Below are 44,448 nucleotides of genomic sequence, written 5' to 3'. Positions count from 1 at the left end.
CTGTAGCTGACCGCGCCAATGACCTCGATTCGGCTACCGCGTGTTCGACAAACCCACGCCGATCGCAGATGCGAGAGTTCCCCAGCGCAGCCACGGGAATAGCGCACGGTTGTCCGTGGCCATGAGAAAGTCGCCACTGGTGGCCGGTCGTAGGTCGCCGTTGGCGGCCAGGTAGAAGTCCCCATTCCCTTGCTCGTCGTGTCATGCCCGGAGCTCGTGGCCTGGGCAGTGACGGTGATAGCGCCAACTGTCATCCGTCACTGCCCAGGGAGTTCCATTGAAGTCTGCGAGGGAGCGAATGGACATTATTTCCGCCTATCGAGAGGTCGGAACCTATCGTGGGGGCGCCGAGTTGTGCGGCACTACGCACAAGACCGTGAAACGGGTCGTCGAGCGTGTCCAGTCCGGCGGTCGGCCGCCGGAGCGGGTGCCGCGGCTGCGCAATTACGATTCGGTGCGCGAGCTGGTCGCTGAGCGGGTCACCAAGTCGAAGGGCCGGATCTCGGCTAAACGACTGCTCCCGGCGGCGCGGGCCGCCGGTTACGAGGGGTCGCCACGGAATTTCCGTCGGCTGGTTGCCGAGCAGAAAGTGTTGTGGCGCAAGGATAATCATCGGGGTCGTCGCCCGGCGGTGTGGTCGCCGGGTGAGTATCTGGTGATCGACTGGGCGCAGGTCGCGCCCGGGTTGCAGTTGTTCTGCGCGGTGCTGGCGTTCTCGCGGTGGCGGTTCACCGCGTTCGCCGCCGATCAAAAGCAGTCGACCACGCTGGCCTTGATCGCCGAAGCGTTCACCGCGATCCCCGTCATCAAGACCCTCGACAACTTCGACGTCGCCTCCTCGTCCATCGGCCAGGCCAGCTTCGACTACCTGTGAGCCTGGAATGGGTTCGCGCGCAGCACAATCTCGCGCTGATCGGGCCACCCGGAACAGGCAAAAGCCACACCCTGATCGGGCTCGGACACGCCGCCATCCACGCCGGACACAAAGTCCGCTACCTCACCGCAGCCGACCTGATCGACACCCTCTACCGCGGCCTCGCCGACAACACCGTCGGCAAAATCATCGACAACCTGCTACGCGCGGACCTGGTGATACTCGACGAAATCGGATTCGCACCCCTGGACGACACCGGAACACAACTGCTGTTCCGGCTGGTCGCAGCAGCCTACGAACGCCGCTCACTCGCCGTCGCGTCACATGGCCAGCACCATCTCGATACCAGCGACGTCGCGATCGAGATGCCGACCGGTGAAGGCAAGACCCTCGTGGCGCTGTTGATTGCCGACTACGCGCTGGACCAGGGTTTTGTCGGTGGCCTACTTGACGGGAACTCGTCACCTAGCGGAGCAGGTCCAGGAAGAGGCCGGCAAGCTTAACACTTCACCGGTGCGGAGTGTTGATCGGCCGTCCGGCATCGAGATCCGCCCCTATCATCCGCCGACCGCGCTTAATGCGGGCTACAGCCAAGCCAGACAACGGACCTATCTGTCGGCGACACTCGGGTCGATGGATGACCTGCAGCGCCGCGTCGGCGGTGGCAAAGTCACCCGGCTGGTGACCGAACAGCCCTTGCCGACCGGTTCGACCGGCGAGCGGATGTTCGTGCTCAACCCGAGCCAGAAAAAAGCCCTCGACCCGGCAGTGATCGCCTGGGCGGTTCGGCAGACCATCGCCGCCGGTGGGCGGGCAGCGTGGTTGTGCGCCAGCCACCCCGAAGCCGAGGACGTTCAGATGCTTCTTACTGGCTTCGGCCACGACGTCTACCGGCTCCGCGCGGGAGATGACTCCAGCGTGGATGCCTGGAGCCGCGCCCCATTGGGCCACCTGGTTACCGCTGGCCGCTACGACGGACTCGATCTCGCCGGCGATGTGTGCAAGCTGGTAGTCATTACAACAGTCCCGCAATCCAGTAGCGAGTTCGAGCGATTGGGTGTGAATCTTGTTGTGGTCACACCTGATAACGTGTTGACGTTGAACGAGGCGTTTGCGACGTAGCTGACGCCCAGGTAGAAATGTTGCTCACGTGCGCACTGGTGGTAATTTCCCGGCATCTCGACGACGCGGTGTTGTCGGTGGCTCGGGTCGAACGCGCCGCCCTGCAGCGCCTCATGTCGGAACTGCTCAGCGCACCTGCGGTGCAGGTTCTCGCGCTGCTGGGAATAGGCAACCACCATGATCATGTGGAGGTCGCCGTGGTGGCGATGCACGCGGTGATCGATCACGCGGCCGCCGACCGGATGGAGTTTCTACAAGGACTTCAACGCGTTGTCGGACCTGCGGCGTCGCCGGCAAAGCCCGGGACCAGGTGTGGGCGATGGCTCGCTCGGGCCGTCTCGGACATCGACTGCGAGTTGGCGAAAGATTCGGGCAATCACTCGGTACCGGACCCGGCTGCCGGTGCGGGCGGTACCGACCGGATCACTAAGATCATCCGGCGCTCGCATAGCCCTTGCGGCGGAGACATCCTGTGGTGGCTGGATCCGGCGCCCGAACCGCACCCCGCCGACACGGTCGGCCCCGGAGTGGGGGCACTCCGATGCGGGTGATGTTCGTAGCGACACCGCTGATCGGGCATCTGTTCCCGATGATGCCTCTTGCTTTGCATCTGCGTGCGGAGGGGCACCAGGTGCTGGTAGCAACCGGTGGCGATGCCGCGACGGCGGTTTCCTCCGATGTCCCGGTTGTCGACGTCGCACCGCGCATCGGACACATCCGTGCCGTCGCACAGGGATTGGGCTTGCACCCGGTCCTCGCACTGCGATCCGCGGCGGGAATGGCCGACGCTCGCGGCGGCGCCCACGTGTTCGCCGTCACCAACAAACCGATGATCGACAAGCTCATTCGAGTGGCGGCCCGGTTCGCGCCCGACATTGTGGTGCACGAACCCTTCGCGTCTGCCGCGGCCATCGCCGCGGCCCACCTCGGCGTCCCCACAGTGCTGCACAATATCGCGCTGGACGACGGCACCGTAATTCGACGGGAACTGTTGCGGCTGCTAGGCGGTGCCGACATTCCCGCGAGCACGGCCACCCTGTCGATCGCGCCGCCCAGCATCGTCTCTGTCCCGGGTTGGCCCCTGCGATACATCCCGTATTCGACACCGGGCGCATCCACGCCTCGATTCCTCCTCGACTCCCCCCGCCGACCGCGCATCGTCGTAACCCGAAGCACCATGCTCGGCGACGGCCCCGACGCGATGCTCCGATCGGTGCTACGGGCCGCGCCCGACGTCGACGCCGATATCGTTATCGTCCGCCCGAACCGAACAGTCATGCGCGCCACCAACCTTCCCGGCAACGTCCGAACAGTCGGGTGGATCGCGCTGCACGCCGTGCTCCCGACCTGCACCGCGATGGTCAACCACGGCGGCGCCGGCTCGGTGTATGCGGCTCTGCGCGCCGGAATCCCTCAGCTGGCGACCCCCGCCCCCGGCGACCGCAGGTGGAACGCGGTATCGGTGCATCGCCGCGGAGCGGGTATCGCGGTGCTGGGAAGAACGATCACTGCGGCGCACCTGCACACCTTGATCACCGACGCGCGCCTCGCCGACGCTGCCCGCGCTGTCGCGGCCGAGGTGGCCACCATGCCTGCCATCGACGAGGTCGCAGCCCAAGTCCTCGCATTGGGCAACAACCGGCCGCCCCTGCGACACTCCTGACCGACGACCGGGGGAACCCGGAGGCGATTCAGATCGACAACGACAAGACGAAGGCGCGGATCCGAGGATTGTCGCGGTGTCGCGTCAGATGGTCCAGCAGCTGCGGATCCCACCAGTCGATGGTGCCGCGGAAGCGATTGAGCAGGACCAGCGGGACACCACTTCGCGGACCGAGGCCTAAGATCGTCGCCCGGGAGTTCCATGCTCGCGTGACTGCGGCGCGCAGCGTCGGCGTGTCCAGGAACTTCATCGCCTTCTACTCTGGGGAAGCACTGGACGAGATGGGCAGCGATTCGATGCTGACGCCGATCTTCAAAGTTGCGCACACTGTTGATGTCGACCGCCCCGATCGCGCTGCCCTGGATCTGCTGCGGTTGATGCAGAAGTGAGAAATCACCCAACCTCCTACCTCCACAACACCTCACTCCGGCCGGAAGTCGATGTGATCGGCCCAGGTGTAGGCGAGGAACCGCAGCATCGGGTCGTCGAGTCGCCACGGCTGCGCATCAACGCGCTTGTGAGGATGTGCTGCTTTCCCAAAGTTTCTCGCACTTCCCTTGCGGTGTTGGTGTAGCTTCCGCTCGCCAGCGCGGCGGGTTTGTCCTCCCAGATCCTTGCCCGGTGAAGTCGTCGATAGCGCGCGGCCGAGAATCCATTTCCGCGGTGTGCCTACCGCCATCCGTTGGGTTCCATGCGCATAACCGGCTGGGCATCGAGCATTTGGCGCAGCGCAGCATCGAGGGGCCAAGGAAACAGCAGGTCGTGGCCGAGCCGATTGTCCACCGCAGACACCGCTCCCCGCAGCATTGACGTGGTACCGACCCGGTCGACGATCGATTCGAACAATGGGGGCGGCGTCGCCAGGTAATACAGTGGCCGCCGCATTGTCCCCGCCGCTACTCGGCGAGTGGCCCCTCGCCGCAACGGCGCGCTCAATCCGGCGGCATAGAGCAGACCGTCGGGTGTTATCAGCAAACGCTCCGAGGTAACAGTGACGTTGCCGGTGGATTCGCCGCTGCCCCATTCCATCGCCGCAAGTCGGCCGTGCATCACACGCCATCGGGCGTCGTCGGACAGCACCCTTTCGACGTCGTCTCGGCACAACCACGGATACGGCCCGGCGCCGGAATCGAAGCATTGCCGCAGAGCCTCGTCGATGAAATCGAACAGTCGCTGGTTCATCACATGCTCCTCGATCGCGCGACATCCGGACAAGCTGCGTGTCGTCCGGCATAACTTTGTACTAGAAGCATCGCCTCGGCGGAGCGGTCGAGATCCATCATCGCGGCCTCGATATCGAGACTGGCTGGTGGTCGAACGACGGTTCCGCCGCACTCCGGTCCACTGCACCGGGCTCGGGGCTCGGGCGCGATTCTTCCTTCTTCGGCCAGATCAGCGGGACCCACGTGGTACGTCCGGATAGCTTCGGCTTCTCCGTCGACGCTCGTCACTTCGAACGCGAAGATGGCAACGCGTTCTCCCTTGGCCGGACGCCCGAACGGCCAGGGATTGTCGTACTGTTCCCCCGACGGATTCCCGATCGTCTTCGCGATTATCGTTGTCGGCTCACCCATGATTCTCGTTCCTCACTTTCCGCGGCTTCCGAAGCGTGGGGCCCGTCGCGGATCGAAAACAGCTGGTCAGCTCGACCATGACCGCATAGTCCACCCTATCGCCGGGGCGCTGGGCCGGCCGCCCTTTCGGTCGAGATCTGTGCAATCCGCCAGTCCGAAGCGCGCAACGAGGTCACCGTTGTCGGCATCGAGGGTGATGGTGGCACCGTCGTCGATGTCGCCGGACAACAGCGCCCGCCCAATGCGTGTCTCGACTTCGTGAGAGATGAAGCGCCGCAACAGCCGCGCGTCGTACACCGGGTCGTATCCCTCCTTTTGGGAGTCCGCATCCCTCGCGCTTCGCGCCGGGATCGCAAATACCACCAGGCCAATCCAGGAGCCGTCTGTGGTTTGCCCCCACGCATAGACCAGGCCGGACACCACCTGTGCAGTCGAGTCCGGACGATTTGACGCGCATCGTCACCGCATCACGACGGAATGCGCCCTGCGGCGGGATCGCGATGCCCAAATTCACGTTCACCGTACCGGTGGCCGAACTCGTTGCGGCCGTTAGCGACTCGGGTGGTGGTGACTAGTGGCCCGATTCCGCCTGGAAGACCTCCCGATCCCCGGGCACGCCGTCCTGTCCAGCCAGCTGGGCTCGGAGGATCTGGACGAACTCATCGAAACCACGCGGCTGTGGGCGTTGCGGGCAACGTCGACTATCTCGCCGACGAATTCCAGCGCGCAGAGCACATCGACCTACGTGCCGATCCGCAAGCGCTGCAACGACTTTTCGAGGCGGCAGAGAAGGCCAAAGTCGAGCTGTCCTCGGTGACACAGACACAGGTGAATCTGCCCTTCGTCACCGCCGACGCGAACGGACACTGAACGGGAGCGGCCCGGCGCGTCGAGGAGACTCGACGCGCCGGGTGTCGCGTTCCAGTTCCAGGACTTGGAACAGCGAACCCCGCCCGCCGCCACGATAAAGCTCGAGCGTTGATAGCCGGAATGGCTAGCATGTTATGGGCGTAACGGCGCTGGCTCTGTCGCAACCGTAACTGCGGCTGCGGTTGTGTGGATCATGTCGAAGTTTCAGAAGAGGGGTGGCTCACGCCTCTGCGGGATGGCGAAACCCTAGTCCTCAACAGCAATTCAAAGTAGATGTCGACAACCGGCTTTCCAAGACGGACCGTCTGTCTTCCGCAACCATGCCTCCCGGTAGGCGTCCCGGTCAGCCTGGATCTGGCGGCGTGACTCGTCCGTCTCGAAGATCACGAGCGCGTACTTCATGAAGGGTTCTTCTCCTGAGTCAGGCGGTGATGCGGGCGAGTGCCCCGGTTTCGAGGGCTGTCCACATGGCACGGTCGGGGCCGAGGGTGATGCCGTGCGGCTCGGCGCCGGGGGTGGGCAGGTCGTGTGTTTCGATCACAGCGTCCGGCGTGACGGTGCCGACGCGGTTGCCGCCCCATTCGGTGAACCACAGGGTGTGGTCAAGGCCGGGGGTGATGGCGTGCGGTCGGCCGGAGCGGTCGGGTAGCGGGAACTCTGTGACGGTGCCGTCGGTGGTGATCCGGCCGATCTGCCCCGCGGCGATCTCCACGAACCACAGTGCACCGTCGGGTCCCGCGGTCATCCCGACCGGTGCGGCTGCCGCGGTCGGGAGCGGGTGCACGGTCACGGTGCCGTCCGTGCCGATGCGGCCGATGGCGTTGGCCTGGTTCATGGTGAACCACATTCCGCCGTCCGGGCCCAGGGTGATGGCGGACGGGAACGCCCCGGTGGCCGGAAGCGGGAACTCTGTGACCTCACCGTCGGTGGTGATCCGGCCTATTCGGTCAGCGGCGGTCTCGGTGAACCACAGCGCCCCGTCGGGACCGGCGGCGATGCCGAACGGCCCGCACTGCGCCGTCGGTAACGCGAACTCCCGGACCGCACCGTCGGTGGTGATCCGGCCGATCCGGTGTGCCTGGTACTCGGTGAACCAGAGCGCACCGTCCGGGCCGGGTGTGATGATCGTCGGCCCACAGCCTGGGTCGAGTTGATGGTTCTCCGGCTCGCCGCCCGGCGCCAGCCGACCGATATGTCCACTGTGAACCAGCGTGTACCAGAGCGCGTCGTCCGGCCCGGTGGTGATCGCGTACGGCCCGTCGCCGGTCACGCTGTACTCCTCGATCGATACCCGTGTCATACGGCCTTCTCCAGTCCGTGCTCGGCGGCTGTGCGGGCGATTTCGGCGGGGGTGCCGGCCATGATGCTGCGGGCGTGCTCGGTGACGAGTTCCACCGGCCAGTCCCACCAGGCCGCGCGGCGCAGCGCTTCGACGTCGGCGGCGTCGAAGCGCTGCCGGATCGGACGCGCCGGGTTGCCGCCGACGATCGTGTACGGCGGTACGTCCGCGGTGACGACCGCACCGGCCGCCACGATGGCGCCATCACCGATGGTCACGCCGGGCATGACGATGGCCTGATAGCCGAACCAGACGTCGTTGCCGACCACAGTGTCGCCACGACTGGGCATGCCGGTGACGAGGTCGAGGGTCTGCTCGGTCCATTCGCCGCCGAACATGGTGAATGGGAAGGTGGACACGCCCATCGTCGGGTGTTCGGCGCCGGCCATCAGGAACCGCGTCTCGGCGGCGATCGCGCAGTACTTGCCGATGACCAGCCGTTCCGGGCCGTAGGCGTAGAGCACGTTGCGGTGCTCGAACTCCGTCGCGCCGTCCGGGTCGTCGTAGTAGGTAAACTCCCCTACCGCGATCTTCGGCGAGCTGACCAGTGGTTTGAGGAACACCACCCGCTCATGGGCCGGTAGCGGGTGGCGGGTCATCGGATCAGGTGTCAAGGTTGAGCTCCTGGTGACGGGATGTGCGGGCACGGGATCTAGGAAGACGTAGACACGGCGCAAGCTTGCCTGCTCGGTGACCATGACGACCAGCCCGATGATCACGGGAGGGCCATCGGCCGGTGCTAGTTCCCAGGTGAGGCGTACCACATGGTGGTGGCTGTCGACGCTCCCGGCCATGCGGTACACCAGACCGCGGAACTGCCGCTGGGCGGTGGCCACCACGTCCTCGATGGCGTCGCGGCCCTCGGCGGCCACGATCGGGTCGATGTAGTCGGCGTCGTCGGTCGTTCCATCGCATCCGGGTCTCATGCCCCAAAGCGATGTCCTCGACATCGATGAGGATTTCGTCTTTGCGTTGTTTGTTCCACACCTGCCGCCCGGTGTAGCGGGGTTGGACAGGATCACCCGAATTGCGCCCTTGGACCACGCCCCCGTATGACCGCGAAATCTCGTCAGCGTCCATCCCGGTCGAGCACTGGCAACACCGGCACCTCGCCCTCGGTGGTGGTCCCGGCGACCCTGTGGGCCGCCGGAAGCGACCCGATCGATCTCGGCGACCGATGGCCGCAACCGATCGTGTCTCGCGCGGTGCGCGAGTTCACCGCCCCGGGTGGGCGGGTGCTGTTGCTCGGCTGGCCCGCCCCCACGACTCGTGGTGGCCTGCACGCGGTCGCGGCGGACACGGCGGCGGCGTGCGCCAGCGTCGAGGCCCTCGGCCGCACCGCCCACCACGAACCCCGCACCCCGACCGGCACGGATGAGGCGGTGGATCGGGTTCTGGACTGACCCCCGCGTAGCCCCGCCGAGAAGTGGTCACGATTTGCTTGCCGTTGACATCGTCCCCTTCGCAAAATCCTGAGCGGCGGCGCAGGGGAACCCGTACGCGAATGCCCGGACAGGTAGGGCTACGCGCACGGGTTGTGGCTGCTATCAGCTGGCAGGTCAGGCGGTGCATGGGCAGGGAGTACAGGGCTGCGGGGGCAAGATGGCTTGGTTCGTTCGGTTCTGTCGAGCTGTTGACGAGTGCTGAGACGCGGGCCACGCTGCTGCGTCTCGTGCGCGTCCCGTCTCGGTGGCGAGGCTTCGCGCGTGGAAGTAGGTGGCTTCCACGCGTTCGAGAACACGGCGGACGCGGGCGCGCTCGGCGCGGCGGGGATTGAGTGGATGCACCAGGGGACGGCAAGCCGTGCGGAAGGCCTCCAGCGCTTGATCAAGATCACGTGCATCGAGTGCGGGCTTCGGGACGCTGGCCTGCGGCGCGCAGCGCATGAGGTGGTCGAGAAGGAAAAGTAGCTCCCTCAGACGCATTTCGGCGACCGTGCGGACAGCCATGGGGACGACCAGCGCGGCTGCCAGAATCCCGCACCCGGCCCCCAGAACGGTCTCCTGGACGCGAAGTGCGAGCAGCTGCGGGGAGAGCGTATGCAGGACCGCGAGCACCATGCTGAGCGAGCCGGTGATGAAGAAGGTCACCGCCCAGTAGCTGCCGGAGGGGGTGTAGAACATCCCGAAGATGCAGGCGAGGAGAAAGGCCAGGGCCAAGGTGGTGTGCCTGTCGGCCAGGGCGGCGAGGCCGTATCCGAACGGCACCCCGGCGACGGTGCCGATCAGCCGTCGGCCGCTCTGCAGCAGGACGTCCCCGGTGTGCTCGGCATTGATGAAGACGACCCATGCCGTGGCCACGGCCCAGTACCACAGGTGCGGGGAGAGAAGATGTCCGCCGAGTACGGCGAGCGCGGCCGCGGCGGTCACCTGGAACGCCTGCCGCGTCGTATGCCGCCACGGGCCTGACGGCTGTGCTGCCCCTGGACGCAGCGCCACACGGTCGCGCTCTGTCCGGTCGGTCAAGTCCGCCGTCTCCGCCTCCCTCATCGTGCTGGCGGAGGTCCCGGTCGAATCCTCCGCTGCGCGGATCGCGAGTACGCCGAGGCGTTGTGCGGTCGCGTCCGCACGTGCCGTCCGCTCCAGCTCCGCCGCCGTGTCTCGGAGCAGCCCGACGGGAGCCTCGTACAGGAATTCCTGAAGCAGCAGCGCGGAGGTGTGCAGCCGGTCGAGACGTCGTTCGACTCTGCGGACGCCAGCTCCGCCGTCTGCGAGTAGATCTGACGTGGCCTGCTGTGCATCACGAAGCCGTCTGTTGAAAGCCGCCCTCAGGCGCCTCACGATTCCGTAGGACGTCGTGGGCACCAGACAGAAGCGAGTGACTGCGGCTGCCGCGAAGGCGACGGCCAACGCCCCAGTCAATTGCGGGAGTTGGTGGGGCTGAATCCCAGCGAACTGGGACAGGAAGTAGGCCATGAAGGCGAAGATCCCGAGGTCCAGGCCCCGTCGTCCGAAGCGGCGCGCATATACCGCGGTGAAGATCAGCAGTAGGAAGGCCAGGTGGGACGCGAAGGGGAAAGGCGCCAGCAGGCCCCCGGCCGTCAAGGCGGCTAGGGTCACGGGAGCCCCGGCGAGCAGAGTGAGGAACTGGTTGCGGGGGTGCAGGTCGCTGCTCGCCAACGAGGTGACCACCGCTGTGAAGCCGCCGGCCAGAAGTACGACCGAGGGCTGATCCCGTACCGTCAGCGCGGCCAGGGTGAGAGTGAGGCCGAGGACGGCACGCAGACCGGCGGTCAGACGCAGCAGGCCCGGGTCGGCTGCGGCAACCCGGTCCCGTAGCGACGCTGTTTTCGCAGCCACCGTGGATTTCCGTTCCTTCGTCGTGGTCGGCCGCTCCCGTCCGGCCCCGACGAGCGGGGCCGTGTGCAGCCCGGGATCACTGGCCTGGGGCCCGCGTTTTCGCACGGCCTTGGGGACAAGTGGGGGCCTCGGGGTACCAGGGCGAAGGGGTCGCCTGGCCGGTTACTGCTTCCTCGCTCGTGTGGCCAGTCTGGTCCGGCGGGATGGCGGGCGGTATGCGTCAGGTGACTGCTTCCACGGCCAGGGGTGCCCTTATTCCTGGTGGCCGGCCGTCGCGAGGGTGCCCTCGATGAGGTCGCGCAGCTGGGATCGGGCGGTGATGCCCAGCTTGGGAAAGCTGCGGTAGAGGTGCGAGCTGACCGTGCGCGGGGAGAGGAAGAGCTTTTCGCCGATCTCTCGGTTGGTCAGCCCGCGGGCGGCGAGCCGGATAATCTCCTGCTGTTGCGGGGAGAGTTCGGCGAGCGCGTCGGGGGCCGCATCTGTGACGTCGAGGCCGGCGGCGCGCGATTCGGCCCGGGCGCGCTCGATCCACGGGCGTGCGCCCAGGCGCCGGAAGGTCTCCAGGGCCTCGGTGAGCGGCCCACGCGCCTCTGCGATGCGCCGACGGCGCCGCAGCCACTCGGCGAGGTCGAGCAGGGTCTGTGCGCGTTCGAAGGGCCAGTACTCCAGTACCGGATCCGCCAGAGCCGCCCGGAAGTGCGGTTCGGCGTCGTCGGGGTCCGCCAGCAGGCCACGGGCTCGGCTGATCAGCGCACGCAGACGAGGTGAAGCGTTGTCCGCCAGCGCAGATGCCGAGCGCTCGACGATCGCGACAGCCTCCTCATGGCGGCCGCAGCGCACAGCGGCGGCGGCCAGATCCGCGAGGGCCGGGTAGGAGGCGTGGTAGTGCACGGGCGCGCCGTCTACCGTGAAGACCATGCGGAGTTGGCCGTACGCGGTCTCGTAGGCGCCTTCTGCGGCTGCCGCGGCACCGAGCGCACGACGGGCATAAACGGAGACCGAGCGGCTTTCCAGCGGATCGATCAGGACGAGCGCGTCCTCGGCCCGGGCACGGGCCGAGGACGCATCGCCCTGGAAGGCCAGCACGGTGGCATCCACGGTGGCCGCACAGGCCACGGCGTGGTCGAGGCCGGCCGCCCGGCCGACTGCGGTGGTGCGGGCGCAGGCCTCACGGGCCTGTTCCCACCTTCCTCGCTCCAGGTAGGCCCAGGCGACCGCGCCGCCCAGACCCTCGGGCAGCGCTCCCTGCAGCTCCCAGCGGTCGAAGGCCTCGTCGAAGGCGCGGACGGCCTGTGGGGTCTCGTCCAGGAGCCACGCCATGATCCCGACGGCGGTGAGCCGCTCCGGCCGGGCTTCCGCCTCGGCGGCCAACTGCGGGAGCAGGCAGACGAGTTGGGCCCGGTCGTCGAAGGGGTCCGACACAGCCCTCACCCAGGTGCGCAAACCTGCGTGTGAGGCGTCCTCGGGAAGGCGCCGCAGGACCTCCTGGATGCGGTGGCGCTGGGTGTCCTCTCCGGAGTAGAAGCGGACCACGGCGGCGCCGGCCACGAGGTCCAGCCCGGCGGCGGGCTGGGAGGCCGCCAACTGCTCGGCGTCGTCGGCCAGCCGGGAGAAGACCACGCTGTGGCGCACGGTCAGGACCGCCAGCCGTCCGGCCTGCACGGCGGCGGAGGCCAGCAGGGTTGCGTCATCCGTGCGCGCGCGTGCTGCGGCGACCAGTTCCTCGACCCAGGCGATGTCTCCGGTGAACACGGCCGCCGCGGCGGCTTCGACCAGCAGCCGGGCACTGTCCTCGCGTTGCGGTGCGAGTTCCGCGGCGCGCTGCAGGGCCTGGGCCGCCGCCGCATGGCCGCCGCGGCGGCGGGCCCGGCCGGCGGTCCGCTCCAGCTCCGCCGACGCGGCCGCGTCCGGGTGCGGGCAGGCGGCGGCAAGATGCCAGGCACGCCGGTCCGGTTCGTCCCGCAGCATCTCGGCGAGCGCAAGGTGAGCCTCGCGCTGGGCGCCCAAGGACGCGGCGTGATACACGGCGGACCGGACCAATGGGTGGCGGAACCGGACGTCCCGGCCGGTCCGCCGGACCAGCCCGGCCTGCCCGGCTGGCAGCCAGACCGCGTCCTCGGCGCGCGGCAGCCCCGCCGAGACGGCGATCGCGGAGTCGGCGCTATCCATGGCGGCCAGGAGCAGCAGAGCCCGCATGGTGGAGGCGGGGAGACTGTTCAGGCGAGCGGCGAAGATCCGCTCCAGGTGATCGGTGAGCGGAAGCGGACCTGCAGACGGCAGCCCCGCAGCCGTGTCCTGTGCTGAGGCTGTCCTCGTCAGTTCCAACAGTGCCAGCGGGTTGCCGCCTGCCTGGTCGAGGATCCGCGACCTGGTGTGCCCGGCGGGGCTCTTCGGCTGCAGGTCCAGCAGCTGATTGGCCGCAGCTTTGTCGAGCGATCCCAGGGTGAGCATCGGCACATGACGGTCGAATCCCGGAAGGTGATCGCCGCCACGGGCACCGATCAGCATGGTGACCGGTTCACCTTCCAACCGTCTGGCAACGAAGGACAGCGCATCCAGGGAAGCACGATCGAACCACTGCGCATCGTCCAGCACCACGAGCACGGGATGGTGGTCGCCCAGGCCTGACAACAGGCTCAGTACGGCGACCCCGACCAGCATGAGATCGGGTCCCGGCGTGGCCGACCCCTCGCCGAAGGCGTCCTGCAGCGCCGCGCGCTGCCTCCCTGGCAGTGCGTCCACCTCGGCCGGCACCGGCCGCAGCAACTGATGAAGTGCGGAGAACGCCAGGCTCGACTCCGACTCGCTCCCCTCGGCCCGCAGTACGCGAGCGCCGCCGGCTTCCGCCCGGTGCACCGCGTGCTCCAGCAGCGCGCTCTTCCCCGTGCCCATGTCACCGACCAGCATCAGCACCGGGTCGGCCGACACCGAGTCCACCGCACGAAAGAGGCGTGCCAATTCCGCGTCCCGGCCGACGATCAGCTCCCCCGGATCCGGCTCCGGTCCCATGACCGCACCGCGGTCGCCTGTGTGCTCGTCCACGGAAGTCTCCCGGAATTGCGGCTTTCGATCGGAGTCGCCTTGCCCTGGCCCGCCCAGGCTACAAGCGGCCGGGCCCAGTGCCCAGGCCATGCGCGCAGGTGCAGTCACGTTACGGATACCGCGCGCACCGAGACCGCTCGTACGGTTCCAGGAAAACCTCCACATTCCCAAGGACGCCCCATGGAACAAATCACGCTCGGCAACGTCACCATCACACGGATATGGGAGTATTTCGGTTCCGTCGAAATGACGCCTGACACCTTCTTCCCGGAAAGCTCGAAGGAAGTCTGGGAGACCGGTACCGACTGGCTAGCCCCGCATTTCCTGGATTCCGAGACCAACATCGTGAATTCGGCGATCCAGACTTGGCTGCTGCGCAGCGAGGGCAGGACGATCCTGGTCGACACCGGCGTGGGCAACCACAAGGAGCGTCCCTACGCCCCGGTCTGGAGCCACCTCGAAACGGACTTCCTGGCCAACCTCGCGCGGGCCGGTGTCCAGCCGGAGGACGTGGACATCGTGATCAACACGCATCTCCACATCGACCACGTCGGCTGGAACACCTACCTGGACGGGCGGCAGTGGGTGCCCACCTTCCCCAACGCCACCTACCTGATGCCGAAGGACGACTTCGACTTCTGGAACCCAGAGAACGGACACCAGCCGCTGCTCGGCCGCGGCAACCAGAACGTCTTCGAGGACAGCGTCGCCCCGGTGCACCAGGCCAGCCTGACGCAGCTGTGGGAGAACAGCCACCAGATCGACGCGAACCTGCGCCTGGACAGTGCTCCCGGGCACACCCCCGGTTCCTCCGTGCTGACTCTCACCTCCGGCACGGACCGTGCGGTGTTCGTCGGCGACATGCTGCACAGCCCGGTGCAGATACTGGAGCCGGACGCCAACAGCTGCTTCTGCGAGAACCCCGCCGAAGCCCGCGCCACCCGCCGCAAGGTGCTGGGCTGGGCGGCCGACAACAACGCGCTCGTGATCCCGGCGCACCTGGGCGGGCATGGCGCCACCGAAGTCGTACGCGAGGGAAGCACCTTCGCCGTCAAGGGCTGGGCGCCCTTCACCCCGTACACCGAGCAGGGCTGAACCCGCGGAAAGGCACCAGAGATGAACCACCACGCCGAACCCGTCGTGACCACCACGCAAGGAGCCGTCCGCGGTCTGCGCCAGGACGACGGCACCGCCGCCTTCCTGAACATCCCCTACGCCGCCCCGCCCCTGGGCGCCGGCCGCTTCGCGCCGCCCGAGCCGCACGAGCCGTGGGACGGCGTACGGGACGCCACCGTGCCCGGCCCCAACGCGCCGCAGTCCGAGCGCAAGCTCGGCAGCATCGACATGGCCCCCTACTTCGGCACCGGCTGGAGCCGGGGCGAGGACTACCTCACCGTCAACGTCTGGACGCCCGCCGTCGCGCAGAGCGACCTGCCGGTCATGGTGTTCGTGCACGGCGGCGGATTCGTCGCCGGTTCGACACGGTCCGCGATGTACGACGGGTCCGCCTTTGCCCGCGACGGCGTCGTCCTCGTCACCCTCAACTACCGGCTCGGCATCGCCGGGTTCCTCGATCTGCCCGGCGCGCCCGCCAACCGCGGCCTGCTCGACGTCGTCGCCGCGCTGCGCTGGGTGCGGGAAAACATCGCCGGCTTCGGCGGTGACCCGGACAACGTCACGCTCTTCGGCCAGTCTGCAGGGGCCACCGTCGTCGGCGGCGTCCTGGCCGCCCCACAGGCCGCGGGCCTGTTCCACAGGGCGATCGTGCAGAGTGGCAGCGGCCTGGGGGCGTTCAGCACCGAGCAGGCCGCCCGCGTCACCTCCGCGGCCGCCGACGTCCTGGGCGTCGAGCCACACGTGGACGCCTTCGCGGGGATCTCCGACGAGCGTCTGGTGGAGGCCGCTTCCAAGCTCGCGGGCATCGATCTGCAGACCGCCACCCACCATGACCCGCTGATCGGGCTCAGCCCCTTCAGCCTGGTCCTGGACACCCAGCCCGCCGAAGCCGTCGCCACCGGACACAGCTCCGACGTCGACCTGCTCGTCGGCACCAACACCGAAGAGGGAAACCTCTACCTGGTCCCGGTGGGCAAGTACGCCACCTCGACCGCCGCCGACGTCGACGAGGCAGCGGCCCGCTCGCACCCGAATCCGGTGCAGCTCGTCGAGACCTACCGCAAGTCCCGCCCCGAGGCGTCCTTCGCGGGGCTGCGCTCCGCCATCATGGCCGACGCGCTGTTCGGCGCGGGCAGCCGCGCTCTGGTCGGCGCCCATGCCGCCCACCCGAAGTCCGCCACCTACGCGTACGAGTTCGCCTGGCGCTCCCAGGCCCTGGACGGAGAGCTCGGCGCCACCCACGCCGTCGAGCTGCCCTTCGTCTTCGACCTCGCGGACCGGCCCGAGCTGAACGGCCCCACCGCCCTGCTCGGCCCCGACAAGCCCCCGGCGGATCTCGCGGCCCGCACGCACGAGACCTGGATCCGGTTCGCCACCACCGGCGACCCCGGCTGGGACCCCTACGACACCGAGCGCAGGGCCACGATGCACATCGACGTCGAGTGGACCCAGATCGACGACCCCCGCAGCCAGGAACGACAGGCCTGGAGCTGACGCCCGTACCGGTCTCGCCTGCTCATCCCCTCCAAGGACCACCATCGCTTCAAGGAACACCATGACCAGAACCGTCATCACTACAGACAACGCACCCTCTCTGCCCGCCCCGCTGTCCCAGGGCATCCGCAAGGGCCCCGTCCTGCAGGTCTCCGGACAGCTCCCCTTCGACCCGGACACCGGCGAGGTCGTCGGTACCACCGTCGCCGAGCAGACCGCACAGGTCCTGCGCAACGTGAACGCCGTACTCGAGGCGGGCGGGGCGGGTCTGGAGGACGTCGTCATGCTGCGGGTGTACCTCACCGACCCCGCCCACCTGGCCGAGATGAACGAGGCGTATGCGGCAGCCGTCGGCGAGCCGTTCCCCGCCCGTACCACCGTCTACATGCAGCTCCCGCCGGGACTGCTCGTGGAGATCGACGCCCTGGCAGTGCTGGGCGACTGATCAGGATGGCCGGTCGTCTGGCAGGAGCGTGCACCAGTCTGAGGGTTCCGCCGGCGTACCTGCTCGAGGCCCTGTGCGCACTGATCGGACGACCGGCACCTCCCCGCGGGCCTCATCCCGTACGCCGCATCCACGAGCAGGTCCTCCAGACAGTGGGGTCGGTGCCGCCGGGCGTGCTCGAGCCGGGCGACGTGTGCGCGGCCACGGACGTGCGCGCGGGCCTCTTGAACGCCGAGATCCCGGCCCCCTCGGACACGGCCGCCCTCTGCATCCGGCGCACGGTCGACGACCTGGGACCGGCCGACCTGTGGGAACTGGCACGCTTCTCGGCCGTGACCCGGGACGATCTCTCCTGGGGCGCTGCCGCGGTCCTGGCGGGAGGAGATCCCGGCGCCGGAGACCTGCTGGACGAACTCGCCGCGCACACCCTCGCGGAGGAGGTCGCCGAACGGTCTCCGTGCCAGTGGGGCCGAGACCACACCGAGGCGGTCCGCGCCGCGCTGTACCGGATTCTGGCCGACCTCGCCGACGCCCTCCTGGAAGTGTCGGAGTCGACCCCGACACCCCTGGACTGGACCGTTCACGACAACGGCGGGAGGTATGTCACCACCGCAGTGGGCGACGGGGTCATGTACGACGTGCTGGTCCAGACGGCGCAGAACGCTCCCCCGGCTGCGGCACTCGTCTGGGACCCCCCGTCACCGCCCGCCGCACGTGCCGTCTGGCAGTGGCAGATCACCAGCGGACCGGTCGACCGTGCCTCTCACAGCTGTGCGCCCTTGCCCTCCCCACTCGCGGCACGGCATGCCGCCGAGTGTGCAATCACCGCACTCACCGCCGGCAGATGCGGGCTGTGAGCCACCTCGGCCTGCGCCGGACCCATGCCGCACCGCAGACGTGCGTTCCAACGCGGTACATGGACGCTGCGGTGAAGCAGCTGCGCGCGGACGGCTTCGACGTCCGTGACGAGGACGTGGCCCGCCTCTCGCCGTTCGTCAGGCATCACATCAACCTGCTGGGCCGGTACTTCTTCCAGCTTCCCGACCTGCCAGGCGGCCTGCGTCCGCTGCGCGCCCCGGACGCCACCGACGAAGAATGACCGGGTCCTGGCCCGCACCGCCGGACGGGAGGACCCTGGAGGTACGTCCGGCGTCGTCCTGGTTGCAGAAGACCTCGCTCCGGTCATCGAGCCTCCGGCAAACCAACACCCTCGCCCTCCACCACGCGGCCGACCACCTGGCCCGCCGAACTCTGGCGCCCCGGATCGACAACAGCCAGGTGGATTCACATCACCTCCCGTAGGTCCACCGGTCCGAGTCGGCCGCGGCTGCCATGGAACTATTGGGCTTTCAACTGGTGGTTCGGGTGGTGTCTGATGTCTTGCCGTCGCCTGCGATGTCCAACCGGTGGTTGCTGCTGCGGTGGCGCACACCCTATGGTCGCGTTCGAGTTGGCTGATCGAGTGCGGGGCGGCTGGTTGTGTCGGTTGCGTGCTGCGGGTATCCGCGGGCGATCAGAGCTGCTCGGAGGTGCCAGATACCGGAGAGTTTGGTTGGGTCGAAGCCGGTGAGTTGGCCGATTCTCTTGAGTCGGTAGTCGACGGTGTTGGTGTGTACGTGCAGCGCCTGGGCAGTGCGTCGGCGGGTGAGGTTGTGGCTGAAGTGTCGTTGGAGTGTGTCGAGGAGTTCGGGGTGTTCGTCGAGTGGGGTCAAAATTGTGCGAAGCCATTCCAGACCAGGGCCCGGGCGGGTGAGCTGGTATTCCATCGCGAGTTGATCGAAGCGATATAGTCCGCGCGCATACTGCAGCCGCTGCACCATGTCGAGGAGTTCGTGTGCTTGATCGGTGGCGCCCGGAATACGGGAGGTCGGGGAAGTGACGACTGTGGCGGTGATGGGAACCTGTGCGGCGCGTGACAGTTCATCGATGAACGCGTCGAGGTCTTCGTTGGGCACCAGTGTCTCGGGTAGCAGGATCGTGCCGCCGTCGACGCTGAGTAGTGAAAGCGCATTGCCGGTGTACTTTTTGGCGAGCTCCGCTTGTATACGCCGAAGTTTGCGTCGTGCAACGACTTTGGCATCCAGGCGCGGGTTGTGTTCCTCCGGGTGTGCTGGGATGGCCACGGCGAGAATCCAATAGGATTCGGCGATCTCTATGCCGCACTCGCGCGCCATGGTAGAGGTGGAGTTGCCGCCGAGCAGAGCTGAGGTGAGCGTGTGCGCGGCGGTGTGGTGGTCGCTGACCACGGCCCGCAACTCCTTGACGTAGGCGTGGGAGACGGTGGCGGTGATTGTGTCGAGGATTTCGAGCAGTCGCCGGCTGGCCGACTTGATGCTGTCGAAGTCCGCGGCCGTCGCATCGGCGAGTACCAGGTCAAAGCCGAGCTTGAACCCTTCGTGTACCGCGTGGTGGATGGTGTCGATCGGGATGCCTTCGCGAGCCCAGCCTTCGGCGGCAGTCCGTAGTTTCTGGGTCCGCTCGGGGCCATCGGAGCCGTCGAGCATGCTCACGGCGAGCTCGAGGCAGGTCCGGGTGATCGTGGTGATGTCGCCATTGAGCGCCTCGCCGGGCAACGTCCGGCAGGGAACGATGTGCTCGACGAAGTGGCCGACCATTTTCCGCGATAGTGTCCGGACGTCTTTCAATGGCGATGTGACGGGCTGGCCCGAGACGATCAAGTCCCGACGGGCTGAACTGGCGATGGTCATTGTGACTCCCTTCCATCCCCGCGGCGTGGCGAAGCACATAACGGTAACGTGGCGATCGCCGGTATCGGTCCGGCTATCTGCGCTTCTGGGTTTTGGGGAATGGAGTTGATCACGCCGCTGTGATCAACCACAGATCTGAAGGCGCCGCCCCTGGATACGCGGTCGCTGGATTGGTCAAACGTCCGGTTGGCGTCGCGTATCGGCAATACGTTGGCCGAGATCGCCGAGCACGCCACCGGGCCGAGATCGTAGGGAAGGATCACAATCGAGACGGCGCTCGGTTCGTTCGATCACTGAAATGAGCCGGTCAGCGCGAAGCCACAGCGATCAGCCCGTACCGTCGATGTCTGAAGGGCGGCAGAGGGAGCGCCATGGCAGTGGACCCGCACGACGAACGTCGAACAGCAGGCGCAACATCCGCCCACAACGGACGCCCTCGACATACCGTCGCGGACCGAGTTCTCAAGGCCGGCATCGAACGTGCGCTCGTCGTATTCGACGCCGCCGAAGCCTCGGGTGCCCTCACATTCGATTGGTTCGAGCACGCCGCGACCCGCTGCGCACAGGACGGAATCCCGATCGAGACGGTCCACGCGGTGGTTACCGAAAGTGTGACAGCGGCGTTGGGTCGACTTGGTTCGGCCACCGGCGTCGTCGACGGCGGACGGGAAGTCGGGCTCGAACAAATCGCTCCCCCGAGTATCCTCGACCAGCTCATCGCCGTCGTCTCGCGCGCCTATGCCTGACCGTCGGTGGCATAGCCGGAGAGCTGGCGGGCACGGTTCCGGTGAGCAGCCGTTTGAGGATCCGCGATCGTGGTTCGCTCCGGCACCGGCGGGCGCCCGTCAGTGTTGTGGCGCGGAATATCGGAATGCAGGTACTGGACGAGTTTTCCAGGTCGCCGTCTACGAACAGTGCCGAGGAGCGGTGTCGCCGAACGATCTCCTCGATCTGCAGCCCGGAAAGACAACCCGCAGTCCTTGCGGCTGCATGGTCGACCTGTCCCTGCGGACATGTCACAGGTACCGGGTCGAGTGCGGTGCGATGATCCGATAGCCGGGATGCTGGGCGAACACCGCCGCTGTGGCATGGCTGCGAGAACGTCGAGGCCTGGCACGACTTCGATTGGCGTGCGGGTGAACTCGCATCCGATCGGTTAGACGGTGACCGGTGCGGCGGCGTCCTGGTCGGTGATCTGGCTGATGCCATCGGCGGTGACCTCCAGCACGCATGCAGTGGAGATATCGAAGAACAAGCCCGACACCGTCAGGCCGCGCTCCGCGACGGCCTCGCGCATAACTGGATGATGCTGCAGGGTCTCCAGCTGCACGGCGACGTTCACCATGCTCAGCTGAGCGGCCTCGTCGTAGCCCGCGGCCGCCGCAGCCAACCGCACCGGGTGCTCGGCCCGGTAGGCGTCCAGGCTGGGCCGGGCATGGGCGAGCCAGACGTCCAACCTCGGTCCGGCGGAGGTGCCGGCGAGCAGCGCCTTCATCGCACCGCACGAGGAGTGGCCGCACACCACCACGTTGCGCACCTTCAGGTTGTCCACCGCGAAGGACAGCGCCGCTTCCACCGAGGCGTCCGAACCGTCCGCGGGGTGCAGGTTGCCGACATTGCGGACGGTGAACAGGTCGCCGGGGCCGCTGTTGGTGATCACGTTCGGCACAATCCGCGAGTCGGTACAGGTGAGGAACAGCGAGTGCGGATCCTGCCGATCCCGCAGCTCGTCCAGGTGTGGACGCAGCACGTGCGCGTGGCTGCGGTGATAGGAGGCCACACCGGCCGCGACCGCGTTATCGCTGCGGTCGCGCCACGGGCCGAGCGCCTCGTCGAGCATGCCGCGCGCCCGTCCGCGCCGTGGCGGTCCGGTCATGGCGTGTTCCATGCGCGCAGTGCCGATCTCCACGAATTCCGCTTTGCCGCCGATGCTTTCGTGCTGGCGGGTCCAGTCGTGGATGGCCTCGTAGGCGGCGTGGTCGAGGAAGTCGACGGTCAGCTCGACCAGTACGTCGGTGCCGGTCGGGACCTTGGCTAGTTCCTTGGTCAGCTTCGGCAGCGCCAGGAAGGTGCACGTGCCGTCGATGGTGACGATCCAGCGGTCGGTGCCCGCCACCGGCGCGGCCTGTACCGACACCTTCACCACTCGCCACAACAGCATCGCGAACGCCAGCGCTAGGCCGATCAGCACGCCCTCGAGCAGGTTCAGTAACACCACACAGACCATGGTCACCGCGTATACCGCCAGGTCGCCGGTGCGATGGGCGAGCCGGATGTGGGCCAGCTTCACCAGCTGCATGCCCACCACGATCAGCAACCCGGCCAGTGCCGACTTCGGGACCTGCTGTACGACGCCCACCAGCGCGATGGAGAACACCAGGATCCACACGCCGTGCAGAATCGCCGAGGCCTGGGTGCGCGCTCCTGCGGCCACGTTGGTGGAGCTGCGCACGATCACCCCCGTGACCGGGAGGCCACCGAGCATGCCGGAGGTGATGTTGGCCGCGCCCTGGGCCACCAGCTCGCGGTCGAAGTTGGTGCGCTTGCCGGTGTGTAGTTTGTCCACCGCCACCGCCGACAGCAGGCTCTCCACGCTGGCGATCAGGGCGATGGTCAGCACCGCAAGCGCCACCGCACCCCAGTTGCCGCCGGGCAGGCCAGGCAGGCCGATAGCGTCGAACAGCGAACCATCGATCTTGATGCGCTCCGGATCGCCGGGCAGCACAAGCGAGAGCACCGTACCCACCAGCACCGCCACCAGCGGGCCCGGGATCAGCCGCACCCGCTCCGGCACCCAACGCCAGGCGACGATGATGCCGATGACGACCACGCCGACCAGGAAGTCGTCACCATGCAGGTTCAGCAGCTGACCGGGCAACTCGGTGATGTTCTCGAAAGCCGGGCCGCGCGACGAGCCGCCCAGCAGCACGTGCGCTTGCTGCAGGGCGATGGTGACACCGATACCGGCGAGCATCGCGTGCACGACTACCGGCGCGATCGCCAATGCGGCGCGCGCGATCCGGCTCAACCCGAACATGATCTGCAGTAGGCCGGCCGCGACGGTGATGAAACAGGTTGTCTTCCAGCCGAACTGGTGGATGGTCTCGGCGAGCACCACGGTCAGACCGGCGGCGGGCCCGCTGACCTGCAACGGGGAGCCACCCAGGAAGCCAACGACAATGCCGCCCACGGCGGCCGCGATCAGGCCGGCTGCGATGGGGGCGTCGGAGGCGATGGCAATGCCCAGCGACAACGGCAAGGCGACGAGGAACACCACGATCGAGGCGGGCAGATCATGGCGAGTGATCGACGAAAGCCGATCGGACCAGAACCTGCCCGGCACGGCATCCGATTCGGGCGTCGTATCGGTGTCGGTGGACATATTTCTCCTTCACCAGGCCGATGGGCCGACCCGAGTTTGTCGAACATGTTCTCCAAACATCGAAAGCAGCTGCCGGACAACGATGTCCGAGAACTCGATGTCCAGCAGCCTCTCAGGCGTGAGGAGTTTCCAAGATCAAAGTAATGGCAGCAGCACAGCGAAAAACGGGCTAGGCGAATGTTTGTGACCGACACTATTCCGAAAGGCAGTGTTTTCGGTGCCACCACAACGCGTCTCGGACAGAGTGACCGGGAATTCGACAGACTCGAGAGCCCCACAAAGCGCAAGCACAAGCATAGATGCCACGGAAGCTGACGTGGCGGCCATGCCCTCGTAGCCGACTCCAGGTACTCGACGGCTGCGACGAAAGACCACAATTGATCTTCAGAATTCTCGTGTGTATTCACAACGCAGTTGTTTTCGTGAATACCGCGGAATTATTGGGCATATCCACGAAAACTCCGCAAACACATAATCTGAGAACCCAAATTATTGCCGACGGCGGGCCGCGGTCCCGCGGGCCGTGATCTGATTGGGCCGCCTCGAGTTCGGGGCTTGTCACACAGCACAACTGAGGATGACTGTATGAATTCAAGAATTATCCGTCGACTCGCCGTATTCGCGTTCGCGCTGCCCGCAATCGCGTTGAGCAGCGGTACAGCCTCGGCAGCAGCCGCGACGGCCACTCCGGTCGGTGGCTCGGTGGAATTGTGTATTCCCATCCCCCTTGGCTCGGCGGAGAACACCTTCTGCCTGCCTATCGGCTAGTTCGAGTTGGGTGCGGCGGTGGCGAGACCGTTCATGGCGAGCAGGATTCTGTTTCCAGTTCGGAGTCGCCACCGTCGCGCGGCCTCGGTGGAGTTCACCGGGTGGCGGTGTCGGCTCGCGGACGCAGTAACGTCGGTTGCGGCCATACCGGGTAGTGCGCTACTGGTTGAAGCTGTTGTCACGCTGAATGTTCGACCTGACAGTGCCTGAACTGCGCCGGGCGCTGGTCGATCTCGCTTCTTTGGAAAAGGTTGTTGAGCCGACGGTTACGGGCTCCGATGGCTTGTGGGTCTCACTCACTTTTTCGCGCTTCTCGTGCCGCACTGTCCGGATTCATCGCTCTCCTAGCCTATTTGATCGGGTTGCCATTCGCGTCGTTCCTGACTCCCCTTCACCGCCGATGGGGTAGCCGGTCACGACTGAGCCGTCGGGAGCGACGATGACTTCGATTTGGACACCGTTGCGGGTGCCGTTGACCTTCCAGTTGCCATTGTCCTAGAGGACTGGCGGCTGGTCCGAGTCCCTGCAGCAGCACAGCCACCGCGCCTGGGTTGTCGAGGGAGACATGGACGGCGGGGTCACGGGCAGGCTGCATCCGGGCCTGATCGTCCGGTCCACGAATCAACCTGCACCGGCACCGGTCGCGAACGTCGACGACAAGATCGGCCACCTCGAGTCGACCCGCCAGGCACCGGTTCCGGCGGGTCAGAAGATCCCGGCGATGTACGGCGCGCCGCTGCGTGTCCAGCCGGTCAGCAGCCCCTGCAGTTTTTCCTCCGCATACGGGTGGCCGGCCGCGGCGGCGGCGCGAAAGAACTCCGCCGCCTCGTCTCGGTCCCGTACCTCGAGGACCACCGCCAAGTTGTACATGGAGGTGACATCGCCCGCCGCGGCCCCACGACGCCACCACTGTTCGTACTCCGCGACCCGCTCGCACCGGAAGTACAACGAGCCGAGGTTGGCCATCGCCGCACCGGAACCCGCGTCGACGGCCACCCGCAACCACCGCTCGGCCTCCTCGTCCCGTCCCAGCTCCGACAGCAGGTTGCCGAGGTTGCTCATCGCCTTCGTATGCCCCGCCTCGGCGGCCTGCGCATAGAATTCGACTGCCTCCTCTCTATCCCCTCGCTCGACCAGCTGCAACGCCAGATTGAATGCCGCGTCAGCATTCCCAGCTCCCGCTGCAGCCCGATACCAGCGTTCCGATTCAGCGAGCTGCCGCTGTTCGGATTTCAGAAACCCGAGGTTGTGCATCGCTTTCGCATCCCCGGCGGCGGCCGCCTGCACCCACCACGTCTCGGCAGTGGACTCATCGTCGCGTTCGATAGCCCGCAAGCCCAACGTCCGCATCGCACAGACATGCCCCGCCGACGCCGCCACCCTATATTCCGGCTCCGCCTCCGCCGCACGGTCCGCACGCGTCAACGCCTCAGCACGCTCGTACGCCGCCGCCCCACCATCACCATTCATACCGAACCTTCCCTGCGCTCACCCCCGACCGTATCGCGCTGCGCCAGTACGTATTCGCACCCCTGGCAAGCGCCGCCGCACGCGACTCGGGCGCTACCTGACGTACGGGCAGCACCCTACCCACCGGTAGTCACCGAACGCGGGCACCGAGAGGCCGCCGTCAGGCTCGGCTGCTCGACGGGGCGTGGCTCATCTCCGGCCCCTCGATCACGTTCGCGGCTGTCCAGCCGCCGTGCACCGCTGTCCGAGTGGACGATTGGGTGCGTCCTACCTTCGTGACGTGCCGTCGGTTGTCCGGAATGATCGGCAGGCCAGGTGGGATCGGTATAGCTTTCATCGCGCTGCTTCTCGATGGCTCAGGTGGCTCCCCCGCCGGTCCCACCACCTTGTTCCGACCGCTGATTAGGCGCTGCGGACCATCGCTGTGCAGGGCGTTGACGGCGGAACGGGGATGCCGCACGACACGATTGGATGAGGGATCGGAGGCATCACGGCTTTTGGTGGCGGGTATCGACATCGCCAAGGAATTCCATTGGGTGACAGTCGTTGTCACCGATACCGGCAGCGAGGTGATCTCGCGTCGGGTCGACAACGACCCCGACAGCACCAACAGGTTTCCTCGCAGAACTCGGCAGGCCGGAACCGAGCACGGGCCGGCCCCCTCGGTATCGACGTCATGGGTGGCATCGCCGGACTGGCCACCGCGATGCTGCTGGAAGCCGGTCACCAGCTGGTTCACGTGCCCGGCCCGACCGTGAACCGTGCGCGTCACGGCACGCGTGGCGGTGAGCACAAATCCGACCCCCGCGACACCCGGTCATCGCCGACCAGCTGCGGCTTCGGCAAGGCTTCCGGCCTGCGAGCACGATCGGCAACCGCCGCGACGAATGGATTACCGCGGGTGTGTTCGCGCGGCTGAAGACGATCGCGCTGGACACCTACGACCGCATCGTCGGGCTGGTCCTCGACGACATCGCTGTCGACGGCTGCATCACCAAAGCACCCGACGGTGGAGAAACATGCCGGACCGTCTCCGGTGGACCGCCACAAAAAGGGCATGAAACGGTCGCTGCTGGTCGACGGCTACGGCATCCCGCACAGGCAGGTCCTAGCCCGGCGCGAACCGCCCCGACTTTCCGCTGCTGGCCCTGACTCTCGATCGCGTCGACGACCTCGGGCCGTTGCCGGAGCAGATCACCGTGCACTTGGACTCCGGCTACAACTCGGGCAAGACCCGGGACCTGCTGGCCGGGCGCAGCCTGCAGGCCAGATCGCAACCAAGGGCGCGAAAGCGCCGATCCAGGCCAGCCAGCGCTGGCACGTGGAGCGAACGAATTCCTGGCACAACGCTTTCAACAGGCTGCAACGTTGCTATGAACGCCGCGAACGCGTCATCGACGCCTACTTCGACCTCGCCGACGCAAAGCACAAGCTGAGAGACTTCGAGTTATCCCCGACCCTGGGAGCCCTGCAGTATTGCCCCTTGCGCTCCGATCAAGATAGACACGATCCATGGAAACTAGTACGGCACATGTTCGGCTGAAACGTTCGCTGGCGGGCGTCGCCGCTGGTCTGGCTTTGGTTGCGACCATTGCTCCGACCGCGTCGGCCGCCTCCGATCTTTCTGCTGAAACCTCGACCACCGTAGCGGCTCCGATCGACTCGGGATCGTTCAGTGGCTCTGGATATCTGCTCAATGGTGTACTCAACCTCATTTGTGTACTCACTGGTTCACGGCCAACGTGCTGGGGCGACGTTCCCCAGTAAGTTCAGTTCGGTATAGCCCGAGCTTCTGCGGATCCGAGACAATAGATTGTCCTGCTATTGACTCAGCGATTTTCACCGGACCAGCACCGATAATCGGACGGGTCTGATGTGGCAGGTGCGGCACGACCGATTCGTGATGCCCGGTTCAGACCGGATGCAGGGCAACGCATTCCGTACAGCGTTCCCACAAGTCGGGGATCGGGTCCGACCAGGGGAATCGGTGAGGAAGGACCCGGACCTCGGTGCCCCATTCTGGTCGGCCAATTCCTGTGGCCACCGTGTGAGCGATCGGTTGCCCGTCACTGACGGCTTTTGATCGTTCGTGTGCGGATCTCGCTACGGGTGGAGCGTATGGCGTGGGATCCGGGGAGTGAGGCACAATGCGTCGGATGAGTGTTCAATATCCGGGTCCTCGAGCCCGCGGGGGTGGTCAGCATCCGCAATCTCGGCCGCAGGCGGATGTGCCCGAGGAAGCAGGTGAGAATCGCCTGGCCTTGGCGGCCGTGCTCGACGGCTTACTGGCCTTGACTGTCGGTCTGGGTGTTTCGGTACGGATTTTTCCTGATACCGACGGCGCTGTGGAATTCCTCGCGGGTTTCGTTCCCTGTGTCTTTGCGGTATCTTTCGTCAATCACGTGATCGGCACATTGTTGGTTCGTGGCAGCGTCGCCAAACTGCTGTTCGGAATGCGGGTGGTGCGGTGGAAGAATGGCCGGCGTCCGCGCTTCTGGCAGACGTTGTGGCGGTGGCTGTTCGGCTTTGTTCTGATCGCGCTGCAGTATGTCCTGGAGGGTGCGAGCGTGGGGCAGGCGTGTGGTCTGCGAACCGTGCGTCGCCGCGACGAAATGCGCCGTGCTTCTAGGGCGGTGAGTGGCCACTGACGGTGTCCACGTCTTCGGGAGAATCCTTCGCTAAACGTTCGAGCCCGCCGCACTCGACGAACTGTGCGCGGCCAGCCTGCGCCTGCTCGAGGTGCGCCGATGAACACACCGACCGCCAACGCGGAAACCGTCGCCGCGGCACGGCTGCTGCTCACCCAATTGGGTATCTCCCCCGCCGACCTCGTGACCGTCGGCACCACGGCACCGACATTCGGTGAAATCGATCCCCGCGTCCGCGAAACACTCGAGGCGGGCACCAAACGCACACCTATTCCTGTTCGGGCTGGCCAGCAGTGTGCACGGAGGCTGGCCCTTCCCGGCGAACTCCAACCCAGCCGCGAGGTCATACTCGACGACGACCTCACGGCGTTCAGCTGCGGGATCGACGTCAGCTCGATCTCATCCGGGTCTGAGAACCGGCCCTACTGGATTCCGATGAGGCGGAGCGCGAAAGCCGCGTATTCCGTGGCGATCTGCTCGGGTGTGACGGGGCCTGGAGTCGAAACCATTGCGGCAGTGCGGTGCACATGGTCGCGATTGCACGGCCGGCGACGCGGGCGTGGTCGGGGGGCAGGTTTCCTCGGCGATCGCGGCATCCATGTCGTCGTCGAGAAGATATTGAATCTCGTTGCGGGACGCGGTGATCCGGTCTCGGTTGGCCGGTGTCAGGCCGCGCATCTCGCTGGCTCCGATAATGTGTGGAATTCCAGGTCGAGCTCGGTGTCGCGGGCCGGGTCGGCTGCGTAGCGCAGGTTCTCCTCCTGTGCGGTCAGGATGGTCGCTAGCTTTACCGGATCGGATTCAGTGAGTGTGGTGGCGGCGGCCAGACCGTCCAGCACCGCGCGGACCGCGAGGACGTCGCGCACCTGCTCGTCGTCGATGCGGCGACCCGGGCGCCGGCATGCGGGACATTGACGGCCGCCCCCCTCATAGGTGAGCTGCTGGACGGCCTCGCGCACCGGGCTCCGGCTCACGCCGAGCCGGGCGGCCAGGGCTGGGCGGCGTGCCCGGCTCCAGCTCGCCGGACAGAACCAACTGCCTGACCTGCCGGTGCGCGGATGCGCCGAGCAGCGCGGAGGTGGTCGGTCATCGCAGTCGGTCCTAATCAGTGAGCAGGATGGGTTCTCGGCCGGACTCGTGTTCCTGCGGTTGGTCTTTCGTTTTCGGTGGTGAAGTTACCCTTGCGCCCGGTAGTTGGCCTGCACGCGCTGAGCGAGGAAGTCGGCGGCGGTCACCGGCGGGTACTTGTGGCGTGGCCCCTGGATGACTGCGTTGCGGTCGGCCTGGGCGAAGTAGGCGATGCTGTAGCGGTCGCCCTGGTACTCGCCCGCGCCTGGGCTGCGGACACGGTGGAAGTTCGATGGCAGTTCGTCATCGCTCCAGCGGGTGAGCATGTCACCGATATTGCAGGTGATCAGTGCGGACGACGGGGTTATCGACGTCCATTGCTGCTCCTGCATCTCCTTGCCGGGGCAGACCTGCAGGCCACCCTGCCCGTCCCGCTGGAAAAGCAGCGTCAGACAGTCGAAGTCGGTGTGCGCACCCGCACGCCAGCGACCCGGCACGCCCTGGAGTTCTGTCGGAACAGCGAAGTAGTGCAACAGCCGAAGCGTGCTCTGGTACTGCGGGGATTCCGGATCATGCGCCTTGGTGAAGTGATTGCGGTCCAGGCCGAGGCGATCGGCGAAGCAGGAGAGGACGCGCATCGCGACTGTCCACACCTGGTACTCGAAATCGAGCATGTCGGCGCGGAATTCGACCAACTCCGCTTCGCTCGGCCACAGCTCGGCCATATGCGGGCGGGTGATCTGGTAGGACTCCTTCTGATCGGGCACGCCGATGGACGGGCGTACCTGACTCAGGCTCTCCCACCCGGCGTTATTCGCCTTGACCAGTGGATATCGCGCCTTGGTCGACTCCGGGAGCGCGAAAAATGCTGCGGTGCGGGCGAATACAGTGTCGATCTGGTGCTGCGGGATGCCGTGCCCGCAGAGCTGGAAGAAGCCGATCTCGGTGGCCGCGGCCCATAGCTGGTCGGTGATCTCGGCGCGGCGGTCCGCGAAATCGGTCAGGTCGATGACGCGGATATCGCGGGCGTCGGTCTCCACGCCGAGGCCGCCCATCTGCTGCTCGCGGGATACCTCGGGCTGGTCGTAGCTTTCGGTCATTGTCAGTCCTTGTCTGCGTGGGGTTCTCAGCTGTCGACGTTGATCGTCGGGTCGAGGAATTCCTTGGTGACGACGTCTTGGCGCGCGGGTTGTTCGGTATATTCGCGCCGCCGAGGCGCAGGATCGGGTGTCGCGGCCTTGACAGATACGACACGAGAACGCACCCCGATTGCTATCGGCAGTGAGATTTGCGTTGCAGTGCTGAGTGTCGGACCGGCGGCAAATTCAATGACCCGGCACGGACTCGAATCCTGTTGCCAGAGTGCGGATATCCGCGTCGGACAGCGGCGTGGGCGTGCCGCGGTCGACGAGATCAGCGAATCCTGCGTCATCCGCCATCACGGTGATCGTGTACAGCCGTTCGGTGCCGGAGGTGTTCAGAATGCGGTGTTCGGATCCTGGTTGCAGGATCAGTACGTCGCCCGCGCCGAGGTCGACGGCGTGTGTGTCGCTGTGCGCGCGGGCGGTGCCGGCCAGCACGATGAAGATTTCGGCCGAATCCTCATGGGAGTTCAGTGGTTGCGCACCGCCCGGCTCCCAGATTTCGAGGAATACGCTTGCGCTGGAGCCGTGTTCGGGTCCAGCGAGTGTGCACAGCCGTACCGTGTCCGCGGGTGAGATGAGAGCTGCCGACAGGTCGGCGAGGTGTCGTACGACGGGAGGCGCCCCAGCCATATCGGATCCTTTCGGGTAGACGTCGTATCGCCGCGGAACGCGGTTCAGCCGACGGGTGGTGTGAGCAGGGTGACCGGGCCGCAGTCGTGGCGGGTTACCGGCTGGCCGAGCATGTCGCGGGCCGGCACGGCGATCGTTGTTCCCTCCAGCATCGCCGCCGCGGCATGGGCGACCTCGGTGGCCGCGCTGGCCGGTAGTTCGCAGATAAGGTTGTGGGCGGCCAGAATTCGGGTGATCGGGAGCTTCGACAGGCGGTGCGTCGATTCGGCGAACCGGACTGGGTCGGCTCCGGCGCCGTGCAGCCAGTGGGCGGCGGCGAGCACCGTGTCACCCGAGAGCAGTGTGCCGGTGGTGTGGTCGAACAGGCACAGGGTGTCCGGCGCATGGCCGGGCGTGTGCAGTACCTCGAACCGTCGGCCACCCAGGTCGATGATTTCGCCGTCGGCCAGCGCCCGGCTGATCGGGGTCGGTGGTATCGCCCACTGCGTCAGGTCCGGCAGCGGGCGTAACCGACCGACCCGCGCCAGGGTGAAGAAATACTGGGCATCCAGCAGGGCGAACCGGTCGTACTCCGCGACCACCCGTGACATGGCGGCGGCATACGTACGAAGGAACGCTGGATCGGCGGCGGTGTGCAGGCACCCGGAATTCGGGTCCGCAGCCGTGGGATGCGCGGCGAAGTCGATAACGTCGACCTGCGCGGCGAGGTCGGCATTGCCGCCGCGGTGATCGATGTGGTGATGCGATGACACCACCAACACCGGCAGCGCCGTCAACGCCTGCACCACTTGGGATATCGGAGCGATGCCGAGCCCGGAATCGAACAGCAGCGCGGTGTGTTCGCCGATGACGAGGTAGCTGGCGACATGCCCGGGTTCGTTGATCAGGTGGATGCCCTCCCCGATGTCTCGAACATGGAACCAGGATTCGGCTTCGGCACAGAAGGTGGGAGCTCGTGAGGCCACCGCAGCTCCTCAAATGTTGATGACAGTTACATTTGCCAATGTAGAGGCGCCGCGTTTCCGGGAAGTAAAGGTTGCGGACCGACCGTCGAACGGAGCGAAGGTCGCAGTCCATCAACCCGTCGCGGCAAAAAGGTTCACAACAGCTTTACGTGAACAATGTTCATCACATCAACATTCATGGCTACCGTCTGACCGGTGATCTCTCCCCTCGATGACCTCGACGCCGACCTACGTTCGGCATTCGCGCGGTATGAAAGGGCCTTGATGGCCAACGATCTCGCCGAACTGGACGCCGCATTCGCCGACGGTCCTCGGCCGATCCGCAGTGATCCGGCAACCGCGCTGGTCGGCCACGACGCGATCGCCGAGTTCCGGGCCGGGCGAGCCGGCGCACCGACCCGCTCCCTCGTGCGGGTATATGTGCGCAGACTCGGCTCCGATGCCTCGGCGATCGTCGCGGAGACCCGCCGAACGGACGGTTCACAGGGTGTCCAAACCCAAGTCTGGGAGCGCGACAGCGGCGGTCGATGGACCATCACCGTGGCGCATGTGTCCGGCGGTGCCGCGCCCACCGACGGCAGTACGGTCAGCCCCGACTCATCAATTTGGCGTGTCGCGCCGGACGAGGCGCCGCTCGTGCGCGGCGGCCGAGGACCGCTCCGCGATGCGCGGGTGGCCGTCAAAGATCTGTTCGCGGTGGCCGGGCACGCGATCGGAGCGGGGAACCCGACCTGGCTGGCGGGAGCGCCGGTGGAGTCTCGTCACGCCGCGGCGGTATCCGCATTGCTGGCGGCAGGGGCCGATATCACGGGGATCGCGACCACCGACGAGCTGGCATTCTCACTTGCGGGTGCCAATATTCACTACGGCGCGACACCGAATCCGGTTGCGGCGCATCGAGTCAGCGGCGGGTCGAGCAGCGGTCCGGCGGCCGCGGTCGCCGCCGGGTTCGCCGATATCGGCCTCGGCACCGACACCGCGGGCTCGATTCGCGTCCCGGCATCATATTGCGGGCTCTACGGGCTACGCACGACCCACGGGGTGGTCGCGCGGACGGGTCTGGTGGGTTTGGCACCGAGCTTCGATGCCGTGGGCCTGCTCACCCGCGATGCGACGTTGCTCGCCAGGGCGGGCGGGGCGCTGCTGCCGAATCAAGAAGTACATCCGGTCACCAGGGTGGTGGTGGCACCGGAACTGGTCGATCTGCTGGATCCTGCGGCACGCGAATCTTTTTGGGCTGCGGTGCAGGCACTGACGCTGCGCGATGCGGCCGCTGGAAACGTATTGCCACCGCCGGAGACGATCGCGCTCGACTACCCCGACGGCGCCGGGCTCGACACGGTTCTCATGGCATTCCGCACGGTTCAGGCCGCCGAGGCTTGGCGCTCGCACGGCACCTTCGTGTCCGCTCAGCCGACCGCGTTGGCGCCCGATGTCGCCGCTCGATTCCACGTCGGCCGCGAGATCGACGCCGCAACCGAGACCGAGGCACGCGGCCTGCTCGACGACATGAGCACCCGGCTGCGGCGGATACTTCCCCCCGGCGTCGTCCTCGCGCTGCCCGCCGCCTCGTCGGCGGCTCCACGCCGAGACGCTTCGTCGGCGGAGGTGGAAGCGGTGCGGCAGCAGACATTGCGATTGACCTGCCTCGCGTCGCTGGCAGGTCTGCCCGCGTTGTCGATGCCCCATCTCCGGGCGGGAAACCTGCCGGTCGGGTTGTGTCTGCTGGCCGGACCAGGACAGGACTCCACCCTGCTCACCTTCGCCATCCCACCTTTCGACCGACAGGACCACATCTGATGTCCCGAAACTCCTGGTCGCTGTCCGGCGACCATGCGGATCTGCGTCGCCCCATCCATCCGCCGCACTCGCTGGAGCTCGATGCTCTGCCGCAACGGGTGAGCATCGATCTTGCGCGCACCGCGTTGATCGTCATCGACCTGCAGAACGACTTCTGTCATGTCGACGGGTGGCTTGCGCGCATCGGAGTGGATGTCTCGCCCGCACGTGCGGCCGTCGATACTCTGCGGACGGCGCTGCCGGCCGTGCGCGGAGCCGACATCCCGGTCGTGTGGGTGAATTGGGGCAACCGGCCTGATCAGGCCAACCTGCCGCCCGGTGTGCTGCACGTCTACGATCCTGCCGGCACTGGCGTCGGAATCGGCAGTGCGGCAACCGCTTCGAGCACCGCGGTGCTCGAAGCGGGCAGTTGGGGCGCGGACGTAGTCGATGATCTCGAGATCGCGCCAGCAGACATTCGCGTCGACAAGTACCGGATGAGTGGATTCGTCGATACGGTTCTGGATTCCGTGCTCCGCAACCTGCGGGTCGACACCCTGCTGTTCGCTGGTGTGAACGCCGATCAATGCGTGTTGTCGACATTGATGGACGCCGCGAACATCGGCTACGACGTGGTGCTGCTCACCGATGCGGTGGCCACCACCTCGCCCGAATACTGTATGGAGGCAACGACGTACAACGTCCGACAGTGTTTCGGGTTCACCGCGACCGCCGCGGAACTCGTTCGTGGACTCGTCTGCGTCTAGTGCGTTGACGACGAACGTCCGCCGGATTGGGTGATACGCCGCCGGTTCCGGCAACGGGCCGGGAGTCCGTGACACTCTCGACGGCGGTAGTTGCTGTCGGGAGGGTGGGTTGGTCTGCGCCGGAACCAATTCGGGCCTGTCGGCTGAGCGACGCGGAAGGTCGACGGCCGTAGCCATCAGCATTCTTGACCTACGGGTCAATAACATTTAGAGTCATCGCATGGGCAGGCCACGGAACTTCGAAACCGATACCGTGGTCGAGCGCGCAATGGAAGAGTTCTGGACCCACGGGTACTCCGGCACTTCTCCCGCACAACTCGCCGAGGCCACCGGCGTCGGCAAGGGCAGCCTGTACCACACGTTCGGCAGCAAACGGCAACTGTTCGACCAGGCATTGGCCCGCTACGGACGGATGGGCGTGGAGCACGCCGAGGAGCTGCTGTTCCAACCGGGAAGCACCCGCGAACGCATCGGCGCGTACCTGCGTGAGACCGTGGATTCCGATGTCGCACAGCCGGTTCGGCGTGGCTGTATGGTCGTGAACACGGCCGCCGAGCTCGGTGGCCATGACGAGGAGATCACCCGGGCCCTGCGTGGGATCGAGGATGGCATCGTCGCCGTGCTGGCCGCCCGGATCGAACAGGGCCTACGCGACGGCGACATCGGCCCCGACGTGGATGCGCGGGCCACGGCCGAGTTCCTGTTCAACACGAGCGTCGGTCTGCGCATTATGGCCAAGACCCGCGACACCGAAGCGCTGTATCGCACCATCGACGTCGCCCTGACCGCCCTCTGACCGATCCGCCACATTGCGGTGGCTCTCGCATACCCCAATTTTTGACCTGCAGTTCAAGAAAGGAAGTCTCCATGGATCTCGAATTGACCGGCAAGACCGCCGTCGTCACCGGAGCCGGCCGCGGCATCGGCCTGGCCGTCGCCGAGACGTTGTCCGCCGCGGGCGCACGCGTGGTCGGCGCCGCCCGCACCATCACACCCGAACTCGAAAAGGCCACCGTGGCCACCGCTTCGGTGGATCTGAGCTCGCAAGACGGCGCCACTGCGCTCGTGGACACCGCGCTGAAAGAGCTCGGCGGCATCGACATCCTGATCAACAACGTTGGTGGCGGCGACCCCGACCAACTGACGCTGGGCGGATTCCTCGACAGTACCGACGATCAGTGGCGGCACCTCCTGGATGTCAACCTGTTCAGCGCCGTCTGGGCGACCCGTGCCGCCCTGCCCAGCCTGCTCGACCGTCGCGGCGCGATCGTGAACGTCTCCTCGATCAACGCACATCTCCCGTCCGCCGGGCCGGTCGGCTACAGCGAGGCCAAGGCCGCGCTCACCGCCTTCGGCAAGCGCCTGAGCGAAGAGTTCGGTCCGCAGGGAGTCCGCGTCAACACGGTCTCGCCCGGCGTGGTCGGCACCCGGATCTGGCGCGGTTCCGAATGGGTCGGCGCGAAGCTCGCCGCCGCACAGGGCGTCTCGCACGAACAGCTGCTGGCGGCGCTGCCGGACCAGTTCGGCATCGCCTCGCGCCGAATCTCCGAACCGGAAGAGGTCGCGGCCCTCGTGGCGTTCCTGGTCTCGGGCAAGGCTACCAACATCATCGGAGCCGACCTCGTCATCGACGGCGGGACCATCAAGACCAGCTGACCCCCTGCATCAGGACATCGCGCGGCCGGCGCGTTGACCGCCTTCGCCCCGGTGCGGCGAAGGCGGTCCCAGCGTCTGGATAAGGACAGCCCCAGCGGTCCGGTACCGCCGCTGCGTTCGTGCCGCCGAATTCGATGCCGGACAATCAGCGCTTCACAGTTCGAGCACCAATCGTGCTCCAGCGCAGCGTGATACGCAGATCATCATGGACTCGCCCTCGGCGCGCTCCTCCGGCGACAGCACAGAGTCGCGGTGGTCCACCTCCCCGCTCACCACGCCCGTCTCGCAGGTACCGCAGGTCCCTTCCCGGCATGACGAGAGTGCGACCACGCCGCGTTCCTCGGCCACCTCGAGTATTGATCGAGTCGACGGAACCGTGAGCGTCAGCCCCGACATCGCGAGGGACACCTCGAACGGGGCCGCGGCAGACTCCGCGATATCTCGCGCGACGAACCGCTCGGCGAACACATCGACCGCCTCGAGTCCCGCGCAAGCGTCCTCCGCGGCGGCGATCAACCCTGCTGGACCGCAGGCCAGTACCGCGGTTCCCGGCGTCGAATCGGCGAGGAGTGCCGCCACATCCAGGCGTCCCGCATGCGCCGAGTGATGCGGCAGCACCGCATCGCCGTAGTGTTCGCGCAGCTCACGCAGGTAAGCCATGGCCGACTCGTCGCGGCCGGTATATATCAGCCGCCACGGCCGCCCGCTGCGCTGCGCGGCGGCGGCGAGCGCGAGCATCGGCGTGATCCCGATACCTCCGGCGATCAGCACGTAGCCGAGCGCACGCACGAGCGGAAAGTGGTTGCGCGGCGGCCGGATCGAGGCCGTTGCGCCGATCGACAGGAGTTGGTGGGCCAGGACCGAACCACCGCGCCCATGCGCCTCGCGCAATACCGCGATCCGATAGAGAGTGGTGTCGTCGGGATCGGAAACCAGCGAGTACTGCCGGACGATCCCGTCGCCGAGCAGTAGGTCGATGTGTGCCCCCGCCTGCCACGGCGGTAGTCGGTCACCGTGCGGGTGGCCGAGGGTGAACTCGTCGATGTTCTCGGCCACTCGGCGGCGGTCGCGTACGACGACGGTGATGGAGTCGGAATCATTCATCAGGGCCTCCAGGAAATACGGGCCCCGCCTAGTTATTTGTCCCAGCCACGGGAATCCGCCTCGCGCCCAGCCGCTTTCACGACAATCAGCCTGGCATGCGGACCGTCCACCACACGCCACCGGTGTGGTGTGCCGCCAGTGTAGTAGAGGCTGTCACCGTCGGCGAGTCGCGCGTGGCCATGGTCACCGAGGTCGACCACGATCGCGCCCTCGACGACGTACACCCACTCGTCCTCGTCGTGCTGGAAGTAGGGGCCGAACTCGGCGTGCACGTCGACGAATTCTTGCGGGTAGAACGATGCGCGCCCATGCACCAGCAGCCGGGTCGAGCCCTCTTCCTGCCCCGATCTGGCGATACCCCGCGGCAACTGGACGCCCTCGTGGGATCGGATCACCTGCCCCTCGGCGGTCGCTTCGGCGTCCTTGCCGCCGCGGGTGTCCGCCGCCAGCATCAATTCGACCTGGGTGGTTCCCAGCGCTTCGGCGATGCGAGCCAGCGTCAGCATGCTCGGCCGTGCCAGGCCACGTTCGAGCTGACTGAGGAACGGGTGCGAGATCTGCGCCTGCTCGGCCAGTCGGACCAGGGTGAGTCCGCGATCACGCCTGCGGCGGCGGATCTCGGCCCCGAGCATGGTTTGCGCGTCGACGGGTGCCTTTTTGGTCACGTTCTCCACCTTCATATCCCACCACCGATCGTCGAAGTGCGTCACGGACGGGCACCCGCACGCTAGATCACCCGTTGCCGCGTCGGCGAATTAACAAGACCGTAGCTGGCTCGTTCATCTACCCGAAACAAGGCGGCTGAATAGTGCTAAATGTTGATCACATCAACATTAGCTCTGTCCTTAACGTCTCGCCGACCAGCCACGAGCGGGCCACCACGACCTGTTTCTCTCTCGAAGGACCTCCATGGATCATCCGCTACCGCAGCGTGTTTCGCGCCTGTGCGGGGCAACCTTGCCCGACGGCTCGGTGGTCGATCTCGACATCGGACGCGACGGCGGGCACTCGCTGGTGACCGCGGTTCGCCCGAGTGCACCGGGCCGGATCGACGAAACCTCCGACGCATCAATAGATCTGACCGGTTTCGTGCTGTTGACCGCACCCGCCGAGCCACACGCACACCTGGACAAGGCGCTGAGCTGGGATGCGCTCACGCCGACCTTCGGCAATCTCGGAGCGGCGATCGACACATGGCGCCAGGGCAGTGTCGAACTGACCGAGGAGTCTTTCCGCAGTCGGGCGACCGCGGCGGCATCGGCCCTGTTGCGCAACGGCACGACCGCCATTCGGTCGCACGTCGATATCCTCGGTGGCACGGACCCGTTGCGCGGTATCCGCGCGGTGCATAGCGTACGCAGGCGATTGTCCGGGCTCGTCGACATCGAGATCGTGGCGTTGACACCCCCGGCGGCCGATCCCGGACTGCTCCACGCGGCCCTGGACGCGGGCGCCGACTTGATCGGTGGCGCACCGCATATCGCGCCGGACCCGATCGCCGAACTCACCCGGCTACTCGACATTGCCGAGGCCCGCGGAGTCGGCGCCGACCTACACGTCGACGAGTTCTTGTGCGGCGACCACCACACACTCGCCCACTTCGCCGAGCGGGTCGCCGGGTGGCCCGCCGCCCGGACGCGCACCGCTGGGCACTGCTGCAGGCTCGGCACCATGGCCGCGGACGAACTGGGCGCGCTGCTGGCCACGGTGGCGCGCAGTGGCGTGGGGATCGTCAGCCTGCCCATCACCAATTTGTATCTGCAGGGCTGGGATGACCCGGTCGCTATGCCGCGCGGATTGACCGCACTTGCCGCGCTGCTCGATGCGGGCATCCCCGTCGCGGCCGGTGCCGACAATGTCCGCGATCCGTTCAACCCGATCGGCCGCAGTGACGCACTCGAAACGGCCGCACTGCTGATCACGGCCGGTCATCTGGCGCCGGAAGTGGCCGTGCACTTGGTTACCGACGGAGCGCGCGCGGTGCTCGGCTTGCCCGAGGCCGGCGCGAAACCCGGTGCCCGCGCGGAATTTCTCGCCGTACGCGGCAGCAGTCTGCTCGATGTTGTCGCGAACGCACCTGCCGACCGGATCGTCATTCGCGACGGCGCGATCGTATCCATCAGCCGAACCGACCATCGCACAGCCGATTTCGCAGTACTGGAGGTCTGATGTCCAGCATGCCAACCATGAGCGCCGCCCCGCCCCGCCCCGGCAGTCAGGTGCTCGGATTCGAATCGACCGAACTCACCTATCCCAACGGCACGGTCGCGCTCTCGGGCGTCGATCTGACAGTCCGGGCCGGTGAATTCGTCAGCGTCGTCGGGCCCTCTGGATGCGGGAAGTCGACGCTGCTTCGAATCGCCTCCGGCCTGGAGTCCGCGACCGGGGGTTACACCCAAGTCGGGGCGAATCGGATCGGCTATGTGTTCCAGGACGCCACCCTGCTGCCATGGCGCTCGGTGCGCGACAATGTTGCGCTACTGGCCGAACTCGATCACATGGCCAAGGCCGAACGCTATCGCCGTGCCGACGATGCCATCGAGTTGGTCGGTCTCGCTGGGTTCGCCGAACACCTGCCGCGCATGCTCTCCGGTGGTATGCGGATGCGGGTGTCGCTGGCTCGTTCGCTCACCGTTGATCCCGAGTTGTTCTTATTCGACGAACCTTTCGGCGCACTCGATGAGATCACGCGACAGCGGCTCGGCGACGAGATCACCGAACTGTTCGACGACCGCCGCTTCGCGGGCCTGTTCATCACGCATTCGGTGACCGAGGCCGTGTACCTCTCGACCCGCGTCGCGGTGATGTCGGGCAGGCCGGGCCGCATCGTCGAGGAGATCGACATTCCGTTCGACTTTCCGCGCCGACCGGATATCCGCTTCACCCCCGAGTTCACCGCACTCGCGAGCCGAGTCTCGCAGGCGCTGCGAGGAAGTCACACATGAGTGTCGAAACAGTCACTGCCGCAACGGTATCCGAGTCCGTTGTGACCACCGCCCCGGCGCGCACGTTCAAACTGCGTACGGTCTTTGCTCCGCTCGCGGTCCTGGCCATGGTGATCGGCGCCTGGTACCTCGTGACCTACACAGTGCTGGCACCGTCGCGCCGGTTTCTGATGCCGCCGCCACACGAAGTGGTGACCGAAGGCCTGCTCGGTCCGGGAGCGCCGGATATGTGGGAGGCGTTGCAGCGGACCGCGACCGTGGCGTGCACCGGTCTGGTGATCGCCGTGGTCCTCGGGATCGTCTGGGCGGTACTGATGGCGCAAGCTGGTTGGGCGGAGATTGCTCTGTTTCCATATGCGGTTGTGCTGCAGTGTATTCCGATCCTGGCATTGGTTCCGCTGATCGGCTTCTGGTTCGGTTTCGGATTCACCGCGCGGGTGTTCGTCTGCGTGCTGATCGCCCTGTTCCCGGTGGTGTCGAACACGCTGTTCGGGCTGAAATCGGTGGACAAGGGCCTGCGGGAACTGTTCGCGCTGCGCGCCACTGGCCGGATGACGGTGCTGCGCAAGCTCGAGTTCCCGGCCGCGATGCCCGCCATTTTCGCCGGTGTCCGGATCTCGGCCGGGCTCGCGGTGGTCGGCGCGATCGTCGGCGACTTCTTCTTCAAGCAGGGCGATCCCGGCATCGGCATCCTGATCGACAACTACCGATCCCGGCTGCAGTCACCCGAATTGTTCGCCTCGATCCTGCTGGCCTCCGGCCTCGGCGTCGTAGTTTTCGCGTTCTTCAGCTGGCTGTCTCGCCGGCTGGTCGGCGCTTGGTACGACTCCGCCCGCAACTGAAGTCCCACCCTGCCGCTGCGCCCCTTTGGGAGAAACATGAGAATACTTAGTCTGCCGCGTTCGGCCCGCGTGACCGTATCGGCGACCGTCATCGGCCTCGCCGTACTGACCGGCTGTGCCCAAACCGACAGCCCGACAGCAACTTCCGGTTACAGCGGCCCGATCGGCGCGATCGACTTGAAGCAGGTCTGCCCGACAAAAATCGTGGTGCAGAGCGATTGGAACCCGGAGGCCGAACACGGCGGCCTCTATCAACTACTCGGTCCGAACCCGGCGATCGACGCCGCGGGCAAGAAGGTCACCGGTCCGCTTTTCGCCCACGGTGAGTACACCGGGGTGGACCTGGAGATCCGCGCCGGTGGCCCCGCGATCGGATTCCAGACCGTGACATCGCAGATGTATCAGGACGACTCGATCATGCTCGGCTTCGTCGACACCGACCAGTCCATCCAGTCCGCGGCCACCAAACCGACCACCGGCGTCTTCGCACCGCTGGAGATCAACCCGCAGATGATCATGTGGGATCCGGCGACCTATCCGAATGTGCACTCCATCAGCGACCTGAAGGCCGCGAAGGCGACCGTGTTGTACTTCCAGGGCGCCGCCTACATGGACTATCTGACCGGTGCCGGCATTCTCGACAAGAGTCAAGTGGACGGCAGCTACGACGGCACACCGGCCAACTTCGTCGCTGCCGGCGGCGCCAAGGCGCAACAGGGGTTCATCAGCACCGAACCCTATCTCTACGAACAGAAGATCCCCCAATGGCACAAGCCGGTGGCCTACCAGTTGCTGCACGACACCGGATTCCCCGTCTACAAGTCCGCGCTCGCGGTCCGGTCCGAGAAGCTGGAGGCCGATTCGGCGTGCCTGCAACGCCTTGTTCCGGTGATGCAGCAAGCCCAGCTCGACTATTTCGCCGATCCGGCCACGGCCAACGATCTGATCGTGCATGCAGTCGACAAGTACGACACCGGCTGGGTATACGACACGGGCAACGCGGCCTTTGCGACGAAGCGGATGCGCGAGGCCGGTGTGGTCGGCAACGGCGGCAATGCCACGGTCGGTGATTTCGACACCGCACGAGTTCAGCGGGTCATCGACATCACCCGGCCGATCTACACCGAGCAGAAAGTCTCGGTCCCACAAGGACTGACGACCGAACAGATCGCGACAGACCGATTCATCGATCCCAAGATCGGATTCGCATCGTGACCGCCGCAATGATCGAGACCGGTGATCGTCCCGACTTCGGCCCCGAGCAACTCGACGGCCTGGTCGATGACCTGCTCGCGCTGCTCGGCCCGCGCGGCGTGAGCACCCTCGACCGCGCTCTGGACCGCGCCTCCCGTGACGGGTCGGGGATGAGCCCGATCCTCTCGGCCCAGCAACCCCTCGGGCGGCCGGACGCGGTGTGTTATCCGAAGACGGCCCAACAGGTTCCGGCGATTGTGCGGGCTGCGGTGCGTCGCGGCGTACCGATCACCGCGCGCGGCAAGGGCACCGGCAATTACGGCCAGGTGGTGCCGCGCTTCGGCGGCCTTGTCATGGACATGACCTCACTGGCCGTTATCCGGGACCTCACCGACACCACCATCACCGCGGAGGCGGGCGCCAGGATGATCAACCTGGAGCAGGCCGCGTGGGATGCCGGACGGCAGCTCTGGATGTACCCGTCGACCGCGCAATCCACCCTCGGCGGATTTCTGGCCGGTGGCTCCGCCGGCACGGGCACCATCGTGCACGGCCGCAACCACATGGGTTTCGTGGAATCCGTCGATGTCGTCTACGGCCACGAGGATGCCGAACTTCTCCACCTCGAAGGTGCTGCGGCACAGCCGATGGTGCATACCTACGGCGTGGCGGGGATCATCGTTTCGGCCACGGTCCGGTTGGAACCGCTGCAAGACTGGAGGTGCGTGTACGCCAGCTTCGGGTCCCATTACGAGGCCTTCCCGGCCGCCATGCGCGCCGCGTCGATCGAACCGAAACCGCGGCTGTTGTCCGCCGATGGTGCGACGATCGTCGACGCACTGCCGTCGGACCCCGCGTTGGTGCACGGCAGGGCCAGTGTCCGCGGCATCGTCGACGCCGCGGCGCTCGACGAGACGGTTGCGGTGCTGGAGGCCGGTGGCGGCCGGATCGAGGCGGTGCGCGAGGGGCTGGCGCAGACGATGCGGTTGAGCACCCTCTCTTACAACCACCCGACCTGGTGGCTGCAGAAGGCCGTGCCGGACACCTACTTTCACATGGAATGCCAAGGCGACGCGCTCGTCACCCGGCTGCGGGAGGTGGAGGACGTCTATGACGGCGGGATGCTGCACTTGGAAGTCGGGCATCAGACCATGTTCGGGATGATCAACGGCGTCTACCGCGATCCCGAACAGGTATTCGCGGGGGTGCCCGCGCTGGAGGCGCTCGGCGTCGCTGTGCATTCGCCGCACCAGTCCTATGTCGATCTCGACGCCGATCGGGTCCGGGCGCTGGCGCGCAGCACTGATCCGAACGGTCTGCTCAATCCAGGAAGGTGGCAGCGGTGACGACATCCACCCGGCACTTCGCCGATCTGACCACGGCCGAAGTCCCCGAGGCGCTGAGCCGCGACTCCGTGCTCGTGCTGCCCACCGGCGCGATCGAACCGCACGGCCCACATCTGCCGCTGCGCACCGATCTGGTGCTGGCCGAGGCCGTTTCCGGCGCCGCGGTCGATCGCGCCGCCGCCGAGGGCAGTGACGTATGGTTGCTGCCCGCATTGGGCTATACCAAGTCCGACGAGCATGCCAATCTGCCCGGCGCGATGTGGTTGCAGGCGGAGACGATGATGCGCGTCGTAGTCGATCTGGGGCGAAGCATCGCCGCGACGCCGGCGCGGCGGGTCTTGTTCGTCAATTGCCACGGCGGCAACTCGGCCCTGCTCGAGGTGGCGCTACGTGAATTGCGCCGCCGATTCGACCTGCAGACCTTCCTCTACGCATCGCCTGCCCGGCCGGGGCAGACCGAGGAGGGTTTCGGCATCCACGCCGGATGGGCCGAGACGTCGATGATGCTGCACGTGCGCCCCGATCTCGTCGATATGACCAAGGCGAAAGCCGCTGTACCGCACTCGATCGCGGGCCACAAGCACGTCGGATTCGGTAAACGGATCCGATTCGGTTGGCTCGCCGACGATTTCGCCGCGTCGGGCGTGATCGGCGATCCGACCGGTGCGGATGCCACCTTCGGCGCCGAACTATTCGAGAGCACAGTCGATTCCCTGGTGCAGGCCATCCCGGAGGTCAGCACCTTCGACCCCGGACGCGTCGGATGACCGTACTGACAATCAAGAATGCGACGCTGCTGCCCGTTGGGGGAGATCGCGAGTGGTTGCACGGCTGGATGACCGTCGATGCCGACGGCCGGATATCCGGTGTCGGAGAAGGAGATCCGCCTGCGGAGGGTGGTGAGGTCCGCGACGTGGCGGGCGCCATGGTCGGGCCCGGGTTCGTCTCCGCGCACAGCCATATCTTTACCGGAGGAATGCGGGGTGTCGCCGCCAACAGCACGCTTTACCCGTGGGTCACCCGCAACACCGAGATGCTGCTCGCCGCAGGCGCCGAGGACCTGTATTGGCTCACCCTGGCCGGGTCATTCGACTTTCTCGCCAACGGCATCACCTCGGCCTACAACTTCACCCAGAGCCGGGTGCTGGCGCTGTTCGACTACGCCTCATCGAGCATGAAAGCCGCCGCTGTTC

39 protein-coding genes and 4 pseudogenes (1 of these 43 only partly in view) are annotated in these 44,448 nt (G+C 66.5%); 28 read left to right on the top strand and 15 right to left on the bottom strand.

Translation table 11 applies throughout. The features are described 5' to 3' along the window. Positions 1 to 277 precede the first annotated feature (277 nt). The 6 genes and pseudogenes from AB0J47_RS29245 to AB0J47_RS29220 form a co-directional block, all read left to right on the top strand. Positions 278 to 787: pseudogene (locus AB0J47_RS29245) on the top strand (IS21 family transposase); the annotation flags it as partial. A 12-nt stretch (positions 788 to 799) separates the two neighbouring features. After that, positions 800 to 1,200: pseudogene (locus AB0J47_RS29240) on the top strand (ATP-binding protein); the annotation flags it as partial. 112 nt (positions 1,201 to 1,312) lie between these two features. After that, positions 1,313 to 1,996, top strand: a complete 684-nt coding sequence (locus AB0J47_RS29235) for a hypothetical protein (RefSeq protein WP_364352972.1) — start codon at positions 1,313 to 1,315, stop codon at positions 1,994 to 1,996. A 38-nt stretch (positions 1,997 to 2,034) separates the two neighbouring features. Then, positions 2,035 to 2,547, top strand: coding sequence for a hypothetical protein (locus AB0J47_RS29230; protein WP_364352969.1), 513 nt, complete (start codon positions 2,035 to 2,037; stop codon positions 2,545 to 2,547). Next, a complete protein-coding gene (locus tag AB0J47_RS29225) occupies positions 2,547 to 3,659 on the top strand; it encodes a glycosyltransferase (RefSeq protein WP_364352966.1) in 1,113 nt (370 codons plus the stop codon). Before AB0J47_RS29230 ends, AB0J47_RS29225 begins: the two co-directional genes overlap by 1 nt. 209 nt (positions 3,660 to 3,868) lie before the next feature. After that, a complete protein-coding gene (locus tag AB0J47_RS29220) occupies positions 3,869 to 4,048 on the top strand; it encodes a hypothetical protein (protein WP_364352963.1) in 180 nt (59 codons plus the stop codon). Positions 4,049 to 4,328: 280 nt separating this feature from the next. Here the strand turns inward: AB0J47_RS29220 and AB0J47_RS29215 are convergent, their stop codons facing one another. Continuing rightward, positions 4,329 to 4,841, bottom strand: coding sequence for a hypothetical protein (locus AB0J47_RS29215; protein WP_364352960.1), 513 nt, complete (start codon positions 4,839 to 4,841; stop codon positions 4,329 to 4,331). Between the two features lie 458 nt (positions 4,842 to 5,299). Continuing rightward, a complete protein-coding gene (locus AB0J47_RS29210; protein WP_364352957.1) occupies positions 5,300 to 5,656 on the bottom strand; it encodes a hypothetical protein in 357 nt (118 codons plus the stop codon). 273 nt (positions 5,657 to 5,929) lie between these two features. Here AB0J47_RS29210 and AB0J47_RS29205 point away from each other — a divergent pair. Then, a pseudogene (locus tag AB0J47_RS29205) lies at positions 5,930 to 6,097 on the top strand (Hsp70 family protein); the annotation flags it as partial. Between the two features lie 427 nt (positions 6,098 to 6,524). On the opposite strand, the gene AB0J47_RS29200 reads toward AB0J47_RS29205, so the two are convergent. Together AB0J47_RS29200 and AB0J47_RS29195 are read right to left on the bottom strand one after the other, a co-directional pair. After that, positions 6,525 to 7,403 (bottom strand): virginiamycin B lyase, encoded by an 879-nt coding sequence (locus tag AB0J47_RS29200; protein ID WP_364352954.1) that lies wholly within the window; start codon positions 7,401 to 7,403, stop codon positions 6,525 to 6,527. Then, positions 7,400 to 8,368, bottom strand: coding sequence for a CatB-related O-acetyltransferase (locus AB0J47_RS29195; RefSeq protein WP_364352951.1), 969 nt, complete (start codon positions 8,366 to 8,368; stop codon positions 7,400 to 7,402). The genes AB0J47_RS29200 and AB0J47_RS29195 overlap by 4 nt, the downstream gene beginning before the upstream one ends. 126 nt (positions 8,369 to 8,494) lie before the next feature. Here AB0J47_RS29195 and AB0J47_RS29190 point away from each other — a divergent pair, with 126 nt between their 5' ends. Further along, positions 8,495 to 8,845: a hypothetical protein gene (locus tag AB0J47_RS29190; RefSeq protein WP_364352948.1), complete on the top strand. Its 351-nt coding sequence runs from the start codon at positions 8,495 to 8,497 to the stop codon at positions 8,843 to 8,845. A 156-nt stretch (positions 8,846 to 9,001) separates the two neighbouring features. Here AB0J47_RS29190 and AB0J47_RS29185 read toward each other — a convergent pair whose 3' ends face one another. Beyond that, positions 9,002 to 10,741, bottom strand: coding sequence for an FUSC family protein (locus AB0J47_RS29185; RefSeq protein WP_364352945.1), 1,740 nt, complete (start codon positions 10,739 to 10,741; stop codon positions 9,002 to 9,004). Positions 10,742 to 10,993: 252 nt separating this feature from the next. Next, complete coding sequence (locus AB0J47_RS29180) at positions 10,994 to 13,783, bottom strand: AAA family ATPase (protein ID WP_364352942.1); 2,790 nt, start codon at positions 13,781 to 13,783, stop codon at positions 10,994 to 10,996. Positions 13,784 to 13,963: 180 nt separating this feature from the next. On the opposite strand from AB0J47_RS29180, the gene AB0J47_RS29175 reads away from it, so the two are divergent. The 5 genes from AB0J47_RS29175 to AB0J47_RS29155 all read left to right on the top strand — a co-directional run bounded on the left by AB0J47_RS29175 (position 13,964) and on the right by AB0J47_RS29155 (position 17,937). Then, on the top strand, positions 13,964 to 14,878 hold the full coding sequence (locus AB0J47_RS29175; protein ID WP_364352939.1) for an MBL fold metallo-hydrolase: 915 nt from the start codon (positions 13,964 to 13,966) through the stop codon (positions 14,876 to 14,878). Between the two features lie 21 nt (positions 14,879 to 14,899). Continuing rightward, positions 14,900 to 16,393 carry a carboxylesterase family protein gene (locus tag AB0J47_RS29170; RefSeq protein ID WP_364352936.1) on the top strand — a complete coding sequence of 498 codons (1,494 nt, stop codon included), beginning with the start codon at positions 14,900 to 14,902 and terminating at the stop codon, positions 16,391 to 16,393. Positions 16,394 to 16,454: 61 nt separating this feature from the next. Further along, entirely contained in the window at positions 16,455 to 16,838 is a 384-nt protein-coding gene (locus AB0J47_RS29165) for a Rid family detoxifying hydrolase (protein WP_364352933.1), read from the top strand. A gap of 161 nt (positions 16,839 to 16,999) precedes the next feature. Beyond that, positions 17,000 to 17,695, top strand: a complete 696-nt coding sequence (locus tag AB0J47_RS29160) for a hypothetical protein (RefSeq protein ID WP_364352930.1) — start codon at positions 17,000 to 17,002, stop codon at positions 17,693 to 17,695. Beyond that, positions 17,683 to 17,937 carry a Tn3 family transposase gene (locus tag AB0J47_RS29155; protein WP_364352927.1) on the top strand — a complete coding sequence of 85 codons (255 nt, stop codon included), beginning with the start codon at positions 17,683 to 17,685 and terminating at the stop codon, positions 17,935 to 17,937. The genes AB0J47_RS29160 and AB0J47_RS29155 overlap by 13 nt, the downstream gene beginning before the upstream one ends. Positions 17,938 to 18,271: 334 nt before the next feature. Here the strand turns inward: AB0J47_RS29155 and AB0J47_RS29150 are convergent, their stop codons facing one another. Then, the gene (locus AB0J47_RS29150; RefSeq protein WP_364352924.1) at positions 18,272 to 19,546 is read right to left on the bottom strand and encodes a helix-turn-helix domain-containing protein; all 1,275 of its coding nucleotides are present in this window, start codon (positions 19,544 to 19,546) and stop codon (positions 18,272 to 18,274) included. Between the two features lie 371 nt (positions 19,547 to 19,917). Between AB0J47_RS29150 and AB0J47_RS29145 the strand changes: the two genes are divergently transcribed. Then, the gene (locus tag AB0J47_RS29145; RefSeq protein WP_364352921.1) at positions 19,918 to 20,292 is read left to right on the top strand and encodes a hypothetical protein; all 375 of its coding nucleotides are present in this window, start codon (positions 19,918 to 19,920) and stop codon (positions 20,290 to 20,292) included. Positions 20,293 to 20,702: 410 nt separating this feature from the next. Here the strand turns inward: AB0J47_RS29145 and AB0J47_RS29140 are convergent, their stop codons facing one another. Then, the gene (locus AB0J47_RS29140) at positions 20,703 to 22,928 is read right to left on the bottom strand and encodes a bifunctional SulP family inorganic anion transporter/carbonic anhydrase (RefSeq protein ID WP_364352918.1); all 2,226 of its coding nucleotides are present in this window, start codon (positions 22,926 to 22,928) and stop codon (positions 20,703 to 20,705) included. Positions 22,929 to 23,513: 585 nt separating this feature from the next. On the opposite strand from AB0J47_RS29140, the gene AB0J47_RS29135 reads away from it, so the two are divergent. Beyond that, a complete protein-coding gene (locus AB0J47_RS29135; RefSeq protein ID WP_364352915.1) occupies positions 23,514 to 23,696 on the top strand; it encodes a hypothetical protein in 183 nt (60 codons plus the stop codon). A gap of 705 nt (positions 23,697 to 24,401) precedes the next feature. On the opposite strand, the gene AB0J47_RS29130 is transcribed toward AB0J47_RS29135, so the two are convergent. After that, complete coding sequence (locus tag AB0J47_RS29130; protein ID WP_364352912.1) at positions 24,402 to 25,166, bottom strand: tetratricopeptide repeat protein; 765 nt, start codon at positions 25,164 to 25,166, stop codon at positions 24,402 to 24,404. A gap of 858 nt (positions 25,167 to 26,024) precedes the next feature. Between AB0J47_RS29130 and AB0J47_RS29125 the strand changes: the two are divergent. Together AB0J47_RS29125 and AB0J47_RS29120 are read left to right on the top strand one after the other, a co-directional pair. After that, a pseudogene (locus AB0J47_RS29125) lies at positions 26,025 to 26,589 on the top strand (transposase); the annotation flags it as partial. 733 nt (positions 26,590 to 27,322) lie between these two features. Next, positions 27,323 to 27,814, top strand: coding sequence for an RDD family protein (locus AB0J47_RS29120; RefSeq protein WP_364352909.1), 492 nt, complete (start codon positions 27,323 to 27,325; stop codon positions 27,812 to 27,814). Between the two features lie 665 nt (positions 27,815 to 28,479). On the opposite strand, the gene AB0J47_RS29115 is transcribed toward AB0J47_RS29120, so the two are convergent. The 4 genes from AB0J47_RS29115 to AB0J47_RS29100 all read right to left on the bottom strand — a co-directional run bounded on the left by AB0J47_RS29115 (position 28,480) and on the right by AB0J47_RS29100 (position 31,622). Beyond that, on the bottom strand, positions 28,480 to 28,773 hold the full coding sequence (locus AB0J47_RS29115; protein WP_364352906.1) for a hypothetical protein: 294 nt from the start codon (positions 28,771 to 28,773) through the stop codon (positions 28,480 to 28,482). A 216-nt stretch (positions 28,774 to 28,989) separates the two neighbouring features. Beyond that, the gene (locus AB0J47_RS29110) at positions 28,990 to 29,982 is read right to left on the bottom strand and encodes a 2-oxoglutarate and iron-dependent oxygenase domain-containing protein (RefSeq protein WP_364352903.1); all 993 of its coding nucleotides are present in this window, start codon (positions 29,980 to 29,982) and stop codon (positions 28,990 to 28,992) included. A 225-nt stretch (positions 29,983 to 30,207) separates the two neighbouring features. Then, on the bottom strand, positions 30,208 to 30,657 hold the full coding sequence (locus AB0J47_RS29105) for a cupin domain-containing protein (protein ID WP_364352900.1): 450 nt from the start codon (positions 30,655 to 30,657) through the stop codon (positions 30,208 to 30,210). 44 nt (positions 30,658 to 30,701) lie between these two features. Next, positions 30,702 to 31,622 carry an MBL fold metallo-hydrolase gene (locus AB0J47_RS29100; protein ID WP_364352897.1) on the bottom strand — a complete coding sequence of 307 codons (921 nt, stop codon included), beginning with the start codon at positions 31,620 to 31,622 and terminating at the stop codon, positions 30,702 to 30,704. Positions 31,623 to 31,817: 195 nt separating this feature from the next. Between AB0J47_RS29100 and AB0J47_RS29095 the strand changes: the two genes are divergently transcribed. The 4 genes from AB0J47_RS29095 to AB0J47_RS29080 all read left to right on the top strand — a co-directional run bounded on the left by AB0J47_RS29095 (position 31,818) and on the right by AB0J47_RS29080 (position 35,824). Further along, complete coding sequence (locus AB0J47_RS29095) at positions 31,818 to 33,422, top strand: AtzH-like domain-containing protein (RefSeq protein ID WP_364352894.1); 1,605 nt, start codon at positions 31,818 to 31,820, stop codon at positions 33,420 to 33,422. Then, positions 33,422 to 34,168 (top strand): isochorismatase family cysteine hydrolase, encoded by a 747-nt coding sequence (locus tag AB0J47_RS29090; RefSeq protein WP_364352891.1) that lies wholly within the window; start codon positions 33,422 to 33,424, stop codon positions 34,166 to 34,168. Before AB0J47_RS29095 ends, AB0J47_RS29090 begins: the two co-directional genes overlap by 1 nt. 220 nt (positions 34,169 to 34,388) lie before the next feature. Further along, positions 34,389 to 34,964: a TetR/AcrR family transcriptional regulator gene (locus AB0J47_RS29085; RefSeq protein ID WP_364352888.1), complete on the top strand. Its 576-nt coding sequence runs from the start codon at positions 34,389 to 34,391 to the stop codon at positions 34,962 to 34,964. Between the two features lie 71 nt (positions 34,965 to 35,035). Continuing rightward, positions 35,036 to 35,824, top strand: a complete 789-nt coding sequence (locus AB0J47_RS29080; RefSeq protein WP_364352885.1) for an SDR family oxidoreductase — start codon at positions 35,036 to 35,038, stop codon at positions 35,822 to 35,824. 153 nt (positions 35,825 to 35,977) lie between these two features. On the opposite strand, the gene AB0J47_RS29075 is transcribed toward AB0J47_RS29080, so the two are convergent. Further along, on the bottom strand, positions 35,978 to 36,928 hold the full coding sequence (locus AB0J47_RS29075) for a PDR/VanB family oxidoreductase (RefSeq protein ID WP_364352882.1): 951 nt from the start codon (positions 36,926 to 36,928) through the stop codon (positions 35,978 to 35,980). Positions 36,929 to 36,960: 32 nt separating this feature from the next. Then, complete coding sequence (locus tag AB0J47_RS29070) at positions 36,961 to 37,638, bottom strand: XRE family transcriptional regulator (protein ID WP_364352879.1); 678 nt, start codon at positions 37,636 to 37,638, stop codon at positions 36,961 to 36,963. Positions 37,639 to 37,837: 199 nt separating this feature from the next. On the opposite strand from AB0J47_RS29070, the gene AB0J47_RS29065 reads away from it, so the two are divergent. The 7 genes in view from AB0J47_RS29065 to AB0J47_RS29035 are tightly spaced (at most 36 nt apart) and all read left to right on the top strand, a layout consistent with a single transcriptional unit that may run on beyond the window. Further along, positions 37,838 to 39,097, top strand: a complete 1,260-nt coding sequence (locus AB0J47_RS29065; RefSeq protein WP_364352876.1) for an amidohydrolase family protein — start codon at positions 37,838 to 37,840, stop codon at positions 39,095 to 39,097. Continuing rightward, positions 39,097 to 39,873 (top strand): ABC transporter ATP-binding protein, encoded by a 777-nt coding sequence (locus AB0J47_RS29060; RefSeq protein ID WP_364352873.1) that lies wholly within the window; start codon positions 39,097 to 39,099, stop codon positions 39,871 to 39,873. The genes AB0J47_RS29065 and AB0J47_RS29060 overlap by 1 nt, the downstream gene beginning before the upstream one ends. Further along, positions 39,870 to 40,715: an ABC transporter permease gene (locus AB0J47_RS29055; RefSeq protein ID WP_364352870.1), complete on the top strand. Its 846-nt coding sequence runs from the start codon at positions 39,870 to 39,872 to the stop codon at positions 40,713 to 40,715. The genes AB0J47_RS29060 and AB0J47_RS29055 overlap by 4 nt, the downstream gene beginning before the upstream one ends. A 36-nt stretch (positions 40,716 to 40,751) precedes the next feature. Continuing rightward, positions 40,752 to 41,930 (top strand): ABC transporter substrate-binding protein, encoded by a 1,179-nt coding sequence (locus AB0J47_RS29050; protein ID WP_364352867.1) that lies wholly within the window; start codon positions 40,752 to 40,754, stop codon positions 41,928 to 41,930. 8 nt (positions 41,931 to 41,938) lie between these two features. After that, complete coding sequence (locus AB0J47_RS29045) at positions 41,939 to 43,255, top strand: FAD-binding oxidoreductase (protein WP_364352984.1); 1,317 nt, start codon at positions 41,939 to 41,941, stop codon at positions 43,253 to 43,255. Continuing rightward, on the top strand, positions 43,252 to 44,022 hold the full coding sequence (locus AB0J47_RS29040) for a creatininase family protein (protein WP_364352864.1): 771 nt from the start codon (positions 43,252 to 43,254) through the stop codon (positions 44,020 to 44,022). Before AB0J47_RS29045 ends, AB0J47_RS29040 begins: the two co-directional genes overlap by 4 nt. Then, positions 44,019 to 44,448, top strand: the start of a protein-coding gene (locus tag AB0J47_RS29035) for an amidohydrolase family protein (protein ID WP_364352861.1). The gene runs 959 nt beyond the window's last position; only the first 430 of its 1,389 coding nucleotides appear in the window; its start codon is at positions 44,019 to 44,021; its stop codon lies beyond the right edge, outside the window. The genes AB0J47_RS29040 and AB0J47_RS29035 overlap by 4 nt, the downstream gene beginning before the upstream one ends.

Source organism: Nocardia sp. NPDC049737 (genome assembly GCF_040674755.1).
In the GTDB taxonomy this organism is placed as follows: Bacteria; Actinomycetota; Actinomycetes; order Mycobacteriales; family Mycobacteriaceae; genus Nocardia.
The sequence above is the reverse complement of the archived record's forward strand: the minus strand, read 5'-3'. Positions and strand labels throughout refer to the sequence as shown.

Bases quoted from the DNA above. Each gene is read 5' to 3' on its own strand.
- AB0J47_RS29110 (WP_364352903.1), bottom strand. From the start codon at position 29,982: ATGACCGAAAGCTACGACCAGCCCGAGGTATCCCGCGAGCAGCAGATG.
- AB0J47_RS29165 (WP_364352933.1), top strand. From the start codon at position 16,455: ATGACCAGAACCGTCATCACTACAGACAACGCACCCTCTCTGCCCGCC.
- AB0J47_RS29195 (WP_364352951.1), bottom strand. From the start codon at position 8,368: ATGAGACCCGGATGCGATGGAACGACCGACGACGCCGACTACATCGAC.
- AB0J47_RS29085 (WP_364352888.1), top strand. From the start codon at position 34,389: ATGGGCAGGCCACGGAACTTCGAAACCGATACCGTGGTCGAGCGCGCA.
- AB0J47_RS29135 (WP_364352915.1), top strand. From the start codon at position 23,514: ATGAATTCAAGAATTATCCGTCGACTCGCCGTATTCGCGTTCGCGCTG.
- AB0J47_RS29140 (WP_364352918.1), bottom strand. From the start codon at position 22,928: ATGTCCACCGACACCGATACGACGCCCGAATCGGATGCCGTGCCGGGC.
- AB0J47_RS29065 (WP_364352876.1), top strand. From the start codon at position 37,838: ATGGATCATCCGCTACCGCAGCGTGTTTCGCGCCTGTGCGGGGCAACC.
- AB0J47_RS29150 (WP_364352924.1), bottom strand. From the start codon at position 19,546: ATGACCATCGCCAGTTCAGCCCGTCGGGACTTGATCGTCTCGGGCCAG.
- AB0J47_RS29080 (WP_364352885.1), top strand. From the start codon at position 35,036: ATGGATCTCGAATTGACCGGCAAGACCGCCGTCGTCACCGGAGCCGGC.
- AB0J47_RS29190 (WP_364352948.1), top strand. From the start codon at position 8,495: ATGACCGCGAAATCTCGTCAGCGTCCATCCCGGTCGAGCACTGGCAAC.
- AB0J47_RS29120 (WP_364352909.1), top strand. From the start codon at position 27,323: ATGAGTGTTCAATATCCGGGTCCTCGAGCCCGCGGGGGTGGTCAGCAT.
- AB0J47_RS29215 (WP_364352960.1), bottom strand. From the start codon at position 4,841: ATGAACCAGCGACTGTTCGATTTCATCGACGAGGCTCTGCGGCAATGC.
- AB0J47_RS29050 (WP_364352867.1), top strand. From the start codon at position 40,752: ATGAGAATACTTAGTCTGCCGCGTTCGGCCCGCGTGACCGTATCGGCG.
- AB0J47_RS29060 (WP_364352873.1), top strand. From the start codon at position 39,097: ATGTCCAGCATGCCAACCATGAGCGCCGCCCCGCCCCGCCCCGGCAGT.
- AB0J47_RS29170 (WP_364352936.1), top strand. From the start codon at position 14,900: ATGAACCACCACGCCGAACCCGTCGTGACCACCACGCAAGGAGCCGTC.
- AB0J47_RS29105 (WP_364352900.1), bottom strand. From the start codon at position 30,657: ATGGCTGGGGCGCCTCCCGTCGTACGACACCTCGCCGACCTGTCGGCA.
- AB0J47_RS29145 (WP_364352921.1), top strand. From the start codon at position 19,918: ATGGCAGTGGACCCGCACGACGAACGTCGAACAGCAGGCGCAACATCC.
- AB0J47_RS29200 (WP_364352954.1), bottom strand. From the start codon at position 7,403: ATGACACGGGTATCGATCGAGGAGTACAGCGTGACCGGCGACGGGCCG.
- AB0J47_RS29155 (WP_364352927.1), top strand. From the start codon at position 17,683: ATGCGGGCTGTGAGCCACCTCGGCCTGCGCCGGACCCATGCCGCACCG.
- AB0J47_RS29130 (WP_364352912.1), bottom strand. From the start codon at position 25,166: ATGAATGGTGATGGTGGGGCGGCGGCGTACGAGCGTGCTGAGGCGTTG.
- AB0J47_RS29075 (WP_364352882.1), bottom strand. From the start codon at position 36,928: ATGAATGATTCCGACTCCATCACCGTCGTCGTACGCGACCGCCGCCGA.
- AB0J47_RS29175 (WP_364352939.1), top strand. From the start codon at position 13,964: ATGGAACAAATCACGCTCGGCAACGTCACCATCACACGGATATGGGAG.
- AB0J47_RS29055 (WP_364352870.1), top strand. From the start codon at position 39,870: ATGAGTGTCGAAACAGTCACTGCCGCAACGGTATCCGAGTCCGTTGTG.
- AB0J47_RS29045 (WP_364352984.1), top strand. From the start codon at position 41,939: ATGATCGAGACCGGTGATCGTCCCGACTTCGGCCCCGAGCAACTCGAC.
- AB0J47_RS29090 (WP_364352891.1), top strand. From the start codon at position 33,422: ATGTCCCGAAACTCCTGGTCGCTGTCCGGCGACCATGCGGATCTGCGT.
- AB0J47_RS29225 (WP_364352966.1), top strand. From the start codon at position 2,547: ATGTTCGTAGCGACACCGCTGATCGGGCATCTGTTCCCGATGATGCCT.